Annotated in this window: 42 protein-coding genes and 2 tRNA genes (1 of these 44 running past the window's edge); 19 read left to right on the top strand and 25 right to left on the bottom strand. The window is 39.7% G+C overall.

All coding sequences use genetic code 11. The features are described 5' to 3' along the window. The 3 genes in view from QOL76_RS11785 to QOL76_RS11775 are tightly spaced (at most 6 nt apart) and all read left to right on the top strand, a layout consistent with a single transcriptional unit that may run on beyond the window. Window positions 1–1,719, top strand: the 3' portion of a protein-coding gene (locus QOL76_RS11785) for a PSD1 and planctomycete cytochrome C domain-containing protein (RefSeq protein ID WP_283413171.1). It extends 594 nt beyond the left edge of the window; the window shows 1,719 of its 2,313 coding nt (coding positions 595–2,313); its start codon lies beyond the left edge, outside the window; it ends in the stop codon at window positions 1,717–1,719. Between the two features lies 1 nt (window position 1,720). After that, the gene (locus tag QOL76_RS11780) at window positions 1,721–3,175 is read left to right on the top strand and encodes a DUF1501 domain-containing protein (protein WP_283413170.1); all 1,455 of its coding nucleotides are present in this window, start codon (window positions 1,721–1,723) and stop codon (window positions 3,173–3,175) included. A gap of 6 nt (window positions 3,176–3,181) precedes the next feature. Then, a complete protein-coding gene (locus QOL76_RS11775) occupies window positions 3,182–5,311 on the top strand; it encodes a c-type cytochrome domain-containing protein (protein WP_283413169.1) in 2,130 nt (709 codons plus the stop codon). A gap of 10 nt (window positions 5,312–5,321) precedes the next feature. On the opposite strand, the gene QOL76_RS11770 is transcribed toward QOL76_RS11775, so the two are convergent. Further along, a complete protein-coding gene (locus tag QOL76_RS11770) occupies window positions 5,322–6,206 on the bottom strand; it encodes a PPK2 family polyphosphate kinase (RefSeq protein WP_283413168.1) in 885 nt (294 codons plus the stop codon). A 113-nt stretch (window positions 6,207–6,319) separates the two neighbouring features. Between QOL76_RS11770 and QOL76_RS11765 the strand changes: the two genes are divergently transcribed. From QOL76_RS11765 to QOL76_RS11750, 4 genes are all read left to right on the top strand, one after another. After that, window positions 6,320–7,441: an acyltransferase family protein gene (locus QOL76_RS11765; RefSeq protein ID WP_283413167.1), complete on the top strand. Its 1,122-nt coding sequence runs from the start codon at window positions 6,320–6,322 to the stop codon at window positions 7,439–7,441. Between the two features lie 78 nt (window positions 7,442–7,519). Beyond that, window positions 7,520–8,521, top strand: coding sequence for an endonuclease/exonuclease/phosphatase family protein (locus QOL76_RS11760; protein WP_283413166.1), 1,002 nt, complete (start codon window positions 7,520–7,522; stop codon window positions 8,519–8,521). A gap of 6 nt (window positions 8,522–8,527) precedes the next feature. Continuing rightward, window positions 8,528–9,082, top strand: coding sequence for a DUF4287 domain-containing protein (locus QOL76_RS11755; protein ID WP_283413165.1), 555 nt, complete (start codon window positions 8,528–8,530; stop codon window positions 9,080–9,082). A gap of 99 nt (window positions 9,083–9,181) precedes the next feature. Beyond that, window positions 9,182–11,464, top strand: a complete 2,283-nt coding sequence (locus tag QOL76_RS11750; protein ID WP_283413164.1) for a S9 family peptidase — start codon at window positions 9,182–9,184, stop codon at window positions 11,462–11,464. A 188-nt stretch (window positions 11,465–11,652) separates the two neighbouring features. On the opposite strand, the gene QOL76_RS11745 is transcribed toward QOL76_RS11750, so the two are convergent. The 3 genes from QOL76_RS11745 to QOL76_RS11735 all read right to left on the bottom strand — a co-directional run bounded on the left by QOL76_RS11745 (window position 11,653) and on the right by QOL76_RS11735 (window position 16,784). After that, entirely contained in the window at window positions 11,653–13,761 is a 2,109-nt protein-coding gene (locus tag QOL76_RS11745; RefSeq protein ID WP_283413163.1) for a plastocyanin/azurin family copper-binding protein, read from the bottom strand. A 15-nt stretch (window positions 13,762–13,776) separates the two neighbouring features. Continuing rightward, complete coding sequence (locus tag QOL76_RS11740; RefSeq protein ID WP_283413162.1) at window positions 13,777–15,654, bottom strand: 3-keto-disaccharide hydrolase; 1,878 nt, start codon at window positions 15,652–15,654, stop codon at window positions 13,777–13,779. Window positions 15,655–15,884: 230 nt separating this feature from the next. Then, window positions 15,885–16,784: a DUF3078 domain-containing protein gene (locus QOL76_RS11735; RefSeq protein ID WP_283413161.1), complete on the bottom strand. Its 900-nt coding sequence runs from the start codon at window positions 16,782–16,784 to the stop codon at window positions 15,885–15,887. Between the two features lie 48 nt (window positions 16,785–16,832). Here QOL76_RS11735 and QOL76_RS11730 point away from each other — a divergent pair, with 48 nt between their 5' ends. Continuing rightward, entirely contained in the window at window positions 16,833–17,108 is a 276-nt protein-coding gene (locus tag QOL76_RS11730) for a DUF202 domain-containing protein (protein ID WP_091691930.1), read from the top strand. Between the two features lie 3 nt (window positions 17,109–17,111). After that, window positions 17,112–18,893, top strand: a complete 1,782-nt coding sequence (locus tag QOL76_RS11725) for an SLC13 family permease (protein ID WP_283413160.1) — start codon at window positions 17,112–17,114, stop codon at window positions 18,891–18,893. Between the two features lie 133 nt (window positions 18,894–19,026). Here QOL76_RS11725 and ppk1 read toward each other — a convergent pair whose 3' ends face one another. The 5 genes from ppk1 to glsA all read right to left on the bottom strand — a co-directional run bounded on the left by ppk1 (window position 19,027) and on the right by glsA (window position 25,528). Continuing rightward, window positions 19,027–21,150, bottom strand: coding sequence for a polyphosphate kinase 1 (ppk1, locus tag QOL76_RS11720; RefSeq protein WP_283413159.1), 2,124 nt, complete (start codon window positions 21,148–21,150; stop codon window positions 19,027–19,029). Between the two features lie 107 nt (window positions 21,151–21,257). Then, complete coding sequence (gene gyrB, locus QOL76_RS11715; protein WP_283413158.1) at window positions 21,258–23,216, bottom strand: DNA topoisomerase (ATP-hydrolyzing) subunit B; 1,959 nt, start codon at window positions 23,214–23,216, stop codon at window positions 21,258–21,260. 168 nt (window positions 23,217–23,384) lie between these two features. Next, window positions 23,385–23,753, bottom strand: a complete 369-nt coding sequence (locus QOL76_RS11710) for a CoA-binding protein (protein ID WP_283413157.1) — start codon at window positions 23,751–23,753, stop codon at window positions 23,385–23,387. A 1-nt stretch (window position 23,754) separates the two neighbouring features. Continuing rightward, the gene (glsB, locus tag QOL76_RS11705; protein ID WP_283413156.1) at window positions 23,755–24,714 is read right to left on the bottom strand and encodes a glycine N(alpha)-acyltransferase GlsB; all 960 of its coding nucleotides are present in this window, start codon (window positions 24,712–24,714) and stop codon (window positions 23,755–23,757) included. After that, window positions 24,707–25,528 carry a lyso-glycine lipid O-acyltransferase GlsA gene (glsA, locus tag QOL76_RS11700; RefSeq protein ID WP_283413155.1) on the bottom strand — a complete coding sequence of 274 codons (822 nt, stop codon included), beginning with the start codon at window positions 25,526–25,528 and terminating at the stop codon, window positions 24,707–24,709. The genes glsB and glsA overlap by 8 nt, the downstream gene beginning before the upstream one ends. 332 nt (window positions 25,529–25,860) lie before the next feature. On the opposite strand from glsA, the gene QOL76_RS11695 reads away from it, so the two are divergent. The 5 genes from QOL76_RS11695 to QOL76_RS21270 all read left to right on the top strand — a co-directional run bounded on the left by QOL76_RS11695 (window position 25,861) and on the right by QOL76_RS21270 (window position 28,856). Next, window positions 25,861–26,757 carry a class I SAM-dependent methyltransferase gene (locus QOL76_RS11695; protein ID WP_283413154.1) on the top strand — a complete coding sequence of 299 codons (897 nt, stop codon included), beginning with the start codon at window positions 25,861–25,863 and terminating at the stop codon, window positions 26,755–26,757. Window positions 26,758–26,771: 14 nt separating this feature from the next. After that, window positions 26,772–27,962 (top strand): aspartate aminotransferase family protein, encoded by a 1,191-nt coding sequence (locus QOL76_RS11690; protein ID WP_283413153.1) that lies wholly within the window; start codon window positions 26,772–26,774, stop codon window positions 27,960–27,962. 69 nt (window positions 27,963–28,031) lie between these two features. Continuing rightward, window positions 28,032–28,451, top strand: coding sequence for a peptide-methionine (R)-S-oxide reductase MsrB (gene msrB / locus QOL76_RS11685; RefSeq protein ID WP_283413152.1), 420 nt, complete (start codon window positions 28,032–28,034; stop codon window positions 28,449–28,451). Window positions 28,452–28,470: 19 nt separating this feature from the next. Beyond that, window positions 28,471–28,746 carry a hypothetical protein gene (locus tag QOL76_RS11680; RefSeq protein ID WP_283413151.1) on the top strand — a complete coding sequence of 92 codons (276 nt, stop codon included), beginning with the start codon at window positions 28,471–28,473 and terminating at the stop codon, window positions 28,744–28,746. Window positions 28,747–28,760: 14 nt separating this feature from the next. After that, window positions 28,761–28,856, top strand: a complete 96-nt coding sequence (locus tag QOL76_RS21270; RefSeq protein ID WP_377918640.1) for a hypothetical protein — start codon at window positions 28,761–28,763, stop codon at window positions 28,854–28,856. Between the two features lie 15 nt (window positions 28,857–28,871). On the opposite strand, the gene QOL76_RS11675 is transcribed toward QOL76_RS21270, so the two are convergent. From QOL76_RS11675 to QOL76_RS11620, 12 genes are all read right to left on the bottom strand, one after another. Further along, a complete protein-coding gene (locus QOL76_RS11675) occupies window positions 28,872–30,020 on the bottom strand; it encodes a DUF4221 family protein (RefSeq protein ID WP_283413150.1) in 1,149 nt (382 codons plus the stop codon). Between the two features lie 147 nt (window positions 30,021–30,167). Further along, window positions 30,168–30,728: a 1-acyl-sn-glycerol-3-phosphate acyltransferase gene (locus QOL76_RS11670; protein ID WP_283413149.1), complete on the bottom strand. Its 561-nt coding sequence runs from the start codon at window positions 30,726–30,728 to the stop codon at window positions 30,168–30,170. Next, window positions 30,725–31,528, bottom strand: coding sequence for a patatin-like phospholipase family protein (locus tag QOL76_RS11665; RefSeq protein WP_283413148.1), 804 nt, complete (start codon window positions 31,526–31,528; stop codon window positions 30,725–30,727). Before QOL76_RS11665 ends, QOL76_RS11670 begins: the two co-directional genes overlap by 4 nt. Further along, window positions 31,518–32,357 (bottom strand): MBL fold metallo-hydrolase, encoded by an 840-nt coding sequence (locus tag QOL76_RS11660; protein WP_283413147.1) that lies wholly within the window; start codon window positions 32,355–32,357, stop codon window positions 31,518–31,520. The genes QOL76_RS11665 and QOL76_RS11660 overlap by 11 nt, the downstream gene beginning before the upstream one ends. Window positions 32,358–32,408: 51 nt before the next feature. Further along, the gene (locus QOL76_RS11655; protein ID WP_283413146.1) at window positions 32,409–33,356 is read right to left on the bottom strand and encodes an acetyl-CoA carboxylase carboxyltransferase subunit alpha; all 948 of its coding nucleotides are present in this window, start codon (window positions 33,354–33,356) and stop codon (window positions 32,409–32,411) included. Between the two features lie 348 nt (window positions 33,357–33,704). Continuing rightward, window positions 33,705–33,833: a GIY-YIG nuclease family protein gene (locus QOL76_RS11650; protein WP_283413145.1), complete on the bottom strand. Its 129-nt coding sequence runs from the start codon at window positions 33,831–33,833 to the stop codon at window positions 33,705–33,707. 122 nt (window positions 33,834–33,955) lie between these two features. Further along, window positions 33,956–34,213 carry a GIY-YIG nuclease family protein gene (locus tag QOL76_RS11645; protein WP_283413144.1) on the bottom strand — a complete coding sequence of 86 codons (258 nt, stop codon included), beginning with the start codon at window positions 34,211–34,213 and terminating at the stop codon, window positions 33,956–33,958. Between the two features lie 45 nt (window positions 34,214–34,258). Then, window positions 34,259–34,332, bottom strand: a tRNA-Asp gene (locus tag QOL76_RS11640). Between the two features lie 153 nt (window positions 34,333–34,485). Next, a tRNA-Asp gene (locus tag QOL76_RS11635) sits at window positions 34,486–34,559 on the bottom strand. A 197-nt stretch (window positions 34,560–34,756) separates the two neighbouring features. Next, window positions 34,757–39,133, bottom strand: a complete 4,377-nt coding sequence (locus QOL76_RS11630; protein WP_283413143.1) for a PAS domain S-box protein — start codon at window positions 39,131–39,133, stop codon at window positions 34,757–34,759. 516 nt (window positions 39,134–39,649) lie between these two features. After that, window positions 39,650–40,657 carry a UDP-glucose 4-epimerase GalE gene (galE, locus tag QOL76_RS11625; RefSeq protein WP_283413142.1) on the bottom strand — a complete coding sequence of 336 codons (1,008 nt, stop codon included), beginning with the start codon at window positions 40,655–40,657 and terminating at the stop codon, window positions 39,650–39,652. Between the two features lie 139 nt (window positions 40,658–40,796). Continuing rightward, on the bottom strand, window positions 40,797–43,901 hold the full coding sequence (locus tag QOL76_RS11620; protein ID WP_283413141.1) for a PKD domain-containing protein: 3,105 nt from the start codon (window positions 43,899–43,901) through the stop codon (window positions 40,797–40,799). A gap of 167 nt (window positions 43,902–44,068) precedes the next feature. On the opposite strand from QOL76_RS11620, the gene QOL76_RS11615 reads away from it, so the two are divergent. From QOL76_RS11615 to QOL76_RS11600, 4 genes are read left to right on the top strand one after another with little or no spacing between them, the layout of a single operon-like run. Continuing rightward, window positions 44,069–45,688 (top strand): ABC-F family ATP-binding cassette domain-containing protein, encoded by a 1,620-nt coding sequence (locus QOL76_RS11615; protein ID WP_283413140.1) that lies wholly within the window; start codon window positions 44,069–44,071, stop codon window positions 45,686–45,688. 10 nt (window positions 45,689–45,698) lie between these two features. Next, window positions 45,699–47,096, top strand: a complete 1,398-nt coding sequence (locus QOL76_RS11610) for a high affinity choline transporter 1 (protein WP_283413139.1) — start codon at window positions 45,699–45,701, stop codon at window positions 47,094–47,096. After that, window positions 47,083–48,264 (top strand): class I SAM-dependent rRNA methyltransferase, encoded by a 1,182-nt coding sequence (locus tag QOL76_RS11605; protein ID WP_283413138.1) that lies wholly within the window; start codon window positions 47,083–47,085, stop codon window positions 48,262–48,264. The genes QOL76_RS11610 and QOL76_RS11605 overlap by 14 nt, the downstream gene beginning before the upstream one ends. A gap of 54 nt (window positions 48,265–48,318) precedes the next feature. Beyond that, window positions 48,319–48,753, top strand: a complete 435-nt coding sequence (locus QOL76_RS11600; protein ID WP_283413137.1) for a hypothetical protein — start codon at window positions 48,319–48,321, stop codon at window positions 48,751–48,753. 584 nt (window positions 48,754–49,337) lie between these two features. On the opposite strand, the gene QOL76_RS11595 is transcribed toward QOL76_RS11600, so the two are convergent. From QOL76_RS11595 to QOL76_RS11580, 4 genes are all read right to left on the bottom strand, one after another. Next, on the bottom strand, window positions 49,338–50,915 hold the full coding sequence (locus QOL76_RS11595; protein WP_283413136.1) for an NAD(P)/FAD-dependent oxidoreductase: 1,578 nt from the start codon (window positions 50,913–50,915) through the stop codon (window positions 49,338–49,340). Between the two features lie 797 nt (window positions 50,916–51,712). Beyond that, complete coding sequence (locus QOL76_RS11590; RefSeq protein WP_283413135.1) at window positions 51,713–53,623, bottom strand: polysaccharide biosynthesis protein; 1,911 nt, start codon at window positions 53,621–53,623, stop codon at window positions 51,713–51,715. Window positions 53,624–53,885: 262 nt separating this feature from the next. Next, complete coding sequence (locus QOL76_RS11585) at window positions 53,886–54,512, bottom strand: sugar transferase (RefSeq protein ID WP_283413134.1); 627 nt, start codon at window positions 54,510–54,512, stop codon at window positions 53,886–53,888. Further along, window positions 54,513–55,652: a DegT/DnrJ/EryC1/StrS family aminotransferase gene (locus QOL76_RS11580; RefSeq protein ID WP_283413133.1), complete on the bottom strand. Its 1,140-nt coding sequence runs from the start codon at window positions 55,650–55,652 to the stop codon at window positions 54,513–54,515. It lies immediately after the preceding gene. Between the two features lie 833 nt (window positions 55,653–56,485). Here QOL76_RS11580 and QOL76_RS11575 point away from each other — a divergent pair. Beyond that, window positions 56,486–57,187: a sugar transferase gene (locus QOL76_RS11575; protein ID WP_283413132.1), complete on the top strand. Its 702-nt coding sequence runs from the start codon at window positions 56,486–56,488 to the stop codon at window positions 57,185–57,187. The last annotated feature ends 484 nt before the right edge of the window (window positions 57,188–57,671 follow it).

Below are 57,671 nucleotides of genomic sequence, written 5' to 3'. Positions count from 1 at the left end.
CCTCCTAGTCCAGAAGTTTTGGATAGATTTGGAGATTTTTCAGGTGAACTTTCCTACGAGGATTTACTGGATGGGTTACTGGATGATCCGGGATTTGGAGAGAAGATGGCTATCCTCTGGATGGATATATCCAGGTATTCGGATAGCTACGGATATCAGGACGATAATATTCGAACGCAGTGGCCATATCGGGATTGGGTGATTCATGCCTTTAATGAAAATATGCCTTACGACCAATTTGTCACTTGGCAGCTCGCAGGAGATCTGTTACCCGATGCGAATAAAGAGCAAATACTAGCAACAGCTTTCAACAGAAATCATAAATACACAGAAGAAGGTGGCGTAATCGACGAAGAATACCGTATTGAATATGTGCTTGATAAAACAAATACGGTGAGCAAAGGGCTGCTGGGAATCACCATGGAATGTGCCCAGTGTCATGATCACAAGTATGATCCATTTTCCCAAAAGGAATATTATGAGATGTTTGCCTTTTTTAATAATACTCCTGAGAAAGGCTACCAAGGCGATGTATCTCAATCCAAACCTGCCAAAACTCCTATCCTATTTGTAGATCAGGAAGACCTTTCCGGCATCATGAATTTCATCAATTATGCAGATACATCTCAGTTGAGTGTTTCGGTGATGGGAGAATTGGAGGAACCTAGACCAACTTATATTCTTGATCGTGGGCTGTATGATGCACCTACGGTAGAAGTTGCCGCTTCTACCCCTAGTTCTATCATGGAATTCCCGGAAGATTTAGAGAAAAACCGGTTGGGGCTTGCAAAATGGATGACAAACCGAGAGAATCCTTTGACAGCACGTGTATTTGTAAATTTGATGTGGCAAGAGGTTTTTGGACAAGGAATCGTCAAATCAGCAGGAGACTTTGGCATGCAGGGAGATCTTCCCACGCACCCTGAGTTATTGGATTGGCTAGCTGTGGACTTTATGGAAAATGGCTGGGATATCAAGCGCTTAATGAAGCAAATTCTAACTTCAGCTACGTATAAACAATCTGCAGTCATCACCGAAAAACACCTCAATACTGATCCTGCGAATTTATATCTAGCAAGAGCTCCTCGCCTTAGACTTCCAGCAGAAAATATTCAGGATTTGGTATTGGCTAGTAGTGGTTTACTTGTAAGAAAACTTGGAGGGCCAAGTGTCAAACCATACATGCCTGAAGGAATTTGGGAAGCCGCAACTTCTGGACGGGGAGTTTTGGCTACTTACATTCAAGATAAAGGTGACAAACTCTATCGTAGAGGCTTGTACAATTTTATCAAATTAACTGTACCGCCTCCAAAGGCTATCATTTTTGACTCCAGTAATAGAGATCGATGTGAGATTGGTAGAAGTAGGACAAATACTCCGCTTCAGGCATTGGTGATGATGAATGATCCTATGATTCTCGAAGCTTCGAGAGTGCTTGCCAGCAAAATGTGGGCGGAAAATACCGATGGTGAAAAAGCTATTTCTACTTCATTCAAACGCATCGTTTGTAGGGACATGAGTAATGAGGAAATGTCAATCTTGCTCTCCTACTACGAAGATCAACTCACACGATTTAAAGATAATCCAGATCAGGTTCTCCCTACCTTGAGCGTTGGAGAACATCCTTTGGAAGAAAAGAACATAAACCCGGAAACAGCAGCACTTATGCAAGTGATCGTAAGTATATACAACCTGGAAGAAACTATTACTAAGAGCTAACATGGAAAAGGAAATATTAGAAGAAGGGCTGAATCATAATCGGAGAAAATTTCTATCCAGACTTAGCCTTGGTGTTGGAAGTTTAGCACTTGGATCGCTTTTGATCCCCGATCTATTCTCAGGCAAATCAGAAGCTGAAGAAGCCATGATGCATGCCCTCCCACACTTTGCTCCAAAAGCAAAACGAGTGATATACTTGTTTCAAAATGGCGCCCCAAGTCAACTGGAGTCATTTGATTACAAGCCGGAATTAATAAAGCGAATGGGAGAAGAACTTCCAGAATCCATTCGGGGCACCCAGAGACTTACAGGAATGACTGCAGGTCAATCCTCCTTCCCTTTGGTTGGATCCAATTATAAATTTGATCAATACGGAGAGTCTAGGGCTTGGATATCCGAAGTATTTCCACATACCGCAGGCATAGTTGATGATATCTGTATTGTGAAATCCATGCATACTGATGCGATCAATCATGACCCTGCACTCACCTTTTTCCAGACAGGAGCCCAAGTTGGAAATCGCCCAAGCATGGGATCTTGGTTAAGCTATGGTTTAGGTAGTGAAAACAGCAACTTACCAGCATTTTCTGTATTACTTAGTCGAGGTAGAGGAAATGGCCAAGGAGTTTATTCTAAGCTGTGGAGTAACGGCTTTCTAGATGCCACGCATCAGGGAGTACAATTTTCGAATTCGGAAGACCCTGTACTTTATCTCAAAGACCCCGAAAACATGAGTCGTTCTGAGCGTCGAAAAATGATTGATCAAATCGCTGCTATGAATGATCTGAGCATGAAGCAATTCAATGACCCTGAGATATCTGCTAAAGTGAAGCAGTATGAAATGGCCTATCGAATGCAAACAGCCGTACCGGAAATGACCGATGTATCCAAGGAACCGGAAAGTATAATTAAACTTTACGGGCCAGATTGCCTAGTGCCTGGCACCTATGCAGCAAACTGCCTTTTGGCAAGAAAACTATCTGAAAGTGGTGTTCGTTTTGTGCAACTTTATCACCAAGGTTGGGATCAGCACGGCAATCTGCCTAACGAAATGCGGCTTCAAGCTGAAGATGTAGATCAGGCTTCAGCAGCTTTGATTACAGATCTGAAGCAAAGAGGTTTACTCGACGAAACACTAGTGATCTGGGGTGGAGAATTTGGCAGAACAAATTACTGCCAGGGAAAAATACAAGTAGACAATTACGGTCGTGATCACCACCCTCGTGCATTCTCTATCTGGATGGCAGGTGGCGGTGTGAAATCCGGAATGGTCTATGGAGAAACAGATGAGTTTGGGTACAACATCACCGAAAATCCAGTTCATGTGCATGATTTCCAAGCCACCATGCTTCATCTGATGGGAATTGATCATGAGCGAATGACCTATAAGCATCTTGGAAGAAGGTATCGTCTCACAGACGTCTCTGGTCATGTAGTAAAAGATTTAATTGCATAAGGACGGATGATTAAGATTTCTTCGATTAGATCTATTCTGGAAAACACCCTTTTTATCTGGATAGGTCTCACGCTTATCATAACACTTGCCGGAAACGCACTGGTTTTACCAGATTGGCTTCAGGTTGTTGGAAGAAGCCATCCTATTTTATTACACTTTCCTATTGTTCTGCTCTTAATGGGTTTACTCTTCTTCTGGATTCCAGGAATTGACAAAAAACCTGAGATTAGAGAAATAGGAGAAATCAGCTTTCTGGCCGGTTGTAATTTTGCTGGCATTACCGTGATAGCAGGATTGATTTTAGCTCAGGAAGAATATACTGGAGAGATTTTAACCTGGCATAAATGGGGTGGATTAGCGGTTTTTGTTGGATGTGTTTTACTCTATTTCTTTAGATCAATCAAAGCCAATCTTATTAGGTTTTCGAGTATAGCATTGGCATTGGCTATCATTGCGACTGGACATTGGGGCGCGGGTTTGACACACGGGGAAGACTTTCTTTTAGCTCCCATTCAGACTGACGAAATTGAAGTAATCCCTTTAGCGGAAGCTGAGATTTTTGGAGATGTAGTCCAGCCTATTTTGCAGGCAAAATGTGTAAGCTGTCACAAAGAGGGCAAAATTAAAGGAGAGCTAAGAATGGATCATATCAAAGGCCTACAAAAAGGTGGCAAATCAGGTCCTTTCGTTTTGGCTGGGGATTTCGAAAAATCCCTGCTCATCCAGCGAATCAATCTCCCAGAAGATGATAAAAAACACATGCCTCCCAAGAATAAGGCACAATTAACAGATGAAGAACTGTTGATTCTAAGTGAGTGGGTAGCCTCTGGAGCTAGTTTTGATCAGAAACTAGTAACACTTCCCCCCAAAAATGAGCTCTTCCAATTGGCATCTGTGAAGTTTGAAGGAAATAAAATTTACTCTTTTGAAGCTGCAGACCCAGAAGCCATAGATGAGCTGAATACTTCATTCCGATCAGTAATGCCGCTTTTTCCTGAATCACCAGCTCTGGATGTTTCCTATTTTGGTATTTCAGCATTTCAGCCTAAATCCCTGACTGACCTTAAAAAAGTAAAGGATCAGGTAGTCCGGTTTAGCCTAAATAAAATGCCTTTAGCTGGAATAGATTTAAAATTCCTGAAGGATTTCACGCACTTGGAAGAACTCCAGTTGAATTTCACAGACTTAGATGCTGAGCAGCTCAAAATAGTTTCTGAACTCAAAAGTCTTGAAGTACTAGCTATTTCAGGGAATGTAATAGATAATTCATCTTTACAAAATCTCTCAAAGATGAATGGACTTAAAAAGCTTTTCATTTGGCAAACTGGATTAAGTTCGCAGGATAAGGAATCCATTCAAAAAGCACTTCCAGACACTGAAATAGATTTTGGGTTTGATGGAAAAGGGATTATTTATGAGTTGAACAGCCCTATTATTTCTCAGGATAAAATGATCTATGAGGACAGCTTGGAAATCAGCATTTCCCATCCTATCAAAACTGCAGAGATTCGCTATACCTTAGATGGCACAGAGCCGGATAGTATTAGCAGCCCAATTTACTCGAAGCCAATTTTTACAAAAAAGACGGGGAAAATAATAGCGAAAGCTTATGCTAAAGATTGGAAGAGTTCAAAGGGATCTGAATCAGTTTTTATACACTCAGGATTCAAACCTTCTGAGTCATCTTTAGCTTTCGATCCAAACCCTAAATACAAAGCAGCGGGAGTTGCCACACTTTTCGATTCAGAAAAAGCAGATCCTCCAAATCATGGGCAAAAATGGCTGGGTTTTCAGGACGATCCTATGGTGTTGGAAGTGAGTTTTGAGCAAGAAAGCAAGCCGACTGAAGTGTCAATCAGTTTACTTTATAATGAGGGGGCTCATATTTTCCCTCCCTCCAAAGTGACAATTCAGGGATTAGAAAATGGAAAATGGCAACTCCTAGCCAGTAATTCTCCAGAAGTATCAGCCAAGGCTGCACCAGCGAGAACGGAGCTAATGAATATGAACCTAGGGAGTAGCAGCTACGAAAAGCTCAAGATTACATTAACACCACTTTCTAGCCTACCAAAATGGCATCCATTTGCTGGTGATAAAGGTTGGGTGTTTGTTGATGAGGTGATTTTCAATAAGTAAGGAAAAGGATTCAATTCTTTTCCTTACTTAAAATCTCCTTATACATCGCTATATTTTGCTTTACTTCTTCTTCCAGTGTTGGTTCCTGAATATCATTTAGAGAATTCATTTTCTCCAAAATAGCTTTTGCAACTAGAACACGAGCAGCTTCTTTATTATCTGACGGGATAATATACCACGGAGCATGTGGTTTGGAAGTCTTATTAATTGCTTCTTCGTAGCACTTCTGATAGTCATCCCAGCGCTCCCGCTCTTTGAGATCACCAGGGGAAAACTTCCAGTTATGTTTTTGCTTATTAAGACGTCTTAGCAATCGTTGCCGCTGTTCCTCTTTTCCCAGATGCAGAAAAAACTTTAACACAATCGTACCATTATCACTGATTTGTTTTTCGAAGTTATTGATCTGCTCAAATCTTTTTTCCCAAAACTCCTCAGTAATATCATCCACAGAATTGATCCCCGGGATATTTTCTCCCAAGATATAGACTGGGTGAACTCGCGTCACCAGTACATTCTCGTAATGCGTGCGGTTAAAAACCCCATATTTGCCACGTTGAGGCAGTGCTATGATATGTCTCCAGAGAAAATCATGCTGCAACTCCAGTTTAGAGGGAGTCTTAAAGCTATGTACCACTACTCCGCGTGGATTAAACTCTTTGAAAACCTCCCGAATCAAACTGTCTTTGCCCGCAGTATCCATTCCTTGCAGGCAGATGAGGACAGCGTATTTATTATGGGCATACATCGTATCCTGATGATCGCTTAATTTTTCCCTCAGCTTATTGAGTTCCTTCTCCTTCTTTTTTTCAGAAGCTTCCAAGTCTATGGATGTAGGAACATCCTTGAGGGAAATAGCTTTGGTCACTTTAAAGTCATCAATGGAAATATTTTTCATCTGATTTATATTTTTGGGTGGATAAAAAGTCTGTTTTCAAGTAAAGAACAAGATAATATTTTATCTTAACCCTACAGAAAAACCCCATCTTTTATCCCTTATCCCCCACTTAAATGGCCCAAAATTCTATCTCCACTGGCCTGAACAATAGATACCTGGCCTTGGACGTCTTACGCGGATTGACTATTGCGTTCATGATTATAGTCAATACTGCTGGGGACTGGAGTAATTTATTTGCTCCGCTTGCTCACGCAAAGTGGCATGGCTTTACCCCCACCGACCTTGTATTCCCCACATTTCTTTTTGTTGTGGGAAATGCGATGAGTTTCTCTATGAAAAAGCTTCAGCAAATGCCAAGCGCTGAATTCTTCAAAAAAGTAGGTAAACGGACTGTATTGATTTTTATGATTGGGTGGCTCTTAAGCGCATTCCCATTTTATGACGTGACAAATATTCTTGAAGTTAGACTTTTCGGAGTTTTGCAGAGAATCGCTTTATGCTATTTCTTTGGTGCAGTTGTTTTGTATTATGGAGGAATTAGAGGAGCATGGATATTTAGCGCCATTGCGCTACTTAGCTATTGGGCAATCATGTATTTCTTTGGTGATCCAGGAGACCCTTATTCACTTACTGGCAATGCAGCCATCAAACTTGACCTAGCACTCATGGGACCAGAAAGAATGTATGGTGGTGAGGGAATTCCATTTGATCCCGAAGGAATTTTAAGTACGCTTCCTGCAATCGTGAATGTTATTGCCGGTTATTTGGCTGGAAAAATGATTCAAAAACTGGGCAATACAATGCCAGCCATCAAGAGATTGCTCGCTATAGGAGTAGTTCTGATTATCGTAAGCTACGTTTGGGATATCTTTTTTCCTATCAATAAAAAAATCTGGACGAGCTCTTACGTACTTCTAACTGTAGGAATTGACATGCTTTTATTGGCAATTCTAGTGGGAGTTATCGAAATCAAAAACTGGAAAGGTTGGACTTATTTCTTCGAAGTCTTTGGGAGAAATCCGTTGATTCTTTATGTACTATCTGGTCTGTTAGTAACTATTTTGTCGCTCATTCCAATCGGTGACACCACATTGAAAGGATTCATTTATCAGAATTTTTATACGAGTTGGCTTTCGCCCAAAATGGCTTCCTTCCTATTCGCATTCAGCTATATGCTGGTCATTTGGCTGATTGGATTAGGGATGGATAAAAGAAAAATCTACATAAAAGTATAAATTCAATAATTTCACTGTCAGATAAACACCTATAAAAATGTAACTTAAGGGTGATTTTTAACCTTAAGTTGCATTTTTATGATACTGAAAATTGGTGTTTACAATGTGGAATGGATGCGGGATCTTTTTGACACCGGCGGAAATCCAAAAATGACAGGTAAGGAACTGGTGAGAAGTCAACAACTAGCCGAAGTTATCCAAGCGATGAATCCTGATTTTCTCGGAATTGTAGAAGGACCAAACACCTTAGTCGACGGTTCCAAAACAGCTTCTTTACAATTAGAAGTCTGGACACAGACCTTTATTCCGGGATCTAATTACAAAGGCATTCATGGATTCCCTTCCGCAGGTCAACAGGAACTCTGCGCAATTTACAAACCTGACAAAATCAATGTTCTATTCACACCTGAGACAAAAGCGGGGAAGCGGTTTGATGAGCCCTTTCTTCAAGACACTACTAACAGATTGATCAAGGAGCAATACAAGCATTACCGCCCACCCTTAGAACTGAGTATTTTAGGGTTAGATGACACCTTGATTACCCGAGTGATAATTGCGCATACGAAGTCGAAAGGTATTTTTGACATGGTAGACTATGCGAGATTTGAACAAATTTCAGCTCGTGATCGGCTAAAGCTTTTTGCAGAATGTATGTCGATCAGGGAGCGTTGTGATGAATATTTAGAAAAAAGCCAACAAGTCATGGTGATGGGAGATATCAACGACGGTTTTGAGTTGGATTTCTACGAAAATAAATTCTCTAAAAGTGCCGTGGAAATATTGCTCGGTGATCTTTGGAAGCCGGAATTTGTACTCAAATCTGTCCTACCTAAACCTAAATTGAACAGCTATGGATATACCCCAAATTCCAGTCGTTATAGAGATCGGATCACGGGAGATGAGGTAAATGTTTTGATTGATCATATCCTCGCCAGCCAAAAAATAAAAGTTATCAATGGAACTGTCTGGAATCCATACCTAGAAAAAGATAATCCATCAATTCAGTCTATCAGTAATTCCCTGAAGAGAGCTTCAGATCACTTTCCAATTCTTTGTGAAATCGAAACAACAAACCCCTAAAAAACTATGGATCAAGCTGCACAAACAATGATCGACAACTTAGCGAAAAACACAGGCAAAAGCCTAGATCAATGGGTTGCAATCGTTCAAAAAGAAGATTTAAAAAAGCATGGAGAAATCGTCAAATTTCTAAAGACAGAACATGAATTTACTCATGGGTTTGCGAATTTAGTAGCACACAAAACTTTGAAATCAGATGCTGGATCAGCTTCAGACACGGATGAATTGATCACCAAGCAATACAAAGGCAAAGAACACTTTTTACCTATTTACGAAAAGCTGAGTGCTGAAATTAAGGCTCTTGGTTCTGATGTGGAATTCGCTCCAAAAAACTCCTACGTGAGTATCAAGCGCAAAAAACAATTTGCTATGTTAATTCCCGCTACAAAAACCAGATACGAAATTGGCATCAATCTAAAAGGACACCCGGCGGAAGGAATTTTGGAAATTGATACCAAAACCAATGGAATGTGTAGCCACAAAATTTATCTTACGGATGTAAATGATATTAATGAGGAAGTGTCAAGTTGGCTCAAAAAAGCCTATGAAACTGCTGGATAAATAGTACCGCATACAAAATAGGATCACTTTTCATCAATTGTTGAAGTGTTTATTGCAAATATTGGGGATACCTTGAAACCGTAAGCTATCCCCTTTATTATGCTCATTCATATTAATTTCCAGTCTGTTCGACAATCGGTTCTATTCCTTTTCCTATCGATATATGCCACACAGTCATTTGCCCAAATCACAGAAGACACCTACCACAAAGCGGAGTATTTCCTGAGTGGAAACATTCAAAAAGAAGTTTATCACTTAGATGTGATTCCAGATTGGCTGGATGATAAAAAGAGCTTTTGGCATCAAACCTATACGAAGGATGGGAAACGTTTTTTTATAACGGATATTCTAAAGGGAGAAACTAGAGAAGCTTTCGATCATGAGGAACTAGCCAATTCACTGAGTGAAAAAAGTGGTGGTTCTATTGATTCCAGCAACCTTCCTTTCAGTCGAATTCAGCTCAAAGAAGATGGGACTCTTTCTTTCGAATGGATGAATAAAAACTGGATCTATACCAATGGGAATTTGGAGTCAAAAAAGATTGCCCAAGATTCTAGGGACAGATCAGTGTCGATTTCTCCTGATGGGAATTGGAAGGCTTATGTGAAAAACTTCAATCTTTTCGTGGAAAATCTAGAAACTGGAGAGGAATCCCAGTTGAGCTATGATGGAAGAAAAGACTATGAATACGCTTCATTCTGGGGCTGGTCAGATATGATTTTAGGAGAAAATGGGGAGCGTCCTGAGCATTTAAGCATCAATTGGTCTCCCGATTCTAAGAAGATCCAAACTCAGATTGTGGATTTACGACTAGCAGAAAAGATGCTGTTGTTGGACAATAGCCAAGATGATAAATTTCGTCCTCAGCTCATGGGGTATTACAGAGCTTCTCCCGGCGACACTACTGTAGTGATGTACACTCCGGTTTTATTTGATCTAGAAAGTAAAGCGGCCACCAAATTCCCTGGGCTTTCTCTCCCACATTTCATCGGAATGTACTTCAACTGGGATGCCGATAGTAAGCACATTTACGGAACCTACTTAGAAAGAGGTTTTAAAAGCTTTGACTTACTTGAGATCAATACCGACTCCAAAAAAATCCGAAAAGTATATTCCGAATCCTCTCCCACGCATGTCAATAACAACAATATTTTCAGAAGACTGGATAACGGGCAATTCATCCTTGGTACTGAGAAATCAGGCTGGAATCAGCTGTATCTGATGGATTGGGAATCTGGAAAATTGGTTAATCGAATTACTAATGGAGATTATGTAGTCAAGAATCTGCTCAAAGTCGATGAGGAAAATAGTATTATTTATTTTGAAGCAGCGGGGAAGGAAAAGGATGTAAATCCGTATTATTCCTTTGTTTACAAAGTGAATTTTGATGGAACTGGACTGGAATTATTGACTCCGGAAAAAGCTTTTCACGACATCAGTTATGGTCGAGGGGAAGATTATTTTGTGGACAATTATTCAACTGTTGATCAACCAACAACTTCAGTAGTAAGAGAAATAAAGACAGGTAGAATCGTCCATGAAATTTCTAAAGCTGATATTTCCAATCTGTTGAAGAAAGGTTATCAAAGCCCTAAACAGTTCACTGCAACAGCTAAGGATGGCAAAACCACGATCTATGGCCTCTATTATCTACCCACAGATTTTAATTCCAAAAAGAAATACCCAATCATTGACTATACTTATTCTGGTCCTCACATAGATATTACTCCAAAGACATTTCGGGCTGGCCTCGTTGGTTTACAACAGCCAATGGCCGAATTGGGATTTGTAGTTGTGACGGTTGACGGCCTAGGCACAAGCGGAAGAGGCAAAGCATTCAATGACGTATCTTACAATAACCTAGGCGATGGAACTACAGATCATGTACTTGCCATCAAAGAATTGGCATCTAAAAACAAGTTCATGGATGTGGAAAAAGTAGGGATATTTGGTCACTCAGCCGGCGGATACGATGCTGGCAGAGCGATGCTTCTACATCCTGACTTCTACAAGGTAGGCGTAGCATCGGCAGGAGATCATGATCATCGTATGGAAAAAGCCTGGTGGCCAGAGATGTATATGGGCTATCCTATTGGGGATTTCTATCATGAGCAATCCAACATCACCAATGCATCCAAACTCAAAGGTCATCTTCTTTTAGCCCATGGAGGAATAGATGAAAATGTGAATCCTTCGGCAACATTCAAATTTGCTGAAGCGCTGATCAAAGCTGGAAAAGACTTTGACTTATTTATCTGGCCAAGTAGAAATCACAGCTTTGGAAGAACTGATGGAGATTACTTTACTAAAAAGCGCTGGGATTATTTCATTGAGCATCTAATGGGCGAAGAACCTATCAGGCATTATCAGATTCAGAAGTGAGAGGAATTTGAGGATTAAAATTTCAAATTTGAAATCTCAAATTTGAAACAAAAAAGCGCAGACCTCATAATCTGCGCTTTTTTATTAAAAGGCTGAAGCAACCTAGCATTAGTTTATCTACAAAAATCAGGGTACTTCGATCTTCTGTCTTCCGTCTTCTGTCTTCTGTCTTCTGTCTTCCAGCCAAATCACTTCACCACTTTCAAGATTCCTTGCATGGTATAGAAATGCCCAGGAACAGTACACACATAAGTATATTCGCCAGGCTCAGTTGGAGCGATGAAATATATCGTAGCCGATTCACTTGGCTGAAGCAATTTTGTATTAACCAGTACCTTGCTTGTATTAGGAATGTAGTCCTTTTGCTGACCTTCCAGTCCAAGCTTCATCGCTGCCTCACCTACTTCTATGGCAGTTCCCGGCATCACGATCACAAAATTGTGTAGCATATCATCCACATTTTGGAAAACTAGCTTCACCTTGCTTCCAGCTTTTACTTGAACTTGGGCTGGATCAAACTTCAGACCTGGCTTAGTTCCCATGTTAATTGTGACATCAGCTTTTCCATCCCATGCTGCTGGCATAGTTGTGGTGTTTTTTGCCAATTTTGGAGCGGCTGGAGTAGTTGCAGCCGCCTGTTTTTTCGCTTCGGCAGCTTTGGCTTTAGCTTCTGCATCTGCCTGCGCTTTTGCTGCACTATCTGCCGCAGCTTTCATCATCATCTCATGCTCATGACGCGCTGCCAAAAAAGGCGCTTGATCAATTTTTTCCCCTGCGCCAAAATTGTTCAGCGTGTAATATCCTACATTATGCAAAAGAGGCTTTCCTTCAGTAGACTTCACTCCTTCAGCTTTGATTTCATGGATATAGCCTAAGCGTAGATTGTCGACCAACAATCTAGCCTTCATTCCATCCTCAGAAACTACCACACCAATAATATCACAAGGCGCATTATTGATCACTGGACTACCGTACTGCGCTTGATACTTATAAGTGAAACCAGTTACTTGATAGTTTGCCGGGTCTTTTGCCAGCTCCTTATCTACCGGCTCCGTGAACTCAATCTCAAAACCATCAGGTTTTGATTTGATCGTCTTCATTTCGAAAGGCATTCTACCAGTCCACACCAATCGCTGTAAACTAAATAACTCTTTGCCAGTAGAAGACCAACCACGGCTTGTCATACCTACAAACATGGAAGCATCATTTCCCCAGACCATTCTCAGAATTCCTGAGGAAAAACCTTCTCTAAATGGAAATACTACCCCTTGGTAAACACCATTAATTTTCTCAAAATCAACACGAGCTATATTACTCTGCCCTTGATCTCCTACAAATACCTGATTGGCAAATGGCCCGAATTTTCCTTCTGTATTATCATTCAAGAATCCTGAAGTAGAAATCCCCAAAATCCCATGAGGCAACCAAATCGCCGGCGCTTTCAGTCCTGGTACTCGCTGTGCTACGTCATACATTGGTTCACCTGTATTTGGAATATCCTCCTTCTTCAGTGTCACCGGAGAACCTGGCAAGTCAGACCATTCTAAACTTTCCGCATTTCCCAAGAAATCTCCTTTCTCCACATGGGAAATTCTACCTGAACCTACCCAGTCACCTTGGTTTTCGGTATAAAAGAAATCACCTTCTGAATTCATTCCGTATCCTGCTGGAGACCGCATTCCCGCAGCAAAAGGGATCATTTCACCATCAGGTGTGATTTCCAATGCCCAACCTCTCCAAGGAACCAAACTAACTCCATGTCCTAGGCTATTACTCCAGCCTACATTGAGCGTCACCAGCATATTGCCATTAGGAAGAAAAGTAGGTCCATAAGAGTACTCGTGGTAATTCCCAGAAAGAGGCCAGGAGTATATTTTGTCATACACATCTGCCTGACCATCTCCATCGGTGTCACTCAGCCTAGTCAATTCACTTCTCTGCGTCACATAGATATCTCCATCCTTATATGCTAATCCCAAGGGTTCGTGTAATCCAGAAGCAAATTTCTTATATACGGGCTTTTCACTTCCGGAAATACTCGGACTGGAAACTATCCACACTTCACCTCTTCGCGTACAAATAGCCAAGCTCCCATCCGGCAACGTAGCCATTCCGCCCACTTCCAAAATCACATCTTCAGGAACTGGAAGCGAGATCATTTTATAAAAATCATCCTCAGTTTCAGGCACCATCATCGGGGCTTTATCCTGCGCTTTTAATTCAACTTGTCCGATAACTAGGCAAGCTAAGGCAAAAGCAAATCCTTTAGTATTATTAAAATTCATTAGATTTTTCATGCTGCTTCCTATTTATTACCAAACAATTGAATAAGTAACCACTCCAGATTTGCCTATCAATTTGATAGGTAAAATCAATTCTTGTAAACCATCAGCAGAATCTCTGATAATTGGTGATTGCTTACCCGTTAATTCTATATAATAGGATTTATCGTCAATAGCATAAAGCCCATTTGGCAACTTCTCAATAGTAGCCCCTTGAGCGATCAAGCTATAAATTTCTAGATTTTCATTTTCGACTACAACTTTTAGAGTATGTGCTAATTTCTTACCAGACTCCTGGGTATCAAAAGTCTCTTGTATCCTAACGCCTGGAATCCGGTAGCTAATTATAGGAGCACCATTAGCCTTCAGTTTATAACCTTCGTAGCTAAATCCATCGATTTCACTAGGCCAAGCTTCATCCTTTGAATCCAGCACTGCTAAGCTTGGCTTTCCTGCCAACTCAATCACATTCCCCATAGGCAACATCAGTTGAGTTTCTCCACGGCCATACCACATAGGGGTGGTTTCTACAAAATCCCCTCTCCACACACTCAATAATTCACCTTTACTTAAATCAATGGCATAATTTACACCACCTGGTTCACCGACTGCTACTGTGTGGGTGCGCTTTTCCCCATCGTACATGATAAATCCTCGTTGCATTTCAGCCCTATCATTTACTTTCACTGCTATCTGTCCCACAGGATCATCAGCTCTTAAGGGAACATTTAATGCTGTTTTTGCTACTCCATTTCCTTCGACAGTCAGTGTGATGTCATTACTTGGGGCATACCAGTGACCGTATTTTTTGAAGTAGTTCAGTTTGATTTTATGAGTTCCAGCTGTCAATTCTGTGGATCCGTTCGCTTTTCCTGTTACACCATCCACATAGACCACTTCCTTATCATCTATAAAAAGCTTACCAGCACCATTAATATTGCCTGGTGGGGTATCATCCGGAACCCATGCTAGATTTAGGTTGAAGAAATATTCCCCATCACTTGGAATCTCTAAGGACCCTTCGACAGTTCCTGAAAACTCATTCCTTGTAGCTGGTGCCAAATGAGCCAATACATCTATAGGCATTTCTCCCTTTGGCTTTGCTTTCGCAAAATCGTTGATGGCTCTGATGCTATCGTAATAAGTGAGCTTCATATCTTTCAAAGTCACCTTTTCCGATCCATAAGTTTTGTACTTGATATTTCGAATAGCTACTCCACCATGATCGCCTTGAATCACTAGAGGGCCTAAGGCTTGCTCATCTTCAAAAAAAGCGGCCTGGGTTGGACCTGTTACTTCAATATTCTTTTGAACCAAAACATCGTTTTGGTAAACAGAAACAAATTTGGCGTTAGCCACCTTTTTCCCATTAGAATCAAAGCGGGGAGCTTGAAAGACAATTCGAAGAGATTGCCAAAGGCCCGGTGCTCTGCTTACATTTACAAGAGGTGGATGCCCTTCAAAACCTTCTCTACCTGCTCCCCTACTAGCATCCCATCGTTGATAGATTGCGCCGGCGTCGGAGTATTTAGGATCTTTCTCTGCCCAAGAATCAAATAATTGGACTTCATACCTACCTTGAAGATAAACACCGGAATTACTTCCCTTTGGCATCATAAAATCAAGTGAAAGCTCAATATCCCCATGCTCAAAGGAAGTTTTTAACGCTTCGTTATCACCTTTTTGCAAAGTATTCAATAGTACGCCTACACCACTTGTGGTTTTAGATTTACCTCCATCTAGGTCATAAAAGACATCTCCGACGATCTGCCAGTTGTTACCTGTGGCTTGAAATTCACTTAAACTTTGAAGAGGTAGCACCTCAAATGGAATTGGGCTGTCCTGTGCTACAGATGTTATCGCCTTGATAAACAGGCAACAACAAATCAGAATTAATTTTTTATTCATTTTAGGTTAAATAGGTATTGAATACCAAAGGTAACCTCCTGAGCATTTTAAAAAAATAGGATTATTTCAAGTAAAAATTTATTGGTATAGTATATATACAATAAAAAAGCAGGAGAAAATCTCCTGCCCTTTATTTGAAAACTAAACCAACTATTATTTAACTACCACAATGAATTCAAAAATAATACATTTATTATAGAATCAAAATTCCAAATAAAAATTTGTTAAGATTATTTCTTCTCCGGGAAGTTACCTCGTTTAAATGCAATTCCTAATGCTAAACCTTGGGAAAATTGAATTTTACTATCTTGATCCAAATCATAGATCATCAAACTGGTCAAACTTACGTTAACTAGATTGGAAACTTTGGCAGTAAGTCCGAAGTCCAAGCGATGATCAATCGCATCAAAGGCGAAATTTTCATAGTTAGCATACATTTGATATCTAACCATTAGGGATAGATTTTCAGAAAGCTTCTTATTGTAATCCGCCAACACACTAAAAGCCAGCCACTCTGTACGCACTGTTTCCCCTATTTCTACCCCATAGTTGTTTGGAACATTTAAATATAGATCTGTGTCTGTCACAAAGGTCCATCTAGGTGAAAAGGGTGAGATACGTAAGCTGAACTCGTCATTCGGCTTATATTCCAAACCTAACGAGGTGGTGAGATAGGCAGGATTTGCAAACTTGGAAATCAGCATTTTCTCAGAATCCTCTGGAAACTCATAGCCGGGAGCAAATTGAGAAAGAAAGTTAACGGCAAAGAAATAATTCCATTTGTCGCTAATCTTATAACCCACTTTTGAATCAAGGAATATACGGTCGTTTGATTTACGTCCTTCCTCATCCTTATTCTTCACCACACCATAGATAAAATCCATTGTATTGTCCCACGACCATTTGTCTCTGGCATAATTAGCACGACCGTTGAGGTAAACACCTAGAGCGATGGAATTTACTCCGCCTCCTTGCCAATTACCACTAAATGCGGCTTGATTTAGGTTCAGTCCACCTTGGATTTCTTTAAGCCAATAGCTCGTATCTTTAGGCACTAAGGTGGCATCTTCCTGGGCAAAAAGTTGCCCACTAAATAAAATAAAGAGGAAAAGTGTAGAAATTCTTTTCATAATTAAGGGATGTTGAATTATTTCAATATAAATAAATACTATGCAAATATGGAAAATGACTTGGAAAGAGAATTAATAATTCGTGATTATTTGGCCAGACAACGTACAACACTCGCAAATAACAGGACTTTGCTCTCTTTTATTCGCACTTCACTATACTTTTTGGTATCAGGCACAGCGCTGTTTGAAGTTAAAGAACTTGACCACGTACGTGACTTGGGCTACTTGGCATTTGGATTGAGTTTCGTTTTTATTATCGTCGGGTTCATGAGTTACTTCCGTATCCGTCAAAAATTAAAAAAAGGAAACTATCTAAACATGTAATTCATGACGTTCGAAATCGGTCTCGTTTTTGCAATTATTGGGTTTGCCATTATATTATTTTTTACTGAAAAATTCACCATTGACACCGTTTCTATTGGCGTAATGGTCGCCTTTCTATTGACTGGGATTTTGAACGTAGAAGAAGGTCTATCTGGATTTTCAAATCCTGCTACAATTACAGTAGCTGCTATGTTTGTGGTATCGGCTGCAATTTTCAATACCGGATTATTAGATAGCTTTACTCAACAGCTAAGTTCTCAAGCAGGGAAAAGTAAAACCCACCTGCTTTTTACCTTAATGCTTTCTGCCGGTTTTCTTTCGGCATTTATAAGTGATACCGCTGTGGTTGCTCTGTTTATGCCGGCTGTAATAAAACTTCATAAAACAGACAATATTCCGCCTTCAAAGCTTCTAATGCCACTTTCTTTTGGGGCATTGATGGGTGGAATTTGTACACTTCTCGGTACTAGTACAAATATTTTGGTGAGTGGAATAGTTGAGAAAGCTGGGTTACCTTCATTTGGTGTTTTTGAAATGAGTTTGATGGGACTGGTGTTTTTTGCCACAGGATTAATATACATGCTGACAATAGGTAGTTGGTTAACCCCTAGTCGTAAACCAAAATCAGAATTGGGAGACAGTATTCAGTTTGGAAATTATCTTTCCGAGGTCATTATACTCAGCGATTTTGAACAATTAAATGAGCCTCTACTCAAGCAGAATCTTTTTGGAAAGCTCCCTATCAAACCGCTGCAGATTATACGATCCGATGGACGAAAGGTCCGGGTTTATCCTAACACATCAATTCAGGAAGGTGATATCATTCGTATTAATTGCGACAAAGAAACCCTAGAGAAAATTAAGACCCAGAAAGGAATTGAGTTAAAAGCTGACTTGAAATGGAATGAGGAAAACATTGTCAATGAGGAAGAACGACTGTATGAAGCAATGGTCACCCCTAATTCATTCCTGATAGGAAAAAGCATTAAAGCATTGAATTTCAAAAAACTATACAATCAGGTTCTGGTCATTGGAATTCGACATAGATCTGATATGCTCAGCTCTCTGCTTTCTAAAACTGACTTGCGTGCCGGCGATATTTTGCTTCTAAGAGCAACAGAGGAATCAATTCAAAGTATAGAAGCGAGTGATGATCTGCTTTTGCTTTCAGAATCTAAAAGTCATCCTGTTAATAAGTTAAAAACAGTAATAACGCTAGTCATACTTGCCCTGATTATAGGCTTGGCTTCATTTGAAATATTTCCAATCGTTGTCACAGCAGTAGCAGGAGCGATTGCCTTGATCGTGGTGGGATCATTGAACCCAGAACAAGCATACAAAGCAATAGACTGGAAAGTGATTTTGATGCTTGCAGGAGTTTTATCTATGGGTTTAGCTCTAGAAAAAACTGGTGGGTCTGAGCTTATCGGTACCTCAATTGTGGAAAGCGTCGGGCAGTTTGGTCCTCGGGCAGTCATGAGCGCCTTATTTGCATTGACCTTTCTGATGACTAACGTGATGTCCAACAATGCGACCGCGGCTTTGCTTGCTCCTATTGCTATCAGTATTGCTGCGGCCTTGGATGTAGATTCCAGGCCAATGCTGATGGCTGTAACTTTTGCTGCCAGCCTGAGTTTCATGACTCCAATGGGCTATCAAACAAATACCATGATCTATACGCCAGGGAATTATAGATTTAGTGATTACATTAAAGTGGGAACTCCGCTCAACCTATTGCTTTGGATTGTGGCGACGTTTGGAATCCCATATTTCTTCCCTTTTTGACGAGCAATATTCAATACGATATGAGTTCCTAGTTTAGCGTAGCAAATTTTCAAGAGTCCAAAACGCAATAAAGCATTGAACTTATTTTCAATGCTTTATTAGCTTCATATTCATAAAAAGTGCAACTTGATTTTTAATCAACAAGCTTCACTTGAACTACATTTTCTGCATCCAAATTAAAGAACTCACGATGCACATTGAATTCAGGCTCATCCCCTACTGGATGCTTTGCCAAATAAGTACCATCCTCCTGCATCACATAAGCATTGACATTATCCTTTAGGTTATAAGCCAGAATATTCATCAGCTGCTTTTCGAGTAAAGGCGATTCCACCTTGAAAAGTGCTTCCAATCTCTTGTCAAAACTACGAACCATCATGTCCGCACTCCCAGCGTAGGTTCTTGTGTCGCCATTATTGTGGAAATAATAGATCCTGGAATGTTCCAAGAAATCCCCTACGATAGAAAGCACCTCAATATTTTCGCTCAAGCCCACTCTCCCTGGCCTGATACAACAAATGCCTCGGACAATCAGCTTGATGGTAACACCTGACTGCGACGCGCGATACAAAGCATAAATTATTTCAGAATCCTCCAGAGAGTTTACTTTAATAAATATGCCACTTGGCAAACCTTTCCTTGCGTTCTCAGCTTCCTTCTCTATATACTCTATCAATTGATTTCTCATATCTCGAGGAGCAGTGATCAAGTTTTGATATTGGGAAGGCATGGAGTGCCCAGTGATTACGTTGAAAAACTCAGAAACGTCATTTGCTAAAGTCTCATTGGTAGTCATTAATCCAATATCCGTATAAAGCCTCGCGGTATCCTCGTTATAATTACCAGAACCTAAATGAACATAGCGAGTGATTTCACCTCCATCTCGCTTTACGATGAGTAGTAGTTTGGTGTGGGTCTTCAGATGAGAAATTCCGTATATCACAAAGCAACCTGCCTTCTGCAGCTTCTTAGCCTCTCGGATATTATTCTCCTCGTCAAATCTCGCTTTGACTTCAAAAAGAACCGAAACGTGTTTGCCATTTTCAGCTGCTTTTAGCAATGCTTTGGTTATTCTACTTTCTTTGGCAAGTCGATAAATGGTCATTTTGATAGCCATTACATCCGGATCTTCAGATGCTTTTTCTATCAAATCTAAAATAGAATCAATGTTGTTATAGGGATGATGAAGAAGAATATCTTTCTCTTTCAAAACATCAAAAATATCTGCAACTCCTTCATCCTGGTAAGACAGAGGCTTTACAGGATCAGGGATTTGTGGTAAGCGCTCACGGAATTTTTTGTTTCCGACGATCTGCCAAAGGCCAGTAAAATCTATAAGGCTTTCTCTTTTTATCAGAAATACAGAATCCATTTTGAGATTCCATCTCTCCAAAAGTGAATTCATCATCCACTTACTGTAGCCTTCTTCGATTTCTATCTTTACTACCCTCCCGCTCTTTCTTTCCATCAATTTGCGCTTTACTTCCTCCAAGAAGTTTGCGTCCATATCTTCACTTTCCTCCAATGTAAAATCCCCATTTCTGGTGATTCTGAAAAGAGTAATCCCTTCTATATCTACATTTCTAAATAGTGAAATAATATTTTCCCGTATTACTTCTTCAATAGGAATCAGCAATAAAGAATCCTCTCGTTCAATTTCGAAGAACCTTGGAATATTTGCAGGGATTTGCACAAAACTCATCTTGCGCATATCCTGTCTATCTCCTGGACTGGTAGTCACTACACCAAAAACCAAAAGTTTATTCATCAATATAGGAAAGGTGCGATAGCCATCGTAAACCATCGGAGTAAGCATAGGATAAATAGCTTTTATAAAGTAATCCTGCACTTTCTCCTGCTCCTTCTCGGTAAGCTTTGAAATATTACATAGCACTACTCCTTGCTCCTGAAGCTCAGGCATTATCGTCTTAGTGAAATGTTCATGCTGAGCTTGATGAAAAATATGACTATCATTCATCAATTTAGCCTTGAAAGGCTCTTCTCTCAATCCCGAATAATCAACCCTTTCCTTATCGTAATCAAGATAATTATATAGTGACCCTACACGAATCATGAAAAACTCATCCAAATTGGAAGCTGTAATAGCAAGAAACTTAAGCTTTTCAAAAACACTACGGTGAGATTTTTTGGATTGATCCAACACACGTTCGTTGAATCTCAACCAACTTAAATCTCTGCTTACCAGATCACTATGTTGTATTATCGAATCGTATTTTTCAACAACTTCCAATTTCATCTCTTTCAAAGTTAATAGTTAGAAGCAAGTTAAGTGATGCTTGCTTAATTTGGGTTTATGATTATGTTAACAATTAAAAAAAGGGGCTGAAAAGCCCCCTTGAATGATTAGGTATCGATTTTTGCGTATTTCGCATTTTTCTCGATAAAATCTCTACGTGGGGCTACTTCATCTCCCATAAGCACGCTGAAGAGATGATCTGCTTCTGCGGCTGATTCAATATTAACCTGTTTTATCGTCCTCACATTTGGATCCATTGTAGTAGTCCAAAGTTGCTCAGGGTTCATCTCACCAAGACCTTTGTATCGCTGAATACCTACGCTGTCCTCTTTCCCATCTTTTGCCATTTCTGCCGTAAGAATTTTTCTTTCTTCCTCAGTCCAGCAATATCTCTCGTCTTTCCCTCTTTTCAATAAATATAAAGGAGGCAAAGCAATATAAACGTAACCGTTTTCTATCAATGTCCTCATGTATCTGAAGAACAAGGTAAGAATAAGAGTTCTAATGTGAGAACCATCGATATCAGCATCCGTCATGATGATGATTTTATGATAGCGAAGACCGGTAAGATCCAGTTCCTTATCATCATTTACAGTTCCGAATTTAACACCCAGAGCAGTAAGAATGTTTTTTATCTCTTCGTTATCATAGATTTTATGCTCGTGAGCTTTTTCTACGTTTAGAATTTTACCTTTTAATGGCAAAATCGCCTGAAAGTCCCGATCACGGCCTTGCTTAGCAGATCCACCTGCTGAGTCCCCTTCGACTAAGTACAATTCACAGACCGTAGGATCACTATTCGCACAATCGGCAAGCTTACCTGGAAGACCACCGCCTCCAAGTACATTTTTACGTTGCACCATTTCTCGTGCCTTTCTCGCAGCATGCCTTGCTTGTGCAGCCAATATTACTTTACCTACGATTATTTTCGCTTCTTTAGGATGCTCTTCCAACCAAAACTGTAGCGCTTCCGAAACCGCAGAATCTACAGCTCCAACTACGTCAGAGTTACCCAACTTAGTTTTGGTTTGCCCTTCAAACTGAGGCTCAGCCACTTTCACAGAAATAACTGCCGTAAGACCTTCACGGAAATCATCTCCTGAAACTTCCATCTTCAACTTGTCCAGCATTCCAGACTTATCAGCGTAAGATTTCAGAGTTCTTGTCAGTGCTCTTCTAAAACCAGAAACGTGGCTTCCTCCTTCGTAAGTATTAATGGTGTTTACGTAAGAAACCACGTTTTCAGAATAAGAACTATTATAATTCATAGCTACCTGCACAGGCACACCATTCTTTTCTGTATCTATGGAAATTGGGGTATCGATGATTTTCTCACGACTTACGTCCAAGTATTGAACGAATTCTACCAAACCACCTTCAGAAAAGAATTCATCAGATTTAACTGAACCGTCATCTTCAGTTTCACGAAGATCCGTTAAGAAAATTCTGATTCCAGCATTCAAAAAGGACATTTCACGAAGTCTATTCGCGATGGTCTCATACTTAAATTCTGTGATAGCAAAAATACTTGCATCGGGCTTGAAGTGAATGGTAGTTCCTCTTCGATCAGTAGTTCCAACCTGTTTTGCAGGATACTGAGGTACACCAATTTTAAATTCTTGTTCGGTAATTACTCCGTTTCGATAAACTGTTGCTTTAAGATCAGTGGATAGTGCATTCACACAGGATACACCTACACCGTGCAATCCACCGGATACCTTGTAAGTATCCTTATCGAATTTACCACCCGCATGAAGAACGGTCAACACTACTTCGAGTGCAGACTTTTTCTCCTTTTCGTGCATATCTGTAGGAATTCCACGGCCGTTATCCTCGACAGTAATTGAATTATCTACATTCACTGTCACTTTTATGGTATCGCAGTGTCCTGCAAGTGCTTCATCAATAGAGTTATCAACTACTTCCCAGATTAGGTGGTGCAGGCCCTTGACCCCAACATCACCGATATACATAGCAGGTCTCTTACGAACTGCTTCAAGACCTTCTAATACCTGAATATTACCGGCACCGTATTCGCCTAGATTCTTCGCTTTTTCTTCACTCATATGTTTTGGAGAAAACCCTCAAATTGGGTCTAAAAAGGTGATTTTATGTTCTTTTTTAGATTCGGCAAGATAGGCAAAAATTGTGACTTTACACAGCTTTTGCCGATCATCAGTTACACAAAAAAGGATTTAAGAAAGATCAAGTCAACAGGTTGGTTGACAAGGGTTTTAATATTGATTTGTACTCAACATAACCAAAGTACAAACCCTCAAAACTTCAATTCCCGCAGCTTCAGCTTCCTGAAAGAAGGTAGGATTCTCAGTTCCAGGGTTGAAGATGATTCTTTTAGGCGAAAGACTGATCAAATAATCAATCCACTCCTCCTGATGAGCAGGGCCAATATAGAGTGTGATGGTATGTATATCTTGGAGTTCAGGCTTACTTCTAAGATCAAGAATTTTTTGACCAAAGACTTCTCCCGATTTAATTCCAATCGGCAAAAAAGGAATGCCTTTATCAGCCAATCTGTCTGCAGCGATATAGGCAAATCTTGATGTATTTGTAGTTGCTCCTACGATCAGGGTTAACTTTTCCATCTTACCTACTTCCAAATACCCTATCTCTTTCGAACGTATCCATGTGCCTATGCTTTTTAGTTTCGTAGATATCCTCCAGGGTAATTAAAATCCCCGTTTCTTCTACTTCACCAAACTCATCATTAAGAGCAGTGCCAAATGTCATCATGGTTGGAGAAAGATTCATATAGGTGTTGATCAATGGAGGAATATTCTCCCCATAAGCCCGAATCCTTCCATTGAGCAATTTATAGCCTTCCTTATATTCTAAGCCTTCAAAAGGGTTTCCGGCTTTAGGAAGATCAGTTTCATAGCCCAGCTTCAAGCTATCCTTAGGCTTCACTAATCCATCTTTATCAGGAAAATAATAATTCATAAACATCAGCAGCAAATCTCTAGCTTCCCGACTGAAATGAGGGTACATCGTAACTTTACCAAAAAGATACTTCACCTCCGGATTCAGCAAAACCACCGCCCCTAATCCATCCCAAAGATTATCAAGACTAAAAATACCTTTCCTATTATCAAGCGCAGGCTGGTATTTTGGTTGTACAAAAGATCTCCCGAGCTCGATCGTGTACGGAATGTAATCCTGAATAAAACGATCTGTAAAATCAAATAAATGGGTAGTAGATAGATTTATGCTTCCGTCAGCATTGATTGAGTTCTTACAATTAATCAATCTGTAACCAGCTACAATTTCTTCATCTTCAGGATTCCAAGTAATTAGCTGATCGTAGCAATTTTCACAAATATCATTTTCATCAAGATCAAGTTCCAGGCCAGTCCCTCCGCCTGCAGCTCTAAAGGTCAATTCCCTTAACCGTCCTATCTCACGAACAACATTCGGTGAATTATGAAAATTAACCAGGTAAACCAGATTGTCTCCATTATTTGTATATCGTAAAAATCGATCCGGTGTCAACTCTAACTTTAATAGCTCTTTGTCAATTGCCGGAATTATTTCTGCTTCTTTATTCATTCTTTTTACCAAGTTCGTAAACCAAATCCTTCATTTTTTCAGCCCATTGCGCATCCGTTTTGGAAGAATCGAAGGTCTGATAGGAAATTTGTTCACCTACAGTGATCACCACTTTTTTTCCTTGCTGCTTATATAATTCATCAGCTAGGTAAAACATCTCAATATTAGCTTTTACACCTATTCTCTTTCTCCAATAAGCCAAATTGTAGAAAAATTTGGAGTTTTCACCTCCAATAAAACAAGGTAGTACATCTTTTTTGTATTTCTTCGCTTTAGAAATAAAGCTCTTTTTCCATTGCAAATCACGAATTCCAGTATCATCTTTCCTTGAAACTAATCCCGCAGGAAAGATTAAAACAGCATAACCACCTGAATATGCGGCTTCTATTGCCGCCAGAGTGTCTCCAGAATTCTTACCATGTTTATTGATTGGGATAAATAAAGGATCAAAGTTTTTAAGAGCCATCAACAAATCATTGACAAGAAATCTCATATCTGGCCTTACTTGTCCTATTGCTTTCATCAGCGCAATTCCATCTATACCTCCTAGAGGATGATTAGCTGCAATTATAATCCCACCTGTCTTTGGAATATTCTCTGCTCCTATAAGCTCAACATCAATGTTAAGTTCTTTGATTATTCCATTACCGAAGTCGATTCCATGCAAATGGTCTACCTTATCCAGCACATCATTCATCCATTCTTCATGAGTTACCCGCTTTATATACCTGAGCAAAAAGCCCGGCATCCATTTCAAAAGCGCAGGGTTTTTGGATTCTATAGATTTTTCTATGTCAATAAATTTCTTGGACATCTTAGAGCTCAGGTTGCTAATAGGGCGATGAAATAATTGAGAACTTGTTCTCTCTAATTTTCGAAATAAAGCTAAAAGTACAAAAAATCAGGTTTAACCTTACGATAGGGAAAGCCTGCTGCAATTAGAGTCCTGAAAACCAATCCACTTAATTTGAATCATGACCAGATAGGACCATGGTTGAACAAACAATTAATCCAATTTAGCCTTGTTGAAAAGGCAAACCCTAAGAAATCTTTCACCCCGAACATCTTGAGATTTTGCCTAAAAAGCGCAGTCTGGTCTAGCCTCCGATTAATTTCTTATTTTTGCTACCCTAATAAAGACACCCTATGAGCGAATCAATATTATCACTTTGTCCTGGCCCTTGGAAAGATTACGAACTAATTGATACTGGAGGATTTGAGAAATTAGAACGATTTGGAGAGTTTATCCTCAGTAGACCGGAGCCACAGGCAATCTGGGACAAAACCCTTCCAGAAAGTGAATGGAGAAATCTAGCTCATGCGCATTTTGCAAAAGAAAAAAGCAATCCTGAAAAAGGAAATTGGGAGCAATTGAAAAAAATGCCCCATAACTGGGCAATTGAATATAACAATCCTGATGGCTTAAGTCTAAAGCTTAATCTTGCGCAAACTTCATTCAAGCATATCGGTCTCTTTCCTGAGCAAGCTGTAAACTGGGACTACCTCTATAAAACGATACAGCGTTCTCCAGTTTCGAAACCAAAAGTATTAAATCTTTTTGCCTATACTGGAGCAGCAAGTGTAGCTGCAAAAGCCGCAGGTGCTGATGTCACGCACTTGGATTCTGTAAAACAAGTAGTGACTTGGTCGAGACACAACATGGAATCTTCCGGCCAATCCGACATCCGCTGGATGGTAGATGATGCTATGAAATTCATCAAACGAGAAGCACGTCGAGGAAATAAATACAATGGTATTATCCTGGATCCTCCCGCTTATGGCCGTGGTCCGGACGGAGAAAAATGGGTTCTGGAAGAGCAGATCAATGAAATGCTAAAGGTATGTGCGGAGATTTTGGATCCAAAAGATCACTTTCTCTTGCTCAACATGTATTCCCTAAGTTTCTCATCTCTGATCGCTGCCAATTTGATCAATACCACATTCAAAAATGTGCAGAATGCCGAACACGGGGAACTCTATCTTCAGGACAATCAAAACAAAAAACTACCACTGGGAATCTTCTTTAGATTCTCAAGCTTTTAAACTACACCTTAGTAATGAATAACCGCCAACTTTTCCTCCAGCATCTAGCACAAACAACTGATTTCCCTTTGATGATCGAAGTGGAAAAGGCGGAAGGAATCTATCTTTTTGGACCTAAAGGAGAGAAATACATTGATCTCATTTCGGGTATCGGAGTGAGCAACGTCGGACACAGGCATCCAAAAGTACTGGAAGCAATTCAAAACCAACTGGATAAATACCTGCATCTTATGGTGTACGGTGAGTATGTACAAAGTCCCCAGTCTTTACTTGCAAAAGCGCTTTGCGATACGCTGCCAAAGCATTTGGACAATGTGTATTTGGTAAATAGCGGAAGCGAAGCAATCGAAGGCGCATTGAAACTTGCAAAGCGATATACCGGAAAGCCAAAGTTGATTTCCTGTGTAAATGCCTATCACGGAAGTTCACATGGCTCCCTAAGTGTGGGAGGAAACGAGATTTTTAAGCAAGCCTACAGACCGTTACTTCCAGGGATTAGTCATATTAATTATGGGGATATTTCTGATTTGCAAAGTATTGATTCAGAGACAGCAGCTGTTTTGATAGAAACCGTGCAGGGTGAAGCAGGAATCCGAGTTGCCGAGAAAAAATATTTTCAGGCTCTACGTAAGCGATGTGATGAAACAGGTACTTTATTGATAATGGACGAAGTACAGTGTGGTTTTGGAAGAACTGGTAAATTCTGGGCTTTCGAGCATGTTGGAATTATCCCAGATATCGTCGTTTGTGCCAAAGGAATGGGCGGAGGCATGCCAATCGGTGCCTTTATCGCTAATAAGGAAGTGATGGGAGTTTTCAAAAACAACCCTATCCTTGGACATATTACTACATTTGGAGGACATCCAGTGAGTTCTGCTGCTTCTCTAGCGACTATCGAGATTCTATTGGAAGAAAAGCTCATAGAGCTTGTAGAAGAGAAAGCCAATTTGATTAAGTCCCTCCTGATACATCCAAAAATCAAAAGCATCAGAAATAAGGGATTGTTGATGGCGGTTGAGTTTGAGTCCTTTGATGTGTTGAAACCAATTATCGATACCGCCATTGAAATGGGGGTGATCACTGATTGGTTTTTATTTTGTGACGATGCCATGCGAATAGCACCACCACTTACCATTACCGAGGAGCAAATTCATGAAGCTTGCGAAGTGATTTTCAGGGCAATTCAGAAGGTTTTCCCTAGTTAGCATTTCTGCATTTTCACTTTTCGAAACTTCTTTTCAAATCAGTGAGTTTACCCCCTAAAGGAAAAAACCATGAAAAATCAAGACAAGAAAGTATATCCAGTACAGAAAACTGAAGAGCAATACCGTCAAGAACTTGATCCAGACTCCTACCGAGTTCTACGGGAAAAAGGAACTGAAAGAGCATTCACGGGAGAATACTACCTGAATAAAGAAACAGGCATTTATGAGTGCAAGGCCTGTGGGAACGAGATTTTTCACTCCTCCAATAAATACGACAGCGGTTGCGGCTGGCCAAGTTTCACCAAACCGGTAAAACCGGAAGCTATCGACGTACACATGGACTATACCCATGGAATGATCCGTGAGGAGATCCTTTGCGCTAATTGCGGTTCGCATCTAGGTCATCGCTTTCCAGATGGCCCTTCAGACCAGGGAGGAATTAGATATTGTATTAATTCGGTGAGCTTAGATTTTGAGAAAGAGAAGTAATCAGCTGATTTAATTTTATGTGATTATCCGCAATGATGCCAGTTGCCTTAGATTCTTTGCTTATCTGGCCGGAAGACCGATGACCGATGCTGCTTCAATTCTTAAGTTAAGATATCCTTTTTTGCTTTTGACTCCATACTGGCGCAAAAGCGGATATACAAATAATTTTTTAAAAAAAATCTTAGTTAGTGCTATGGAAAGAATGTTTAGAATCATCCTTACACCAGAGTTAGAAGCTGGATTCACCGCTGTTGTCCCTCATTACCTGGATGCGTCACTTGTGGCGAAAGGTTAGAACACGCTAAAGAAATGGTCAAAGAGGCTATTTCTCTCTACATTGAAGACATGGTGGTAAACGGGGATGAAATCCAAAAAAGCATCTATCTGTTCAACTTGTTGAATTAAAGGAAATTGAAAATTCTACATCATTTCAATTTCCACTATAACAAAAGCCATTTCATCATCGATATTTTCAAAAATCCAGATGTTTCCATCTTTGGCAAAATGAACATTTGGAGTTTGGGTCAATTCTGGGATCTGAGCTTCGGCAATAAGGTTTAAGTCTTTATCAAATATGCTTAGGAATACATCAGCTCCAGTACTGACATAGCTATTATATTCATTAAGTTCTTCGCTGTAAGATTTCTTATCTGAAAACCTTAAAAACCGCTGGTTTTTATCATCCCAGAAGAAGCTACCGTAAGAGATCTCCTCTCCTAGTTTGCGTTCAACATCTTTTATCCCTCCTGTGGTGTATTCCACAGTCTTGGGCGGCACATATTCTTTCTCATAACCCAACAATGGAGTATCCCATTTTTTCACCTGAACACTATCACCTTTGAAATCAAATACCTGAACTTCGTTGAATGCGTTTGAACTAATCAAAAAGTTTCCATTCGCTAATAAAGGAAAAGCCCCCGTACCATAGCCACCTGCATCATTTCCATCATAAAGGATCTTGATATAACGTTCGATATTCTTAGCCCAATCCGGAAGGTCAATCTTTTGGTAGGTACGATTTTCCAAGTCAAAATCAAGTATGAATTCCGTATTACTCTGCCAATGAGTAACTAAGGCTATAAATCGGTCAGGATTGTTTTCATGCTGTTGCAGCGAACGAGCAAAATATTCGTTGACCCCAAGATATTCTTCAGCTATTTTTTCCAATTCCAAATCTCTGACCAGTTCGCCATTCTGATCTAGAATTTTATAGAATTGGTAGTTCCAAAAAAGTATCTGTTGATTGGGTAAAATTGAAAATTGAGGATAATTGCCAATTCCGTTAGGTCCTTCTTTCTCAAATTGGATCTTTCTATCTAATTGTAGATTATCTAGATCTATTTTCTCCGCAGAATTATCCTTTCTATTGAAGTTAATCAGGTAGCTCTTGTCCTCTGACAAACTGGAGGAATACAACTGATCCTGCAAATAAAGAAACTCCTGCCCTGCATCTATCATGACAGTATCTAGGGATACTTTAATCTGATCTGAAACGGTCAATTTTTTCTCTTCAGATGAAGAACAGGAACTCGCAAGTAATAAAAGTAAAAGCCCAGTAAACAATCTCATAGCAATACATTTTGAAGTTCAATTAAAAATTTATTGGACTAAAAGGTAATTGATAACTTCCAAATATTCGGAATCAGAGATGTTACAAAAAGTTAAAAGATGATTTTGTCTCGTGGATTTTAGATTTCTAACTTCAGACTTTAGCTTTTAGAGAATTCCTTTCTCCGGATGTCTGCCAGTAACAGTTCTTCCAAAAACTTTCAGCTCCTCTATCTGAGCATCCATATTTCCATCAGGGTATATCACCGGACCTATTCCAGCTTCCTTTTTCTTATAGTCTAAATACCCAACTACCACAGGAACATTCGCTCCAAGTGCAATGTGATAAAAGCCTGACTTCCATTTTTTCACCTGACTTCTTGTCCCTTCTGGAGTCACCATGATCACTAACTCATCCCGCTCATTCAGCATTGAAACCATTGATTCTGTATAGGTTTGTTTTCTGCCTCCTGGCACTCGCTTTCTATCAATGGCTATTGCTCCCAATCCACTTAGCAACCAACCCAATGGACCAACCATAACCTCTTTCTTTATGGTAAAACGAACTGGAATATCCATCAGGAAAAATGCCGCACGGGCATACAAAATATCCCAATTGGATGTATGAGGAATTGCAATAAGAACGGCTTTCTTTAATCCTTTTGGCCAATTATCATTCAAGGACCAACCGGAAACCCAAAACACAATACGGGACAAAAATTTCATCATGCTTTTATAGATTTATTAGATTGTTCAGCTAATTCCAAAATCGAAGGATTTTCCTCAATATAATTCATGGTGTGATCGTACCCCACACCAAATAATTCTGAAGCCTTTTTGATATCAAAAACCCCATATCTACCTAGCCCAGGAGGTTCAATAAAATAATCACACTTAGATTTCCTACTGTAAACATTGTAATTCATCGCCATAATCACCGAGCGCTCGATCAGTTTTTTCATATTGCTGATATTCGCCTCTTCAGGGAGTTGATTGCAATTTACTCCAATCACAATATCACAGGTCCCATCCAAAGGTTCCACAGGCAGGTTATTCAGTACACCACCGTCCACAAGAAATCGATTACCTATCACAATAGGATCAAACATCCCTGGAATACAAGAAGAAGCCATTATTGGTCTGATCAACTCACCTTCTGAATAGTACCGAACTTTTCCTTTTTTAATATCGGTGGCTGCTACGGTCAACGGAATCTGCAATTCCGAAAAATCATCATGCTTGAGGTATAGCTTAAAAAGAGTCCCTACAGAATCCATTTTCAGAAAGCCTGTCAAAGAAATTGCTGGTCGGAGAAATTTAAAATAATTGGTCTCTACTATAATTTTCAAGATTTCATCTGGCGTATAGCCTTGACAAAACATGGCTCCGGCAATAGCTCCGGCCGACGTTCCAGATACTTTGGTAGGAAAAATACCAGAGTCAGTAAGTGCTTTCAACACGCCTAAATGGGCAATCCCCCGCACTCCTCCACCTGAGAGCGCAATTCCAATCTTTAGGTTAGATTTCATCAAGTCTGAATGTTTGATCCAAACGAACACCTTTTTCAGTCATTTTCACAGTACAGCATTCGTTCACAGCGTCATGCTCTAGAAATAAAATGTATTCTTCCCTTGCTGCTTCTTCCAAAAACGTAGCTTTTTCATCCATAGTAAGCAGCGGGCGGGTATCGTACCCCATCACATAGGGCAATGGAATATGGCCTACTGAAGGAAGCAAATCAGCTACAAATACTATAGTCCTTCCTTTATACTGGATCTTTGGAAGCATCTGCTTGTCTGTATGCCCATCCACAGTGATAAAATCAAAGCCAGGAAGAAATGATTTACTTTCCAAATTGACATAATCCAATTGACCCAACTCTTGCATTGGAAGTATATTTTCTTCCAGAAAAGAAGCTTTTTCTCTTGGATTAGGTACAGTTGCCCACTGCCAATGGTCTTTGTTTGACCAATAAGTAGCCCTAGGAAAAGCCATCTCATACTGTCCATGTGAACCATACTTTACACCACCTCCACAATGGTCAAAATGCAAGTGGGTAAGAAAATTGTCAGTGATCTGATGTGGACTTACTCCAATTTTTCTTAGACTCTTTTCAAGTGAATCATCTCCATGCAAATAGTAATGCGAGAAAAACTTAGCATCCTGCTTATCTCCTATTCCATTATCAATTAACACGATTCTATTTCCTTCAACTACGAGAAGAGATCTCATAGCCCAAGTGCAAAGGTTATTTTCGTCAGCTTGATTGGTGCGGGACCAAAGTGTCTTAGGCACTACGCCAAACATGGCTCCTCCGTCCAATTTGAAAAATCCGGTATTGACTACGTGTAATTCCATGATATGAAAGAAAAATCCCGGACTTTGTAAGAAATCCGGGCTTTAAATATTTTATTCAACAACAACACCCATCGAACAAAACTTGTCGATGCGCTGCTCTATTCTTTTCTCAGGTTTGATCTTGTCAAGCTCTTTCAAAGCTTGCAGGATAGCTTCCTTAAGTGTGATAGCCATTTTTTTCATGTTCTTATGAGCTCCACCTAAAGGCTCTGGAATTATTCCATCCACTAAGCCATTGCCTTGCATATCATTAGCAGTCAATTTAAGTGACTCAGCCGCTTGCTCCTTGTAATCCCAAGATCTCCAAAGAATTGTGGAGCAGTTTTCTGGAGAAATAACAGAATACCAAGAGTTCTCTAGCATCAACACCCGGTCACCAATAGCAATACCTAAAGCTCCTCCTGATGCACCTTCGCCAATGATGACGCAGATCACAGGGACTTTCAGCATAAACATTTCCTTGATATTTCGGGCAATAGCTTCACCTTGGCCTCTTTCTTCAGCTTCCAAACCAGGAAATGCACCTGGAGTATCTATCAAAGTAACGATAGGCTTTCCAAACTTCTCTGCCATTTTCATTAGGCGAAGTGCCTTTCTGTAACCTTCAGGATTTGCCATCCCAAAGTTTCTCATCTGACGTTGCTTGGTATTTCTACCTTTTTGCTGACCGACGAACATTACGGATCGACCGTCCAAGTCTCCTAAGCCTCCAACCATTGCTTTGTCATCGGCTACATTTCTATCTCCATGAAGCTCGACAAAATCATTTGTCATCTCATAGATATAATCTAATGCATAGGGCCTTTCAGCATGTCTGGATAGCTGAACTCGCTGCCAGCGGGTCAGATTTTGAAACGTTTCTTTCTTCAAAGCAAGAATTTTATCTTCAAGGGATTCAATATCTGAACTTAAATCGATATTTCTGCCGGTAGCCAACTCCTTCATTTCCTGAAGTTTTTGCTCTAAATCAGCTATAGGTTTTTCGAATTCTAATACCATTTTGGTGATTTTTAGGAAAAACAAAGATAAGCATATACCCTTGGGAATTAAAATTTTTAATGAGGTCCCTTAGGTATTTCAATAAGATAAAAGGCAATTGGGGTTAAAACAAAAAAGTCCCGAATTTCTTCGGGACTTTAAGCGGAATGGACAGCCTGTCCCGACTTTTTTCGGGAGAACTCGAACTTGCGACCTTCCCGATGAATCGGGACAAACATTCTAACCAGATGAACTCTCAGTAATTAGACCATCAATATATGTTCTGGATTTTTTCATTTTTATAAATCGCTCCATTTGTAGAGCTTCATTTTTTGTGGAAAAGGATTTTAACCAAACAATTTTCATTGGTTACTTTCTTGCCGTATAACCACTATGCATACGATTATGCTTTTTAAGCCTTTCAGCAGGGTCCTGAGAGGAACCTATATAAAATGACCCATCCTTTTCTGATTGAAGGATATAAGTGAAAAATTCCATGTACCAATTAAACAAAAAAGTCCCGAATTTCTTCGGGACTTTAAGCGGAATGGACGGCCTGTCCCGACTTTTTTCGGGAGGACTCGAACCCGCGACCTTCCCGATGAATCGGGACAAACATTCTAACCAGATGAACTCTCAGTAATTAGACCATCAATATATGTTCTGGATTTTTTCATTTTTATAAATCGCTCCATTTGTAGAGCTTCACTTTTTGTGGAAAAGGATTTTAACCAAACAATCTTCCATGGTTGTTTTCTTGCCGTATAACCACTATGCATGCGATTATGCTTTTTAAGCCTTTCAGCAGGATCCTGAGAAGAACCTATATAAAATGAACCATCCTTTTCAGATTGAAGGATATAAGTGAAAAATTCCATGTACCAATAAAACAAAAAAGTCCCGAATTTCTTCGGGACTTTAAGCGGAATGGACGGGACTCGAACCCGCGACCTCCTGCGTGACAGGCAGGCATTCTAACCAGCTGAACTACCACTCCAATGGTTTAAATTTGAGATATGCTTTACTATCTCATGTGAGTGAATTCAAACTTACGACCTTCCCAAGAATCGGGACAAGCACCTCTTAAGCTGAACTACCACTCCAATATTTTAATCGTCACTAGCTGATGAACTTTTTCATCAATTTTAAGCGGAATGGACGGGACTCGAACCCGCGACCTCCTGCGTGACAGGCAGGCATTCTAACCAGCTGAACTACCACTCCGTTTACTGCAATCCTGAGGCTATTTCGATTTCTCAACAACTACCCCGTTTTTGAGTGATGCAAAGGTATGTTTTAGATTCGTTAATACAAAAGTAGACCAGAAAATTTGCACGATTATTTTGTATGAAGTTCTTTTTCAAGGAGATATTTTTTCTAGACTCCTTACTCCTTTTGACTTTTTCTAAGTGTCAATACCATCAATTTGTGAAATCACCAGCACTGATATTTTTATCTGCATCCATCATCTCCAACACTAAATCAATTTCTTCCTTTAGCTGCAGTGACAATTTTTTCAAACGATCTGAGTCAATCTCTTCCATATGCTCTAGTTCATTTCCAATTTCAGACAAAACCTCCATCCCTGCCGAAATTGCTGTTCCGTAGAGCTTGTGACCAGCCTCATTTAGCGAGGTGATATCCTTAGCCGCAATCATCTCCTGAATAGTTTTCAGCGAATCTTTCAGTTCAGAATTAACAAGTAGCTTTATGCTTGCTAAAAATTCCTGATCATTTGAAGTGTAATTTCGGAGTTTCTCAGGGTTATAATGCTTATTTACCTCTGTTAAGCTTTTTACTTCAGAGGAATTTATACTAGCATCACTTTTATCTAACCATTTATTGAGAACCATTTTTACAATTTCCTCAACTACTGGCTTCACTACAAAATCGTCCATCCCCGCAAGAAGACATTTCTCCCTCTCCCCTTTCACATTACCTGCAGTAAAGGCAATGATGGGAACACGAGAATCTTTCTCTAGCAATCTTATATTCTTGGTAGCTTCATAGCCATTCATTACTGGCATCTGAACATCCATAAGGATAATGTCTGGAAATTGCTTTTTACAATATTCCAAAGCTTCCAACCCGTTATTAACTGCTATAATAGTGGCTGTAGGCGAAATCTTTTTTATGATTGTTTTCGCCAAAAGCATATTTACCAAGTTATCTTCAGCAATAAGTACCGAGAAATCTTTCAATGTATTATCTACTGCCTCCGGCGCTTCTACTTCCTTACTAGGCTCGAATTTATAAAGCTTGGATAAAGCTTGATAGAATTCCTGAATCTTGATAGGCTTGATCAATCGATGATGAACATGGAGTTCCTTACAGGTTTCTATGATTTTATGATCATCAGATGAACTATGAAGCAGCATAATGGGCTCTTCAGATCCCCATGAAGCAAAAGTCTCCCTTATCTTACGGATAGTCTCCAGTCCATCCATAAATGGCATATGGTAATCCATTAAAATCACATCAAATTTTTCTCCTGTCGCTAAAGCTTGCAAGGCTTCAAATCCATTGGAGGCTTCAATAGATTGAATGTTTTTCAGCAATAACATTTGCCTAACAATCAATCGATTATTCTCATTATCATCAACGATAAGCACATTAGTAATCTTCTCTACATCAAACCAATCGATGGCATCTCCTTCTTCTGTTTTCAAGGTGACATCAAAGAAGAATGTACTCCCTTTCCCTGGCTCACTCACAAGTTGTAATTGACTATCCATCAGCCTGAGAAGACTGTTAGAAATAGTCAATCCAAGGCCTGTACCTCCATATTTTTTGGTCGTAGAACTGTCTTCCTGAGAAAATGCTTCAAAGATCTTAGCCTGCTTCTCAGGTTTAATTCCTATACCAGTGTCGCGTACAGCAAAGCGCATTCTATAATATTCACCTTCAGATTCCAGGATTTCAATCTTCAATTCTATCTCTCCCTTTTCCGTAAACTTGGATGCGTTGCCCAATAGATTTACCAAAATTTGTTTCAACCGCACCGAATCTGTGTGGACAAATCTTGGCAAGTCGGTTGCCACATTCAATAGCATCTCCAGGCCTTTATTCTGAATCTGATAAGTAATAATATCTGTTGCTTGAGAACTGATTTCGTACAGGTCACACTTTTCTATATCGAGCTCCAAGCGACCGGCTTCAATTTTGGAAAAATCAAGAATATCATTGATAATGCTCAATAGCGCATTTCCTGATTGGTTTACGATGGATAAATATTGATGCTGGGTTTCGTTCAGATTTGTTTTTAGAACCAAGTCAGTAAAACCTATTACGCCATTTAATGGAGTTCTGATCTCATGACTCATATTGGCTAGAAATTCTGACTTGGCGACACTCGCTTCCTCAGCTTGTATTTTAGCCTTTTTCAATTCTTCCCGCTGATTAACTAGGTTAGTAATGTCTTGGGTGAAAAGCATAATACCACCTACTTGCCCATCGTGAAGGTACCAAGGCCTCATTTCCCAGGTCACATAGCGATCCTCTGTGTCACCTGGCATTCTGATCACATCCTCTTCCTTTCGCTCGACTGCACCGTTTAAAACACGCTGATCACGTGCTCTTCCGGCGCTATCTATTTGTGGAAATAGATCATAATGGTATTTACCTTCAATATCCTTTCCTTTCAGGTAATAATCCTTCTTCCACTGATTACTTGCAGCAATGTAAATCAAATCCTTATCCAACATCGCCACAGCAGCTGGCGTGTGTTTCACAAATGCATTAAGTCTGCTTTTTTCAGTGATTAGGTCATTTTCTATCTTGCTTTTCTCGGTAATATCTATGGCTATACCTAGGTAGCCGATTGATTTCCCATCCAAATCCTTCATTGGAGAAACCACCAATGACACAACTTTTTCTTCCCCGGTTTTAGTTACAAATGTCCAGTCTCGTTGTTCTACTCCGTCACGATCAGCCCTTGCTGTAAAAATTTCACGTGGATTAATTTCTCTTCCAAAATCAAGCTCCAACTCTGCCTTGAAGGCTTCGACTTCTTCCTGTTTATAAAGCAAACTTGGCTTTTCCTTCCCTACCATTTCCTTGGCAGAATAACCTAGCATTTTTTCTGCTCCAACATTAAAAACTGTAATAAATCCCGCCATGTCTGTGGCAATCACACAAACTTCAGAGGAGGCATTGATCACATCATCCAGAACTTTTCTAGTCTGCTCTAAATCTATCTGAGCACGCTTACTCTCATCTATATCCTGGAAAGTTCCAAATATTCGTATACATTCACCTTTTTCAAATTCCGCTTGACCTATTGCCCGTACCCAAAGTTCATTTCCTTTGCTGGTAACTAGCTGCAACTCCAGGTCCCAAGGCTCTCCCATAGTCATAGCCCTATGTAAAGCAGCTGTGATAGTATCTCTACTTTCTCCCTCTTTATAAAAATTGATACCTGTCTTCACATCAGGCTCAAAATCCTCCTCCACTTCATGAATTAGCTTCGTAGTGGGTGTCCAGCTTAAAGTCTGCTGTTTAATGTCTAGGTTCCATCCTCCTACCCTTGCCACTTTCCCAGTTTCTTCGAGTAGTTTTCGGGCATGAGACAACTCTTCTTCCAGCTTTACACGCTTTGTGATATCTATTGCATTTCCGATTACATAATCCCCAACACCAAATTGATCAGTTTCCAAAACGTTATTGAACAACCAAATGAGCTCTGAGCCATCCTTATGCTGAGTGATCATTTGCCCACTGGCTTTCCCCTCTTTTTGAACCACAAAAAGATATTGATCTATCAATTCGTGACGGTAGCTTGGTACAATATCATATAGACTTTTCCCTATCAACTCATCAGCAGAATAGCCTATTTTTTGTGCACCTGCTTCATTCACCGAGATAAATACACCTTTCAAATTATGTGTACACATCAGACCTTGGGAGTTTTCAAAAAACGCCCGTAATCTTCCCTCACTTTTTGCCAATTGCTGCTCCTTGGCCTGAGAATCAGTGGTATCTCTAGCAATACTAAAGACATTCCCGGTAAGAGGGTCTGGGGTGGAAACCCATGAAAGTACCTTATAGGTACCATTCTTACATAGAAACCTATGGGAAAACTCAATTGAAGATTCTCCGGAGGCTAGTTTTTCTAGCTCCTCCTTAGACTTGGCAATATCTTCCGGATGTATTAATTCAAAAAACGATCGAGTAAGAAGCGTCTCATTGTCCCAACCGAGTAAACTAGTAAAAGAGGGATTGATTTTTTTGAAAAAACCATCTGTACCAGCTATACAAACCAAATCATTTGACAGGTTAAATAACTTCTCCACATTACTAAAATCTGCAATCAACTGCCTTTCCTGAATAATGATAACAGCTTCACTAGCAAGTAATTCGAGTGCTGTTTTAGTCTTTGTATCTAGGTGAATAGCTGCTGAATCAAAAATAAACAAACATCCAACCCATCCATCTTTATCGGAAATTAAGGGTAAACCTACATAAGAATTAATATTATGGGACTCAAAAGCCTTCCGAAGATCATCCGATAGAGAACTCTTCGACACATCAGTACAGCTAACAAGCGTATTACTTTCTAGTGTTTGATTTTTAAAAAAAGTGGTAAGTTCTCTATTTTCTATGCTAATGCCAGTTTCCGCCTTGAACCCAAGTAACCCTGTCCCTTCAATTAAAATAAGCGCCTGAGAAGCACCTGTCACAATTGCACTCAGCTGGCAAATCCTATACAATGACACATCCTGTACAGGGTCAAGGTTTTGATAGCTATGAACTGTTAATTGATTTGACTTATTATATCCTTTCTTGGAATTATTATTCATAACTAAATTATAATTTTCAGACTTTTCCACTCAGGCACCATCAAACATTAACAAGCCTGCTGCATTCTTCAGATTGAAGCACTACACGTGAAAGTCGCGATATCTATTTTTGGTGAACTATCAGGAAAGTGAATTAGTTTGTTCCCTTCGTCTAACATTCCCAGATTTCTTTTAATCTTTTTGTGGTACGACAATGGAAATATACATCTGGGCTTTCTCTGAATTTTAAGCTAAACTCTACTCGTTTGATTTAAATTTCTGTCAAATTATGACAGTTTCAGAACAATAAAAATAAAAGGATATTGAATCAAAAACCTTACTTCTGTCTAAGTACTTCAAACACGCTCCTCTATCCCACCTGATCACCCTCTGTAAATGTTTATCATACAAAGATTAAAGCTTTTCACCCTTACCTTTCCCCTATAACCGAAAAACTCTCCTTAAAATAAAATTTACTTTAAAGAGAGTTTAGTTATTTAGTTATAGCATTTATACGTGTCATTAATACCGCATAAATTATAATGTCTTCTGCCAGTTCCAGCTATCTCTAAGAGAATCTTCGAGGGAATAACTTGGGTACCAGTTCAACACAGAATTGATTTTTGCAGTATCTGCCCAGATCTTCACTATATCACCTGCTCTTCTTGCTCCGATCACATAGTTCACTTTGACCTCATTTACTTTTTCAAAGGTGGTAATGACTTCCAAAACAGTATTTCCGTTTCCAGTTCCCACGTTAAACACATCGTAGAAATCATCTTGTTGCTCACCCAAGTACGCCAATGCTTTCACATGTGCATCTGCCAAATCCATCACATGAATAAAATCTCGCACGCATGAGCCATCAATCGTATCGTAATCATCACCAAAAACTGTTAGCTTCTCTCGAATTCCAGCAGCAGTTTGTGTCACAAAAGGAACCAAATTAGCCGGTGTTCCGATAGGAAGCTCTCCTATTTTGCCGCTTGGGTGCGCTCCAACTGGGTTGAAATATCGCAGAGAAATCACTCGAATTCCAGCTTGGCTTTTCACTAGGTCCACCAAAATATCCTCACAAATCTTCTTCGTATTTCCATAGGGGCTTTCAGCATCTTGTCTAGGTGTAGCTTCTGTCACAGGCAATATATCCGGTTGTCCATAGACAGTGCATGAGGAAGAAAAAACCAAGTCCTTGATTTCCTTTTCCTTCATGAAATCAAGGATTGTCAGTAAGGAACCTAAGTTATTCTGATAATATTTCAATGGTTGCAAGGTACTTTCTCCCACCGCTTTGAAAGCTGCAAAATGAATAACTCCTGCTAGTTGGTGTTCTGAAGAGATCTTATCCAAAAGGGCACGATCAATACAGTCACCCTTATAAAACGTAAGTTTTCTGCCAGTGATTTCTTCTAATCTATCGAGGACCTTTTCCTCAGAATTTGAAAGATCATCGATGATAATTGGGTTGAAACCAGCTTCTATCAATTGAACCGCTGTGTGTGAACCTATATAACCAGCCCCACCTGTTATTAAAATATTTTTCATTCTAGTTTAAAAGTTTGCAGGTACAAAACTATCCAAAAGGATGGATAATAGAATTCTTTTCGGATTAGTTTTGGGTAAAGAAGCCATCGGGATTACTGCTTAAAAAGTTGACAAAAGATCCTACCCAAGCAAAGGCCAATCATCTTATCAGAACAAATGCTCCTCGTTTTTCAACTGTTTGCATTTCGTCTTCCAGTGGAAAGCTATACTGCATCAGGAATGTGTAACTACCCGGGACAGCATTTTCTCCCGCTACCAAACCATTCCAGCCTTCCGTCCCAGCGTAAATAAGTTGGCCCCAGCGATTATAGATCCAGAGATTAAAATTAATCTCACAATTAGAAACACCTTGAAAAATCCCCCCATCTTTTTGGGGATTGAAACCAGTCGGCATCCTCACTTCAGGAGCTTTTTCTGTCACTATTCCCGTTCCCAGACTTACACAGCCCGAAGCATCAAGTACTGAAATAGAATAATTTCCTTTGGCCAACCCAGTCAAAGAATTGCTGGCCCCATTTTCCTCATCCCAATAATAAATATAAGGCGCCTTTCCTCCTGTCGGAAATGCAAACAGCTCTCCATTGCTACCTCCTGGACATGCTGGCTTGGTCAATCTCACATCCACTTCTAAAGCAAGAGGTGAACTGATTTCAAAATTAAGAGGAACAGAACATCCATTAATATCAGAAACAGTAAGCTCATAAATTCCTTGCGCTACATCTACCAAATTCAAACTACCTGTGAATTCAAAACCATCCTCCAGATTTATGGTATATGGCCCTGTCCCGCCTCTTACATTTAAGTTCAATATGCCATCCTTTTTACCATAACAGCTCACTCCGCCTACATCAAAAGAAACCAATTCCAGCAAGGGTGGCTCTTTGATTTCCAAATTTTCCAGCATTCTTTCACAGCCTAATTGATCTGTGACTGTAACCGTATAAATGCCAACAGGCAAATCTTCTCCTATGGAAGCATTTAAAGTTGGGTCATGAGACCATGTAAAATTAAATGGTGCAACACCTCCTGTTATTTCCAAAACTATTCGCCCATTGGATTCACCAAAGCACTTGACGTCTTCTATGCTCGAGACCGTCAAGAGGAACTCCTCTTCTACCTTTACTTCTACCGGATCAGAGGTACCCTCACAGGATTGATCGACCAAACTGTAGGTCAAATAGCTCACAGTTCCAATAATCCCAGGCTCATTCCAACTGATTTCAACGGTACTTTCATTTACTCCAGATACGACTACTCCTCCGGTTACCAGCCATTCATAACCTCTGCTACTAGATGAGTTTGGAGCAGCATAAAAGTGAGTAGTTAGGGGATCAAAACAAACATCCAAATTACCAATAGGCTCTTCTGCATCCAATTCAATATTAATGAGCACATCTAATGAAATAGGTTTTAGCTCACAACCGTTGGTACTGATTGGATTAGCAGTGATTGAAGCATTGGGATTTGAAGGACCCCAATTAACTAATACAGAATCACCATAATTTTGAACAACAGTGCCTCCTAATACTTCAAAAGTCACAGAACCAATATTCTCCTGAGAACTGAGCTTATAAATTAATTCCTCAACCTCAGGGCAAACAGAATTCGCTCCTACTAACTCAGCTTGAGTACCGAGCACTTCCACTTCAAATGTCTCCTCCTCCTGCTGATCACAGGTATTGGGGCTGATTGAAGCTGTTACCGTAACTTCGTAAACTCCTGCTTCAGTGAAGGTGTGCGTCACTTCCTGACCTTCCTTCAGCACCGAGCCATCTCCAAAATCCCAAGTGAAATAAGTAAAAGCTTCATTTTCCGGCTCAATACTCCAAGTTCCTTCCTGCTCTAGGCAGGCTATTCTTTCTCCCAGCACATCAAACTTATAATCAGCTAGTATCTCAAAATTGAGGTTATCCAAAGCTGCCCCTACCGCATATCCATAAGATTCCAAATAGCCGAAACCATACACATAGGCAATAAAACCTTCAGGATTTGTCAACTGATGCACTCCTTGAAAAATCCGGATTCGAGCGTAATAAAAAGCGGTATTGCCTGGAACCACAGAAAATGAAGCTCCAATATTTCTTCCATCCAAAATCGTTTGGTTTTGCGCACCAGCAGGGACGACGATATTCACATAATGGTCTTGAATAGACTGAAGTGATAAGGCAGAAAATTTAACACTCTTAAGAAGTTGCTCATTAGGACTATAAGTAATCATAAAAGGATCACCCTGATCGTATAGCGGTTGATTGACTTGATTACAACCCTGACTTTTCGCCAGCACAGTCACTGAGGAAGGCTTGGATGTAGTAATTGAAACAGACTCATCAGGAGCAAATTCCAAGGTTAAAAATTCAGTTGCATCTATGCTGCCTCTGCTATTTCCATTGACAAGTACTTCCGTATCATCTTCAGAGGCCAATACTTTCACTAATTCACCTGAGGTTCTACCTTCCAAGGCTACATGGATATAAGATTGCCCCCAGGTAGTCACAGGGTAGGCCTGTTGAAATAAGTTATCATTGGCTCCACCACAGTTCCCCACTGAAGTCCATTTATTCCCTCCGAAAACTGCAATTTTCTTACAGGAGTTGGCATCATCGCCGATTACCCGCACACGGGTTCCTGTAAGGTCAAATCTCTCCTTGATCTGGTAACTTTGCCCCCGATTCAGAATTTGAGTAAACGGTGCAGAATTATTACTTCTGGTAATTTCAATCTCCGTATCATCCTCAGTGGCAATTACCAGCATCAAGCTTTCATTATTAATATTACCATCGTATTCCACTGGATAAGTGAGGCGCTCAAAGTGTGAGGTAATCAAGTAATCTTTACCCAAAGCACTTACTGGTAGAACTACTGTTCCATCAGCGCTTCTCACCCGCTCATTGAATGCATAGACAGATAAATCTCCTGTAGAAGTGATGAAAATCCCTTTATTCTCCACACTTCCAGATCTCCGATGAAAGACATCTATATCCTGAGAATCAACAATTAAAGTAAAACGCTCACCTTCATTTAGAGATTCGGAGCGCGTATTTCCAAGGTATTCTATCGTAATATCAGCAGCTTCCACGGCAGTAATCTCCAACATCGCTCTATCCGTAGCTCCCGGTAAAATCCGATTGTTTTCCATATAGCCAACCCAAAATTCCTTACCTACAGTAGAGATCTGTGCATGCGAAAGAAAAGCAAAAAATTGCAGGCAAAACACAAAATACACTACTCGGTAAAGTTTCTCCATAGGGATTAAAGGGGCATATTAAAAATCCAATATAGGCAACTGCTAAGAATTAAGCATCTCCAGTGATACAAAGCTTCTAGGCTATCTTTCAAAAGCTGCTGATTCACTTAGCCATCACATATATAATTCCTATCTTTGCGCCTCCAAAAAAGAAGAAAATCTCAATTATGATATCAGTAGATAACTTGTCATTAAAATTTGGCAAACGAACACTTTTCGACGAAGTCTCCCTAAAATTTAACCCAGGCAATTGCTATGGTGTGATTGGGGCTAATGGAGCTGGAAAGTCCACTTTTTTGAAAATCCTTTCAGGTGAAATGGAAAGTACCAGTGGTGGAATCAGCATCACTCCGGGTCAGCGTATGGCTGTATTGAGTCAAAATCACTTCGGTTTTGATGAAGTGGAAGTTCTGAAAACGGTCCTTATGGGTCACAAGACCCTGTATGCGATCATGGAGGAAAAAGATGCCATTTATATGAAGGAGGACTTTTCTGAAGAAGATGGTTTGCGTGCTTCCCAGCTGGAAGCTGACTTCGCCGAGATGGATGGCTGGAATGCTGAGTCTGATGCAGCAGCATTACTTTCAGGCTTAGGAATCACCGAAGACTTGCATTATATGCAAATGAAGGATCTTGCCGGTAATCAAAAGGTAAGAGTTCTCTTAGCGCAGGCACTCTTTGGTAATCCTGATATTTTGATTCTCGATGAGCCTACCAATGATTTGGATGCGGCTACGATCGAATGGTTGGAGAATTTCCTGCTTGATTTCAAAAACTTAGTGATCGTCGTCTCCCACGATAGACACTTCCTGGATTCAGTTTCTACGCATATCGTGGATATTGACTTTGGTAAAATCAAAATTTACTCTGGTAACTATACCTTCTGGTACGAATCTTCCCAACTTGCATTGAAGCAGCGTTCGGATTCTAATAAGAAGGCTGAGGATAAGAAAAAGGAATTGCAGGCATTTATCGATCGATTCTCTGCTAATGTGGCTAAGTCAAAGCAAGCGACTGCCCGTAAGAAAATGATCGAAAAGCTAAACATCGATGAGATCGAACCATCGATGAGAAAGTACCCTGGTATCATTTTCAAACCTGAAAGAGAAGCCGGCGATCAGATTTTCATGACCGAGAACCTGGAATTGAAAGCTGACGGAGTGACTTACTTTACAGATGTAAACTTGATGGTGGATAAAGGCGACAAAATTGCTTTTATCTCTAAGACCAAGCAGGCGGTAAACAAATTCTTCCAGGTAATCATGGAGGAAATCCCTGCATCCAAAGGAAGCTTTAAATGGGGTGTTACGATCAACAAAGCTTATTTGCCTAATGATAACTCTGAATATTTCAAATCCGATCTTTCTTTGATCGAATGGCTAAGACAATTCTCAGGAAATCAGGAAGAAGCTTATGTGAGAACTTTCTTGGGAAGAATGCTTTTCACCGGAGAGGAATCTTTGAAAAAATGCTCTGTACTTTCAGGAGGTGAAAAAGTACGTTGTATGATCTCCAAGATGATGCTTCAAAACCCAAATCTTTTGGTGATGGATGAGCCTACCAACCACTTAGACCTTGAATCAATTACTGCATTTAACAATGCAATTATTGATTACACAGGAACGGTATTGATGTCATCTTATGACCACGCTTTTGTACAGTCTTCTGCCAATAGAATCGTGGAATTTACACCAAATGGAACAATAGATCGAAGAATGCCTTATGATGATTACTTGGAAAGTGAGGAAATCAAGGCATTGAGAGAGAAAATGTATTCCACTAAGTAAGCTCACTTAGTTGCTACTCACTGCAATCATACTATATCTGGCGATCACAATCGCCATCGGAGCTTGGGCTTCAAAATTCGTAAAGGGATCGAATGACTTTGTTTTGGCAGGTCGTTCGCTCCCTTTATTTCTTTCTGCTTCTGCCCTCTTTGCTACCTGGTTTGGATCGGAGACTATTTTTGGAGCTTCATCTGTTTACCTGGATGAAGGACTTCAAGGGGTGATAGAAGATCCTTTCGGAGGAGCACTTTGCTTAGTACTTTTTGGCATGTTTTACCTACGTCCCATGTATCGTTTGGGAGTGCTTACTATTGGTGATGTATTTCAGAAAATCTTTGGAAAACAAGTGGAATTCCTGTCCACGGTGTTTATGGTTCCAGTTTTCTTTGGATATGTAGCAGCCCAATTGGTGGCATTAAGTCTAATCCTGAGCACTGTCACGGGATTGAACTTGACCGAAGGTATCTTAATCGCAGCAAGTATTGTTTTAATCTATACTTTCCTTGGAGGTATGTGGGCTATTTCCATCACTGACTTTATTCAGACTTTGATGATAGTGTTGGGACTGATAGTTGTTTCAGTCTTAGTTACCCGCGAAGCTGGAGGAGTTAGTGTTATCTTAGATTCTGCTCCTGCAGAAAGTTTCCAGTTCTTTCCTGATCCTGGATTAAATTCTTGGATCAATTACTTCGGAGCCTGGATTATTCTCGGATTGGGAAGTATTCCAAGTCAGGACATTTACCAGCGGGTGATGTCGTCCAAATCTGAAAAGATAGCCGTTCAATCAACTTATTTGGCTGGTGGTTTTTACCTCACCTTCGGTCTTCTGCCCCTATTCATTGCGCTAGGCGCAAAGGCTCTTTACCCAGAACTCTATTTAGAAAACCAGCAAATGCTGCTGCCTTCCATGGTTTTGGCTCATGGAGGATTACCTGTGCAGATTATCTTTTTTGGAGCATTAATCTCTGCAATTATGAGTACAGCAAGTTCAGGAGTCTTGGCGCCTGCAGCCTTGATTTCAGAAAACCTAATCAAGCCACTTTTCAAGGGCAAACTTACGGATAGACATCTACTTTGGATTTTAAGATGTAGCGTACTAGCGGTGACTGTTGTCTCCGTGGTAATGGCTCTGCAAGATTCAAATATCTATGAGCTCGTAGCGGGAGCATCTATTCTCCTTTTGGTTTCTCTATTTATCCCTTTGACGACGGGGTTATATTGGAAAAAGTCTTCCAAAGTCGGAGCCATCTTATCCATGATCATAGGTATGCTCACCTATTTGGTTGTTGACAATTTTGAGCCCGAAATATCTTCTCACATTTACGGATTGCTTGCCAGTGCCATCGCTATGATGGCTGGAAGCTTGCTTTTCCCCAACAAAACTGAAGTATCGTATGAACCCTCCTAAAATCATCCTCAAACACGGAAAAGAGATTTCTTTGAAAAGACGCCATCATTGGGTGTTTTCAGGTGCTATTTTCCAGAAAGACGCAAACCTAGAAAATGGACAATTAGTAGCAGTATACTCTTCCAAAGATGAGTTTTTAGGAATAGGACATTTTGCTGAAGGTTCTATCATGGTTCGAATTATTTCCTTTGAGGAAAGAGAAATCGATCAGGAGTTTTGGAATGAGAAAATTGCTTCAGCTCTTTCTTTACGAAAAAGCTTAGGACTTACTGATAATGAACAAACTAACGTATATAGATTAGTACATGGTGAAGGAGATTTACTCCCAGGTTTGATTGTAGATTTCTACAATGGAACTGCAGTTATTCAAGCTCATCAAATCGGAATGCATGCGCATTTGAAGGAAATCGCCCAAGCGATAAAGAATGCCTATGGAGATGTTATCTCAGGTGTTTATGATAAAAGTGCAGAAACACTTCCTAAGAATCTCGGCATCACTTCCAATGAATGGGTGTTGGGCGAACCAAAAACCGACTTGGTTCAGGAGTATGGAGCGACTTATAAAATCGATTGGGAAAAAGGGCAAAAGACTGGCTTTTTCATAGATCAGCGGGAAAACAGAAAGTTGCTTGCCTCCTATTCCACAGGAAAAAAAGTTCTGAATACCTTCTGCTATTCGGGAGGATTTTCTGTTTTGGCCTTGATGGAAGGAGCATCAGAAGTTCACTCAGTAGATATTTCTCCAAAAGCAATAGAACTCACTGAAGAGAACATTCAACTCAATCCGGAAATCAAAGGAAAGCATGAATCGAAAGTGGCTGATGTAGTCAAATACATCCGTGAAATCGGTGATGATTACGATGTGATTGTGCTAGATCCACCAGCATTTGCCAAAAATCTGAAAGCCAGACATAATGCGGTGCAAGCCTATAAGCGTCTAAATGCTGAAGCATTGAAGAAAATAAAATCCGGTGGAATCCTCTTTACTTTCTCCTGTAGTCAGGTGGTGGACAAAGCACTTTTCCGTAATACCGTCACAGCCGCGGCATTGGAATGTGGCAGACAAGTAAAAGTACTTCATCAAGTAACTCAGCCGGCAGATCACCCAATTAATATTTTCCATCCAGAAACGGAATACCTAAAAGGCTTAGTGCTTTTTGTGGAGTAATTTGGGGATTCTATCGGCTTTTACCCTATTTTCGTTCAGTCAATTTAACTTACTATGTACACAGGAATACAACATCTTCATTCAGGAATCGCCTACCTTGCTTTGCTTGCTTTGGTAGTAGTCATTATTTACATGCTGATCGGTTCGCTTTCCAATCGGGAATTCTCGGAGAAAGACCGAAAAATCGGTTTAATTGCTTTTATACTTTCCCATATCCAATTATTGGTAGGGTTGATTTTATATTTCTTGAGTCCTCTGGGTTTAGAAATGCTTAAATCAGGTTCGGCGATGTCTGATCCTGCTGCGAGATTACTTGCTTTGGAGCATCCTTTGATTAATATCATTGCTATCGTGGTTATCTCAATTGGCTATATCCGTGCTAAAAAACCAGGAGCATCACGAGGTAGATTTAGAAGTATCTACATGATGTATGCCATTGGATTGGTGTTGATTCTCAGCAGAATTCCTTGGTCAGCTTGGTTGGGGTAAAGGGAATTTGAGATTTGAGATTTAAAAATTTCAAAATTCGTAATTCATCATTTGACATTTAGAATTAAACAGAAGGAGGTAGCATGTGGTATGCTACCTCTTTCTGTTTTATAGTTTAAAAGATCTATCCCTTTCAGGGCTAGGAGATTATCAATCCCTATTAATTTGCGATGGGCTGTACCCATCGCTGGGGTATTGAGGCCTTTCAGGCCTAGCAATTGCGCATTTAGCTTACTTCACATACGCTGCTATCAATCGCTTTGGTATGATTTGCAGTTGGCTGTCATTTCGAAGAAGGAAACGAAAGCTGACCCCGTATTCAAAACAATAAGCCGATTGAGAAATCACTTTTGTAATACCTTGCGGAAATGGAGGTTTCTCCCCCTTAGCCCTAAAACTTGACCTAAATAATATGCATCTCTTTCGCCATGATGCAAGACCTCAAAAACCACAAAATTCATTAGAAAATTGATCTATCCCTTTCAGGACTAGCTAGAAAATTATCAACCATTATCAATTTGCGAAGGGCTGTACCCATCGCTCGGGTATTGAGGCCTTTCAGGCCTAGCAATTGCGCATTTAGCTTATTTCACATACGCTGCTATTAATCTCTCTGCACATCTTTCCCCGTCCATAGCGGCCGAAACAATGCCTCCAGCGTAACCAGCTCCTTCGCCGCATGGGTACAATCGCTTGATCTGTACATGCTCAAAGGATTCCCGATCTCGAGGAATTCTCACTGGCGAAGAGGTTCTACTTTCCAAACCTATCAACTGGGAATCGTTGGTGTAGTAACCTTTCATTTTTTGCCCAAAGGCCTTGAATGCCATAGCCAAACGCTCAGAAATAAAGTCAGGCAACACCTCACTCATTTCCACTGATTTCAAACCTGGCTGATAGGAAGTGTCAAGCAAACTAGAGCTCACTTTTTTGTTAACAAAATCAATCATTCGTTGTGCTGGTGCTACCTGAGTTTTACCTCCTGCCACCCAAGCCTTTCTCTCAACATCCGCCTGGAATTCCATGGCTGCCAAAGGTCCAAACTTTTGATATTCTGGCAGGTCTTCCAATTCAACGGAAGCTACTATTCCAGAATTAGCAAACTTGCCGTCCCGTCGACTTGGGCTCATACCATTTACAACCAATTCACCAGGCGCAGTCGCAGCAGGAACAATAAATCCACCTGGACACATGCAAAAGCTAAACACTCCCCGCTGCTTTTTCTTAAATTCAGTCTGATGTACCAGAGAATAGGCAGAAGCTGGAAGGTATGGTCCACGGTCCAAACCACAATTGTATTGAATGCTATCAATGAGATTTTGGCTATGCTCGATTCGAACGCCTAGCGCAAAGGGCTTTGCTTCTACGGTAATTTTCTTGTTGTGAAGCAGATGGAAAATATCTCTTGCCGAGTGGCCTGTGGCAAGTATCACACCTCTACCTGTAAGTTTTTCTCCAGTTTGAGTGACTACTCCTTTCATCACATTTCCATCCAAAATAAAATCTTCAACCCGGGTTTCGAATAAAACTTCTCCACCGAACTGGAGAATACTTTCACGAAGATCTTCTACAAGTTTTGGAAGCTTATTAGTACCAATATGAGGATGTGCGTCGACCAGAATTTCTTCAGTCGCCCCATGTGCCACCAGAATCTCCATGATTCTACGAATGTCACCACGCTTTTTGGAACGAGTATAAAGCTTCCCATCCGAGTAAGTGCCAGCTCCACCTTCACCAAAGCAATAATTTGAATCAGGATTTACAATATGTTCTTTGTTGATAGCTGCAAGATCACGACGTCTCGCCCTCACATCTTTGCCTCTCTCGATTAGTATAGGTTTTACTCCAAGTTCAATCGCTCTCAAGGCTGCAAAAAGACCTGCAGGTCCAGCTCCCACAATAATTATTGGATCTTCGCTACTAACATTTTTATATTCTGGCTGATGGTCCAGCAGTGCAGGAGGCGTTTCTTTAATAAAAAGTTCAGCCTGAATATTTACTTTGACATTTCTTCCCCTAGCATCAATCGAGCGTTTGACCTGGCGTGCGATTGCTTCGTTTGAGTTTGCGGGCAGCCCGGCTTTTTTGCGAACAACTTCCTGAAATACGACTGGATCATATGCCTCTTCCGGACTCAATTGTAAAGTGAATTCTTGCTTCATAACGTAAGGTATTTATCCTTAAATGGGTCTGCAAATGTAGTGTTTTCTTAAGTGAGAAGGAAGTTTTCAGTGGACAGTCACAGTCTCAGTGGAAATAGGAAGGAGTAGTAGCTTTTGTAGTTAAAAAATCTGTTGAACGGAAAAATACGTTCGTGATGACACGAGGATAGGTGGAGTTTTCAGAGGACAGTCGCAGTCTCAGAGGAAATAGGAAGGAGAAGTAGCTCGTAGTAAAAAATTCTGATGAGCGAAAAAATACATTCTTGATGACACGAGCATAGGCGGAGTTTTCAGTGGACAGTCGCAGTCTCAGTGAATTTGGCAGGAGTATTGGCATACGTAATTAGAATTCTGATTAGTGAAAAATACGTTCGTGATGACAGGAGCATAGACAGAGTTTTGAGTGGACAGTCGCAGTCTCAGTGGAAATAGGAAGGAGAAGTAGATGTACAAACTCTTAAATCTTAGAGCGATAAAAAATATTCGTGATGACAAGAACATAGACGGGGTTTTGAGTGGCCAGTCGCAGTCTCAGTGGAAATAGGAAGGAGTAGTAGATGTACAAATTATTAAATCTTAGAACGAAAAAAAATGTTCGTGATGATACGAACATAGACTGGGGACGACACGAGAATAGGCGGATGGGATCACAGGAGCACTGGATAGTCTACTGTAAAAGCGTAAATAAAGGTAACCCAAAGTATCATGCCCTTATCATGCCTTTATCATGCGGGTATGTACGGGGTATCTAGGGAGTATCTAGCGGGGAAATAGTAAGTATGTAGGAGTTTGCCTACTTAATTTAATCTATCCAGCACCTCAAATCTCGATGAGTTGGAGATAAATTCAGGGACAATCACTTTCAAGTGAGACACCAATTCATTCTCTGATTTTTTGGAAACCAATTCCATAAATAGCTCTATTTGACCGTCAATTTTGTGATAAGATGATGGAAGTACCTGTGCGATTTTAATTTTTGGGTGGTGGGTGATTTTGACTGTTTCAAAATCATTGAGCAATTCTTCGTATAGCTTCTCCCCTTCTCTCAATCCAGAGAAAAACACCTTAATATCTTCATCTATTTTTTTACCAGACAGCTGAATCATCTTTTTGGCTAGATCAAGAATTTTGATGGGTTCTCCCATATCAAAAACATAAATCTCTCCACCCTCACCCATAATCCCTGCTTCCAGTACCAACTGACAAGCTTCTGGAATAGTCATGAAATAGCGGGTAATATCAGGATGAGTCACCGTAATGGGACCTCCATTCATTATTTGCTTTTTAAATAAAGGTATTACAGAGCCACTGGATCCCAATACATTTCCAAAACGGGTAGTTATGAATTTAGTATGGCTCTTTTTATGATTTCTAACTAAAAATTCATTTAAAGCTTGAACGTACATTTCAGCAGCCCTTTTACTAGCTCCCATTACATTAGTAGGGTTTACGGCTTTGTCTGTGGACACAAAAACAAATTTGTCCACCTTCGCCAACACTGATATATCAGCAAGAATTTTCGTCCCTAATATATTCGAGTTTATAGCCTCATCTGGGTAATTTTCCATCATAGGCACATGCTTATAAGCAGCCGCATGAAATACTACCTGAGGCTTAAAAAGCTGAAAAATTTCATTTAATTTTTTCTTATTTCGAATATCCCCCAGAACAATCTTAATTGGGCAATAAGAGTAGTTTTCTTTAAACTCCTGTTCTACATCGTATAAGGCAGACTCAGCAATATCAAATAAAATAAGCAGTTTAGGCTCGTAATGACATATTTGCCGGCATAACTCTGATCCGATTGAGCCTGCAGCCCCAGTAACCATTATAACTTTTCCTTGTAAGTCTTGCTGTATCTTAGGGTTGTCAAGGACAATTTGCTCCCTGCTCAACAAGTCCTCAATTTTCACTTCTCTAATTGCCCCTGCCGTCAGTCCCCCATTAATCCATTGGTCTACCGGAGGCACTATAGATACAGAGATTTTCAAACGAAGGCACTCATCAATTATCTCGTTTTTTCGAGCGACCGATAAGTCTCTAATTGCAATAATCAATTCAGTGATCCCAAACTGGATGGCCAGGTCCTCCAGATTATCCAAGCCCTTATAAATCCTCTTTCCAAGAATATGCTTTCCTTCCTTCTTGGGATCATCATCCAAAAAAGCAATTGTATTAAAAAGACTCTTACTATCTCGCATTATAGCTTCTTTGGCAATGATTCCAGCTTCTCCTGCTCCAAAGATCACCCCGTTTTTCGAAGGCTTCAGTGAACCTTCATTTTTGAAATAAACAAATAGTTCTTTCACCATTAATCGGTAAAAAATCAGAAGAACTAATGAGAAAACACTTGCAATTATCAGTACTGAAGAAGGAAGTAAATATCCCTGGCTAATGAAGGAATCTGAAAAAATAATAGGAATAAAAAGTATACTAAAATTTATAAATAAGGACTTAAATAAGTTAACACCATCTTTAAATCCTGTGTGCCTTACTATTCCTTCTTGGCTATTTGTCAATCGAAGAACCAAAACTGATACAATCATAAACACTGCACAGCCAGTCAAAAATTGGTTTTCGACTATCTCTTGCCAATTAAAGTTAAATCGAACTAAAAAAGCACAAAAGGCTGATGAGAATAAAATTAATGCGTCTATTACAGCAATGACCCATCGAGGAAGGATCGTAAGTCTGGCGATTAAACTCATGGTAGAAATATATCCAAATTGAGATAGAATTTATTAAACTAGCGGGATTGTTTTAACAAATCCTTATTTCTGATAGCAAGTCAGAAACAAGCGAAAGGGTGATTAAACGCTAATTTACGTAATTCAAATACCAATATATGTGTTTTATTTAGAAAAATACAATTTTGAAGGGCAGGTTAGAGAGCAGTAAATTTAAACTGGAGTCAACCCATACATCTACCTGGAAGTAGCTAAATAACCTGCACCACGAAATAAAGACTTCCTATTTTCTCAAACCAGCACTTGGACTACCATTGAATCTTTCCATGCTGACATGCCCCTTTTGAGTAACTCCTTTTCCCAGCATCACATTAAAAAGCGTTTGAAACAGTATTCTTAGGTCAAGCAAAAAGCTCAAATTATCTACATACCAAACATCATACTTGAACTTTGCATCCCAAGAAATAGCATTTCTCCCGTTTACCTGTGCCCAACCAGTCACTCCTGGTTTTACTTCATGACGTCTAGCTTGTTCATTTGAATATAAATGAACATACTCATCTAATAATGGGCGCGGTCCAACTAAACTCATCTCCCCTTTAAGTACATTAATTAACTGGGGAATCTCGTCAAGGGAACTATTCCTGACGAATTTTCCGAATTTGGTGATTCGATCAGCATCAGACAAGAGGTTGCCCCTATCGTCAACCAGCTCTTTCATGGTTTTAAATTTCAATATTTGAAAAGTTTTATTCCCTAGACCCGGACGGGCTTGGGAAAAGAATGGTGAACCTCCATGGTGAATACTCAGGGCGACAAAAAGAACCAAGAAAATTGGAAATAGAATAATGAACATCAAAAATGCTAGAATGAAGTCAATTACCCTTTTAAACAAATTCCGATATACCACCTACTTATGAGTTTTACTTAATTCTTCTTGTAACACATTCACAACCTTTTCTTGATCTTCCAAAGTCAAACCTGCAGAACTGGGAAGGCAAAGGCCAGTTTCAAATAACCCTTCGGAAATACTTCCTCCATAGAAAGGTGTTAAATTGAAAACAGGCTGGGTATGGAGAGGCTTCCAGAGATATCTGCTTTCAATTCCTTGTTTTGATAACGCAAATTTTAATTGATCATTCGAAAATCCAGTTATTTCCTGATCAATCAAAATACTAGTGAGCCAATAATTTGAGTAGGATTGTTTTCCCTCTGGTTGAAATTCTATTCCTGGAAAATCCTCCAGCAACTCCCTATACCTCTGATTTACAGCTCTTCTATTTTTGATAAACATATCCAACTGTTCCAACTGGGCTAAACCAATGGCAGCAGAAATATTATTCATCTTATAATTATAGCCTATTTCCAAGTGATGGTAAAAAGGAAAATCTTCCCTAGCTTGAGTCGAAAGTAATTTGGCTCGCTGAATTATGGATGAGTCAGTACTAATCAAAGCACCTCCTGCTCCAGAAGTCATTATTTTGTTTCCATTAAAGGAAAACACCCCTATTTGCCCTAAGGTGCCACAGGGTCTGCCTTCAAATTCACTTCCGATAGCCTCAGCTGCATCCTCCAAAACAGGGATTCCATACTTCTCCGCAACCTCTAAAATCTCATTCATCCTGGCAGGCATGCCGAACAAATGAACCACCACAATTGCCTTAGGTTTTTTACCTTTTGCCAACCTACTTAGAATCGCATCCTCAAGTAATTCAGGACAAATATTCCAGGTATCCTTTTCACTATCTACAAAAATAGGCGTAGCGCCCAAATAGACGACTGGGTTCGCCGAAGCACAAAAAGTAAAGGATTGACAAATCACTTCATCACCCGATGAGATTCCTAGAAGAACCAGAGAAATATGCAGAGCTGAAGTGCCTGAATTCAAGGCAACACATTCATGTGTCTTCAATCTAGCAGACAATTTCTCCTCAAATCTGCTTATAAAACTACCATTCGTAGCAATATGACCAGAACTTATTGCCTGTTGCGTATACTGATTTTCATTGCCATTAAAAACCGGAAAGGATAAAGGAATTTGAGAATTCATTCAAAATTTTATCTAAGAAGCTCAAAATATACTAACAATATTCAACCCAGCACAACTCAAATAAAAGCACTGACGACTACCTAAGCAAGGCATTAACTTGTTAATTGAAAGTGAGTTTTAAGAGAACTCAGGTAAATTTTGTATGTAAAACAACAGGATGAGCTCAGGCAAGAACTCACCTAAAACACTATGTACTAAATAGATACAATTAATGGACTATTGAAACAAATAATACATTATGCAAAAGAATTGCCTAGTAAGCAGTTTTAAACATGGCTAATTCCTTATTGTTTGTCTAAAATCAACCTATCAAAAAATATCACGAAAGACTAAAAAAAGATTTCAAACAACATAAAACAAGATCTGTAATACCCAGTTAATGCATATGGTAACAGCGATAAAAAAACCAATCCCTCCCATAGAAGGAATTTTTGCTCCGCGAATCTTCCTTCGACCAGAAGTATCAGAGATTTGATATTTCTCAAAGACTTTAATCAGAACCGGAAAAAGTAGAATTCCAATTACAAGTGAAGATAAAAAAGCTAAAACAAAGGACATATATGGTTTGTAGTTGTAGAGTTCAGGTACTACACGTAACTTTAACTATTAATGCTACAATTTTGGGTGGGTGTATTCAAAGATGGCAAGATTAATGCCCCTATTTTTCGAAAAACCACTAAAAAATTAACTTCCCCCTATATATTAAGGATAAAGTGCAATTTTATGTATTTACAAAAAAATATGCATTTTTTTTGAAATAAATAGAATAAAGCTGACCTTTGATTAACCCAAATTAACATTTAGGAGTATTTTTTAGAAAACACCAACGTCAGATGACTGAATATTTACGGAAAAGAATTGGGAATTTTGATCTTTATATCAATTCCCAAGAAATGCTTCAAGATAGTTCTGAAGTAGTTATTTCAAGAAAAATGAACTGGATTAACCTAACGTTAAAGCGTTTGATTGATCTGGTTTTCGCATTTGTTTTTATGGTTTTTATTGGCTGGTGGTTGTTTCCAATCGTGGCAATACTCATCAAGTTGGACTCTAAAGGACCAGTTTTTTTTAAGCAAGAAAGAGAAGGAATTTACAATTCTAAATTTAGATGCTATAAATTTCGATCAATGGTAGTTAACAATGAAGCTGATTTAAAAATGGCTACTAAAAATGACCCTAGAATTACTAGAGTGGGCAAATTCCTCAGAAAGTCAAGTATAGATGAATTACCACAAGTATTAAATGTGATCTACGGTAATATGTCCTTCGTTGGGCCAAGACCTCATATATTGGTGCAAAATAACGCCCACGAATTAGAAATAGAAGGATATAAAAACAGACATTTAGTAAAGCCTGGAATAACCGGACTAGCTCAAGCTAAGGGGTATAGAGGAGAGACAAATGAATCAAACTCCATCTACTTCCGCTATAAATTGGATATGCATTACATTAAAACATGGAGTCCTGTTCTAGATTTAAAAATAATCTGGTGGACTGCAAAATCTTTGGTTACTGGACATGAGAATGCTTTTTGAGATAATTGGGAAGTTTAAGTAACTGGATTAAAGGTATATTTTTTTAATGGTTTTGCTTCATGTGATTAAAATTGTTTTTCAATAGTAATAATCACACTTAATTGTCGGACGGATAATCTTACAAGGCGTATTTACAACTCCTGGATTAATTTCCGGAAACAATCATTTAGTTCTTGCCTTCAGCAGTCAGGAGAACTGCAAGCCTACCTATTAGTAAGGTTCTACCCTGACTTTAGTGGAGAAGTTAGGTGAGTTCTAGCTCAAATCTATATTAGAGAATTAAGGCTCTATTTTGTGAAAATTTCCTTGCAATTCAGAAACTTCACTCATTTGAGCATATTTAATCATTAGCTAATGGTTTTTCTATGTCAATTTTTGGCGGCCAAAAATTAAGGTAATGTGGCCAAAAATAGTTGGTGTTTTTGGTTTAAATATTTCATATAATTCCTTGCCGTTTTGAAGAGGACTTAAGCTCTGCTGAGGA

This window comes from Algoriphagus winogradskyi (assembly GCF_900182815.1).
GTDB lineage: Bacteria > Bacteroidota > Bacteroidia > Cytophagales > Cyclobacteriaceae > Algoriphagus > Algoriphagus winogradskyi.
This window is presented reverse-complemented; position numbering and strand designations above follow the sequence as displayed.

Coding starts and splice junctions, on each gene's coding strand:
- QOL76_RS11780 (WP_283413170.1), top strand. CDS start 1,721: ATGGAAAAGGAAATATTAGAAGAAGGGCTGAATCATAATCGGAGAAAA.
- QOL76_RS11775 (WP_283413169.1), top strand. CDS start 3,182: ATGATTAAGATTTCTTCGATTAGATCTATTCTGGAAAACACCCTTTTT.
- QOL76_RS11770 (WP_283413168.1), bottom strand. CDS start 6,206: ATGAAAAATATTTCCATTGATGACTTTAAAGTGACCAAAGCTATTTCC.
- QOL76_RS11765 (WP_283413167.1), top strand. CDS start 6,320: ATGGCCCAAAATTCTATCTCCACTGGCCTGAACAATAGATACCTGGCC.
- QOL76_RS11760 (WP_283413166.1), top strand. CDS start 7,520: ATGATACTGAAAATTGGTGTTTACAATGTGGAATGGATGCGGGATCTT.
- QOL76_RS11755 (WP_283413165.1), top strand. CDS start 8,528: ATGGATCAAGCTGCACAAACAATGATCGACAACTTAGCGAAAAACACA.
- QOL76_RS11750 (WP_283413164.1), top strand. CDS start 9,182: ATGCTCATTCATATTAATTTCCAGTCTGTTCGACAATCGGTTCTATTC.
- QOL76_RS11745 (WP_283413163.1), bottom strand. CDS start 13,761: ATGAAAAATCTAATGAATTTTAATAATACTAAAGGATTTGCTTTTGCC.
- QOL76_RS11740 (WP_283413162.1), bottom strand. CDS start 15,654: ATGAATAAAAAATTAATTCTGATTTGTTGTTGCCTGTTTATCAAGGCG.
- QOL76_RS11735 (WP_283413161.1), bottom strand. CDS start 16,784: ATGAAAAGAATTTCTACACTTTTCCTCTTTATTTTATTTAGTGGGCAA.
- QOL76_RS11730 (WP_091691930.1), top strand. CDS start 16,833: ATGGAAAATGACTTGGAAAGAGAATTAATAATTCGTGATTATTTGGCC.
- QOL76_RS11725 (WP_283413160.1), top strand. CDS start 17,112: ATGACGTTCGAAATCGGTCTCGTTTTTGCAATTATTGGGTTTGCCATT.
- ppk1 (WP_283413159.1), bottom strand. CDS start 21,150: ATGAAATTGGAAGTTGTTGAAAAATACGATTCGATAATACAACATAGT.
- gyrB (WP_283413158.1), bottom strand. CDS start 23,216: ATGAGTGAAGAAAAAGCGAAGAATCTAGGCGAATACGGTGCCGGTAAT.
- QOL76_RS11710 (WP_283413157.1), bottom strand. CDS start 23,753: ATGGAAAAGTTAACCCTGATCGTAGGAGCAACTACAAATACATCAAGA.
- glsB (WP_283413156.1), bottom strand. CDS start 24,714: ATGAATAAAGAAGCAGAAATAATTCCGGCAATTGACAAAGAGCTATTA.
- glsA (WP_283413155.1), bottom strand. CDS start 25,528: ATGTCCAAGAAATTTATTGACATAGAAAAATCTATAGAATCCAAAAAC.
- QOL76_RS11695 (WP_283413154.1), top strand. CDS start 25,861: ATGAGCGAATCAATATTATCACTTTGTCCTGGCCCTTGGAAAGATTAC.
- QOL76_RS11690 (WP_283413153.1), top strand. CDS start 26,772: ATGAATAACCGCCAACTTTTCCTCCAGCATCTAGCACAAACAACTGAT.
- msrB (WP_283413152.1), top strand. CDS start 28,032: ATGAAAAATCAAGACAAGAAAGTATATCCAGTACAGAAAACTGAAGAG.
- QOL76_RS21270 (WP_377918640.1), top strand. CDS start 28,761: ATGGTCAAAGAGGCTATTTCTCTCTACATTGAAGACATGGTGGTAAAC.
- QOL76_RS11675 (WP_283413150.1), bottom strand. CDS start 30,020: ATGAGATTGTTTACTGGGCTTTTACTTTTATTACTTGCGAGTTCCTGT.
- QOL76_RS11670 (WP_283413149.1), bottom strand. CDS start 30,728: ATGATGAAATTTTTGTCCCGTATTGTGTTTTGGGTTTCCGGTTGGTCC.
- QOL76_RS11665 (WP_283413148.1), bottom strand. CDS start 31,528: ATGAAATCTAACCTAAAGATTGGAATTGCGCTCTCAGGTGGAGGAGTG.
- QOL76_RS11660 (WP_283413147.1), bottom strand. CDS start 32,357: ATGGAATTACACGTAGTCAATACCGGATTTTTCAAATTGGACGGAGGA.
- QOL76_RS11655 (WP_283413146.1), bottom strand. CDS start 33,356: ATGGTATTAGAATTCGAAAAACCTATAGCTGATTTAGAGCAAAAACTT.
- QOL76_RS11650 (WP_283413145.1), bottom strand. CDS start 33,833: ATGGAATTTTTCACTTATATCCTTCAATCAGAAAAGGATGGGTCATTT.
- QOL76_RS11645 (WP_283413144.1), bottom strand. CDS start 34,213: ATGGAATTTTTCACTTATATCCTTCAATCTGAAAAGGATGGTTCATTT.
- QOL76_RS11630 (WP_283413143.1), bottom strand. CDS start 39,133: ATGAATAATAATTCCAAGAAAGGATATAATAAGTCAAATCAATTAACA.
- galE (WP_283413142.1), bottom strand. CDS start 40,657: ATGAAAAATATTTTAATAACAGGTGGGGCTGGTTATATAGGTTCACAC.
- QOL76_RS11620 (WP_283413141.1), bottom strand. CDS start 43,901: ATGGAGAAACTTTACCGAGTAGTGTATTTTGTGTTTTGCCTGCAATTT.
- QOL76_RS11615 (WP_283413140.1), top strand. CDS start 44,069: ATGATATCAGTAGATAACTTGTCATTAAAATTTGGCAAACGAACACTT.
- QOL76_RS11605 (WP_283413138.1), top strand. CDS start 47,083: ATGAACCCTCCTAAAATCATCCTCAAACACGGAAAAGAGATTTCTTTG.
- QOL76_RS11600 (WP_283413137.1), top strand. CDS start 48,319: ATGTACACAGGAATACAACATCTTCATTCAGGAATCGCCTACCTTGCT.
- QOL76_RS11595 (WP_283413136.1), bottom strand. CDS start 50,915: ATGAAGCAAGAATTCACTTTACAATTGAGTCCGGAAGAGGCATATGAT.
- QOL76_RS11590 (WP_283413135.1), bottom strand. CDS start 53,623: ATGAGTTTAATCGCCAGACTTACGATCCTTCCTCGATGGGTCATTGCT.
- QOL76_RS11580 (WP_283413133.1), bottom strand. CDS start 55,652: ATGAATTCTCAAATTCCTTTATCCTTTCCGGTTTTTAATGGCAATGAA.
- QOL76_RS11575 (WP_283413132.1), top strand. CDS start 56,486: ATGACTGAATATTTACGGAAAAGAATTGGGAATTTTGATCTTTATATC.